Consider the following 57671-nt stretch of genomic DNA (forward strand, 5'->3'; position numbering starts at 1 on the left):
CGTGGGCCAGCGCGCCATCCGGGTTCCCTTCCGATCCGAGCCGCTGGGAGAAGAGATGCAACGCCTGGATTAGAAGCAGCGCCGCGCCCGCCCCGCCCCGCTCCACCAGCCCCCGCAGCATCCCGATTCCCGGCTCACCCGCCCGCGCCGCGTGCTGCGCCAGCCCCCGTACCACGTACGGATCGACCGCCCCCCAGCCGCCGCCCACCGCTCGCCGCTCGACGTGCGCGATGAGTGCGGCCACCGCCACCGCCCCGGCATCGGCGTGCCCCGGCCCCTCCCGGCCCGCGAGATGTGACACGAACTCGCGGTGGTACAGCCGGTATACCGCCTGTCCGTCCTCGGATTCCTCGACGATGTAGCGGCCGTAGGCGGACAGCACCCAGTCCACGTCGCTCTCGTCGTACGACACGTCACCGCCGCCCAGCGCTCCGGCCACCTCCTCCCACACGCCCCCGGCGGGCATGCCGCGCCCGACCGTCCACGCCAGCGCGGTCAGCAGATCCCGTGCGGCGGACGGCAGTTCGGTGCCGTCCACCCGTAGCCGTACCGGCCCCGTCCGCAGGTCCTCCTCGAAAGCGGCCTCGACGGAGCCCGGCAGTCCGGTCAGCCACCGGTCGTCCTCGGCGCCACGGCTCCCCGCCAGCAGTGAGCCCGCCACCAGCCGCGCGAACAGGAACCCGCCGCCCAATCCCGTGGCAAGCGAGGCGACTGCCTCGCCCGTCTCCCGCGCCCGGTCCTCCGGGACACCGGCCGCCGCGCACCGGCGGAACACGTACGCACCGATGTCCTCCTGCGTGTGCGGCTCCCGCTCCAGGTCCGCGGTGGTGACACCCGCGCCGATCAGCCGGGCCAGGGCGTCGGGCAGGGTCTCGTTCCCCCGTCCGTCCTCCTCGATACGGCTGCGCAACGCGCGCTCGCGGGAGCCGAGCAAGACCGGGACCGTCCGGCTGAGCGGGAAGACCAGTTCCTCGATCATGGCGCGGAGGTGCTCGGCGGGCACCTCGTCCAGGCCGTCCAGCACCAGCACCGGCCGCGGGGACAACTCGCGGAGCTCGCCCCGAAAGTCGTCCGCGTTGCGGGGCTCCGGAAGCCCGAGCTGCCGGGCCAGCTCCGAGGCCGCCTGGAGAGGGCTCAGGCCCCGCAGATGCACGGAGGCGAGGGAGGAGCGGTCGCGGCGGAGGCCCGGGTCCGGGTCGTCCTCGCGCAGGCCCCCGTACGCCTCGGTCGCCTTCCGCTGCACGGGATCGGTGAGCGTCGCGACCCGGCCCAGCACTGCCGACTTGCCGCAGCCCGCCGGGCCGGTCACCAGGAACAGCCCGGCCTCGTCCGCCTCCAGCCATGCGGCGATCCGGCCCAGCACCGCCTTGCGGCCCGTGAAGAACCAGCCCTCCTCGCGGTACCCGACCCCGCGAGCCGCGAGCACCAGGTGCTCCACCAGCCGGGCGGGTGCCCCGGGCACATGGCGCGGGTTCGGGAAGACCGGCCGCCCGGTGCCGAGCGTGGCGGGCACCGGTGTCTGCCCCTCGCCGCGCCATCGCTCGCCCAGCGCGGCCAGCAGGTCCGGGCCGCTGACGAGCGCGTTGTGGGTGCTCCACGCGGAGCGGTACTCAGTGGTGGCAGGGCCGGCCCTCAGTACCTCCGCCAATGCGGTGAGCAGGGGGCCGCTGCCGTCCGACGTCTCGTTGCGCCGACAACTCGCCATGATCCCGAACCATTTGGCCTGGCCAGGAGGTGTGGAGGTGGCCTCCCAACGCCGCAGAGCCCTCTCCAGGCCCCGGCCCACCGCGTCCCCCGCGTGGCAGGTGTCGATGATCACCAGGATCTGGTCGGCGCCCGAGGCCACCGCGCCATCGACCAGTGTCTCGGCCGAGACGCCCCGCTTGCTGGCGCGTGCGTCACGCATCACCTGCTCCACGTCGAGATCCAGGTCGCAGAGCGCGAGGCGCAGTTCGTCGTCGATCAGCACACCGTGCCCCGACCAGACGATGATCGCGGGCCGCGCGGCCCCCGTTTTCTGCCAGCCCTCGCTCCAGGCGGTGAGGGCTTCGTCGAAGGCCGTCCAGGACGGGTTCCCGCCGCCCGCCACGTGCGCCGCGATCCCCAGGCCCTCCAGCAGTCCGGCGATATCCTCCATCTGGGCCACTGCCCCGGTCAGCCGGGGAAAGCTCCGCCGGTCGGCATACTCCTCGCACACCACGCACAACGCCGTCGCCACCGGCTCGCGTTCGTCGTCGCCTGTCATGCCCGCCACGCCCGCCTCACTCACCATCGTCCGCCCCGCCCTCCAGCACCAGCACCAGCGCGGTCATCACGACATGGCCCGCGTTCCCCGTACTCACCCGCACCCGGTGCGGCCCCGCCGACAGCCCGGCCAGGCGTGCCACGTAATGGCCTCCGCCCAGGTTGTTCAGCGTCCGCACCGGTCCGCCCTCGGCCGCCGCGAAGACGGCCACCCGGTCGTGGCCCCGTATGTCCGGCGAGACCGCGGCCCGCAGCTCGTACACCTCGCCCTCGTCGATCGCGTCCGGGGCGTCCACCACCAGCGGGATGTCCGCAACCTCCGGGCCCCGGTGCACCGGCAGGTCCGGGGTGAGCCAGTTATAGAGGTTCTGGCGCAGCGCCGTGTTGTTCTGGAGCGAGCCGTGCTTCTCCCAGGGCGTGAGCGCGGGTCGTCCCGTCGCCCCCACATGGGCGCTGGAGAGCCTGGGCACGCGGCCGTCGCCGCCCTCGTCGGTCCCGTCGATCGTGAGCAGTCCGGCCAGCTTCTCGCCCCGGACCTCGGCGGTGGTCGGGGTCGGCTGGAGCACCCCGCTGATCGGTACGTACTCCACTCCGTACGCCGCCCCCGCCCCGGACTCCCGCAGCGCCTCGTGGAAATGGGCGGCGTCCTCGATCAGTGCCGCGTCGGTCCCGGGCAGGCCGGTCACCTCGCGGGCGTATCGCAGCGGCTCGCCCGGCGCGGTGATCAGCGCGGCGTAGTCGGGGACGAGCTGGTGGAGCGACGGAAGGCTGCGGGCGAACGAGGCGAGGCCGGTCCTGGCCGGGCCCACCCCGTTGACCAGGTGGAGGAGGGCATCCAGGGAGCCCCAGTAAGGGGTCCCGAGCGTGATCACACGGCGCGTCACCTCCGCGCCGCCGCACCGCTCCACGTACTGGCGGGCGACCAGGCCGCCCATGGAGTGGCAGATGAAGACCACCCGGGCCTCCGCCCGCTCCGGTGCCGAGGCCCGCCAGCGGCCGAGCTCCTCGTCCACCCGCTCGGCCAGCCCGTCCGCGTTGTAGCGGCAGGACAATCGCCAGTCGTAGGCGAAGTCGATCAGATTGGCGGGGGCGTCCGGTTCGTCCTCCTCGCGCCGGCGCCGGAGGGTGAAGTTGTTCTCCAGCCACTCCAGGAAGCCGTCGTAGCCGTCCACGAGCGTTCCGATGCCCAGCAGCCCGTGCAGGTCGCGCATCGGACCGAGCGGGCGCACACCGTCGCCGGGGTGCCCGTCGCCCAGGTCCGGGGGCAGCGCCAGGCCCGTGACGGACCGGCCGAACGTACGGATCCCGCGGAGGAGGGCCGGGCCCGAGAGGCCCCAGACCTCGTGCCCGTCCGCGTCCGCCAGCCGACTGCCGAGAATGCCCGGGACGACGACCACCATGTCGTGGACCCGGCTGCGAGACGTCATGTGGCGCCGTACCCCCGTGAATGTGCGCTTGCTGCCATGGATAAGGCAGCGTAGTGACGAAGGGGGCTGTTCGAGTGCCGTATGGGGGAAACCGGGCGGCTCGGGGCGTTCCATACCCGTATACGCGCGGAAGGCCCGGTCCACCGACCGTCCAACGGTGGACCGGGCCTCGTAGCCAGGCCGTGAGCAGTACCCGCTACGGCAGCGCCAGCATCCGCTCCAGCGCCAGCTTCGCGTACTTCTCCGTCTCCGGGTCGACCTGGATCCGGTTGACGAGCTTGCCGTCGGCCAGCGACTCCAGGGCCCACACCAGGTGCGGCAGGTCGATGCGGTTCATCGTCGAGCAGAAGCAGACCGTCTTGTCGAGGAAGACGATCTCCTTGCCCTCGGGGGCGAACCGGTTCGCCAGGCGGCGCACCAGGTTCAGTTCCGTGCCGATCGCCCACTTCGAGCCGGCCGGGGCCGCCTCCAGGGCCTTGATGATGTACTCCGTGGAGCCGACGTAGTCCGCCGCCGCCACGACCTCGTGCTTGCACTCAGGGTGGACCAGCACGTTGACGCCGGGTATGCGCGCGCGCACGTCGTCGACGGAGTCCAGCGAGAAGCGGCCGTGCACCGAGCAGTGCCCGCGCCACAGGATCATCTTCGCGTTCCGCAGCTCCTCGACGGTCAGGCCGCCGTTCGGCTTGTGCGGGTTGTAGACGACGCAGTCGTCGAGGGACATCCCCATGTCCCGGACCGCGGTGTTCCGGCCCAGGTGCTGGTCGGGCAGGAAGAGCACCTTGGCGGCCCCGGACTCCCGCTGCTCGAAGGCCCATTCCAGGGCCCGCTCGGCGTTGGACGAGGTGCAGATCGTGCCGCCGTGCCGCCCGGTGAACGCCTTGATGTCGGCGGAGGAGTTCATGTACGAGACCGGTACGACCTGGTCCGCGATCCCGGCCTCGGTCAGCACGTCCCAGCACTCGGCGACCTGCTCGGCGGTGGCCATGTCGGCCATCGAGCAGCCCGCGGCCAGGTCCGGCAGCACGACCTGCTGGTCGTCGGTGGTCAGGATGTCCGCGGACTCGGCCATGAAGTGCACACCGCAGAAGACGATGTACTCCGCCTCCGGGCGCGCCGCGGCGTCCCGGGCGAGCTTGAACGAGTCGCCGGTGACGTCGGCGAACTGGATGACCTCGTCGCGCTGGTAGTGGTGGCCGAGGACGAACACCTTGTCCCCGAGCCTCTCCTTGGCGGCGCGGGCACGCTCCACGAGGTCCGGGTCGGACGGGGCGGGCAGGTCGCCGGGACACTCGACACCGCGCTCGCTCCTCGGGTCGGCCTCGCGGCCGAGGAGGAGCAGCGCGAGGGGCGTCGGCTGGACGTCGAGATCCTGGACGGGGTGGGCCGTGGTCACGTCACGCACCCTTTCTTCTCTGCGGAGGAGCCTTTTCGTCGAAATGACGTTATCTATCATAACCGGTTTATGTCACTTTGACGATGGCCATAGCGTCGATGTGACGCATCCCCTGAAGGAGCCCGTGTGCGAGCATGAAGGGAACAGGCAAGCGCTCGGCCCGGAATGAATCCGCGGTCCCGACGGTTGCAACGTCGGCAAGCAGTCTCCGTACAACCCCGGGAGAGAAGCAGATGTCCGTATCGGACGAGACCACCACCGTGAGCGACGGCATCCTCCTGTCCGACGCCGCCGCCGCGAAGGTCAAGAGCCTGCTGGAGCAGGAAGGCCGCGACGACCTGGCGCTGCGCGTCGCCGTCCAGCCCGGCGGTTGCTCGGGCCTGCGCTACCAGCTCTTCTTCGACGAGCGCTCGCTCGACGGCGACGTCGTGAAGGAGTTCGACGGCGTCAAGGTCGTCACCGACCGGATGAGCGCTCCGTACCTGGGCGGCGCCTCCATCGACTTCGTCGACACCATCGAGAAGCAGGGCTTCACGATCGACAACCCGAACGCCACGGGCTCCTGCGCCTGCGGCGACTCCTTCAACTGAGCCCCGAGGCACCCGGCCCCGAAGGCGGTTGAGCCCCGAAGGCGCCGATTCCTGAAGGCGGGGGCGGAGAAACCACACGAAGGCGGCGGTCCCGGATTCCGGGACCGCCGCCTTCGCCGTGCGTACAGGCTGTGCGTACGAGCCGCCGTGTGCACGGCCGTGTGTACGGGGCCGTCAGGCGCTCGGTACGCGGGCGCCCGAGGCCGCGTCGATCACCGCCCGGTCACCGAGCGGTGCGTCCAGCGTCACCGTCCGGTTCAGCTCCTGGGCCATCATCACGCAGACCTTCTTCCCCTCCTGCTTCGACTCCGCCACCGTCACCCGCACCGTCTTCCCGTCCTCGGCCGCGCTCGCCGCGTACGTACTGCACACACCGCCCCAGAACGTCACGGACAGGTTCTGGCCGTCGGCGCTGTACGACTGGATCTGCCGGGAGCTGCCGGACGCGCCGCCCGTCCCGCCCGGCGGCGTCGCCGGGGCGTCCTTCGCCTTCGCCAGATACGCGGGGTCCACGGCGACCCGCGCCAGCGTCGTGCCCGCGCCGCCCGCGGCGGACCGTACCGAGAAGAGCCAGGACGGCACGAGGGCCGGCTCGCCCGCCACATGCTGCATCGACAGGCCGAAGACCGCCTTGTCGATCGTGACCGTCGTCGTCGACGGCTCCGCCCCGGTCCGCGTCCCGCAACGGACCCCCGGCGACTTCAGGTCACCCTCCAGCGGTACGGGTTCCGCGCACCCTCCGACCCCGGAGCCCCGGCCCGTCCGCGACGACGAGCCGTTCAGCTGCTTCAGTGCCTCGCCCGCGCTGATCACCGGATAGCTGTCGCCCTTCTCCAGGCCCTTCAGATGCCCGCTGCCGCCGACCACGTCGCCGTCCGGCCCCACCTGGACGCCGGTCGACCAGCCGTACGTGGGCAGCCCGTCCACCACCGGATCGGCGTTCACCACCCGTGCGGAGCCCATCACCTGGCGGGAGTCGAGGGCGGCGTCGTCCAGCCCCGCCGCCTTGAGGACCGGTGTCGCGGCGGCCCTGGCGGCGCTCTCGCTCACCGGGGAGCCGCTGCCGTCCGGAGCCGTCCTCCCGCTCGAACAGACCGACGCACCCCGGCGGCAGTCGTCCGTGCCCCCGGAGCCGTACCGGGCGAAGGTCCAGGTGCCCGGGGCCTGCCTGTCCACCCTGAGGAGCGGTCCGGAGCCGTCCTTGTCCGAACCCACCGTCCAGGACGTGCCCTCCGCCCGCGGCGTGCCTGCCAGGCCCAGCGCCTTCGCCAGCCGGGTCACCTCCGCCGCCGTGACCGTGCCCACCGCGCGGCGCACCTCGGCGCGGCCCGGCCCCTGCGGCAGCGTCCCGGACACGCGGTGGACGATCTTGCCCCCGTGCGGATCGGGCTCACCGACCGCGATGCCCTGCGGGGGCCCGTCCGGTGCCGCCGGCGGGACATCCGCACGCTCGTCCAGGGCCAGTGGGGGAGGGGCGGAGCCCCCGCCGCCGGCTGCCGCGCCGCCGCTGCCCCCGCCGTCGCCGTTCGCGGCGGTCGCCGCCCAGTACGCGCCACCGCCCCCGGCCAGCAGGACCGCCGCCACCGAGGCCACGACCACGGAACGTTTCGGGAGTCGTGGCCGGGCGGACGCCGCCGCGTCCGGAACGCTCCCCGGCGCCCCGTCCGGAGCATCCTCGCGCGGTGAACCTCGCCGGGCGCCGCTCCCCTCGTCCCGGGGGCCGGTCACGTCGTTGTCGGGTCGCTCGGTGCTCAACCGGATCCGCTCCTTCGCCTGCGCTGCCGTCGTCACAGGCCGTCGACCGGCCTGCCGTCCGTCCCGGGGGTCGGGACGACGATGGGACGGGGCACAGGGCCGGACGGTTCCCCGGAGCGGGGCCGCCGTACTCCACCCGGGGGAATCGCGCGCCCGGCGGCCGTGCCCGCGCGGTCGGCCGCCGCGCCGGGCGCCCGGCCGAAGGGAGCGGGGGCCAGGGCGCGGTTCCTCGGCCGAGGCGCGGGCCCCGGCGCTCAGTCGCCGTACTCGGACATGCCGTCGAGCAGCCGGGCGGACGCCGCCGGCACGGTCACGCCGTGGATCCGCTCCGGGGCCACGCGGTCGGGGGCGGGCTTCGCGCGGGCCACCCAGTGCGGCGCCATCCGCGCGCAGTCACCGCGCAGCTCGGACAGGCTGATCTCGGACTCGTGCGTGGCGATGTGATTCGACATGAGGGCACCGTAGGCATCGCCCGCGCGGAGAAGAAAGCCCTACTATCGGGTAGTTTTCCCCCCTTCAGGGTGCGCATCGGGAACGGTAGCGTGAACTGTCACGCCGCCTCCCGGGAACACGTCCATCCCGTTCCCCCCGATCTCCGCAGGAGCACTCTTCCCGTGCGCATCGCAGTCACCGGCTCCATCGCCACCGACCACCTCATGACGTTCCCCGGCCGATTCGCGGACCAGCTGGTCGCGGACCAGCTGCACACGGTCTCCCTCTCCTTCCTGGTCGACAACCTCGACGTGCGCCGGGGCGGTGTCGCCGCCAACATCTGCTTCGGCATGGGGCTGCTCGGCACGAACCCGATCCTGGTCGGTGCCGCCGGGTCCGACTTCGACGACTACCGCGCCTGGCTCGACCGCCACGGCGTCGACACCGGCTCGGTCCGGATCTCCGAGGTCCTGCACACCGCCCGGTTCGTCTGCACGACGGACGAGGACCACAACCAGATCGGCTCCTTCTACACGGGCGCCATGAGCGAGGCCCGGCTCATCGAGCTCAAGTCCGTCGCCGACCGGGTCGGCGGCCTCGACCTCGTCTCGATCGGCGCCGACGACCCCGAGGGCATGCTCCGCCACACCGAGGAGTGCCGCTCCCGGGGCATCCCGTTCGCCGCCGACTTCTCGCAGCAGATCGCCCGGATGGACGGCGAGGAGATCCGCATCCTCCTCGACGGCGCCACGTACCTCTTCTCCAACGAGTACGAGAAGGGCCTCATCGAGACCAAGACCGGCTGGAGCGACGAGGAGATCCTCTCCCGGGTCGGCCACCGGGTCACCACCCTCGGTGCCCGCGGCGTCCGCATCGAGCGCGCCGGCCACGAGCCGATCGAGGTCGGCTGCCCGGAGGAGGAGAGCAAGGCCGACCCGACCGGCGTCGGCGACGCCTTCCGGGCCGGGTTCCTCTCCGGCCTCGCCTGGGGCGTCGGCCTGGAGCGCGCCGCCCAGGTCGGCTGCATGCTCGCCACCCTGGTCATCGAGACCGTCGGCACCCAGGAGTACACCCTGCGCCGCGCCCACTTCATGGAGCGCTTCACCAAGGCGTACGGAGACGAGGCCGCCGCCGAGGTCCGCACGCACCTGGGCTGACCCCGGGCGGCGAAATCAGGTCAGCCGACGGACCGTATAGGCCGAGCTGCGGTCCGCCGGCTCCTCTCCCACGTACTCCTGCTCGCGCATCGCGCACCACGCCGGGATGTCCAGGCGCGCCGCCTCGTCGTCGGAGAGGACCGCCACCGTCCCGCCCCGCGGCACCTGCCCGATCACCTTCGCCAGCTCGATCACCGGCACCGGGCAGCGCTTCCCCCGGGCGTCCACCACCAGGCGGTCGCCACCGGCGGCCTCCCCGGGATCCGGCACGGGCGCGCCCAGCCTCTCCCGCACCTCCGCGACCGTTCGCGGGAGCACGTCCAGGAAGCGGTCCACGTCCTCGTCCGTGGTGCAGCGCGGCAGCGACACCCGTACGTTCCCCTCCGACAGCACCCCCATCGCCTTCAGGACATGGCTCGGGGTCAGCGTGCTGCTGGTGCAGGACGAGCCGGAGGACACGGAGAACCCCGCCCGGTCCAGTTCGTGCAGCAGGGTCTCCCCGTCGACATAGAGACAGGAGAAGGTCACCAGATGCGGTAGCCGCCGCACCGGATCGCCGACCACCTCCACATCGGGCACCAGCTCCGGGACCCCGGCCCGGAGCCGGTCCACCAGGACCCGCAGCCGTGCCGCCTCCGCCGCAGCCTCGGCCCGCACGGCCCGCAGCGACGCCGCCGCCGCCACCACCGCCGGCAGGTTCTCGAACCCCGCCGACCGCCCCGACTCCCGCTCGTCGGCCGGTCCCCGGACCGCGAACCGCGTCCCCTTGCGCACCGCCAGCAGCCCGACCCCCGAGGGCCCGCCCCACTTGTGCGCGGAGGCCGTCAGCAGCGACCAGCCCTCCGGCACCGGACCCCAGCCCAGCGACTGCGCCGCGTCCACCAGCAGCGGCACCCCCGCGGCCCGGCAGGCCTCCGCGACCCGGGCGACCGGCTGCTCGGTGCCGACCTCGTGATTGGCGGACTGCAGACAGGCCAGCGCGGTGTCCGCACGCAGCGCCCGCGCGAACTCCGGCGCACTCACCGCCCCCGACCGGTCCACCGCGACCTCGGTGACCTCCCCGCCCTCCGCCGTATGGGTGGACGCCGCATGAAGCACGGACGAGTGTTCGACCGCGGAGACGACCAGATGGCGACCGACACGCCGACGGCCCGCGAGGGCGCCGGAGATTCCGGAATGCACGGCCAGCGTCCCCGAAGGAGTGAAAGTCAGCTCGTCCGGACGACAGCCGACGGCCTCGGCGGCGGCCTCCCGGGCCGCGTCCAGCAGCAGCCGGGCGCGCCGCCCCTCGCGGTAGAGCCGGGCCGGGTCGGCCCACCCCTCGTCCAGCGCGGCGAGCAGCGCCTGACGGGCGACGGGATGCAGGGGAGCGGAGGAAGCGGCATCGAAGTAGGGCACACCGCCACGCTAGTGCTGCGACCGGAAAGGTTCACCGGCAATCCTTTCCGGCCGCAGCACTAGCCCGCCCCGGGCCCCGGCCCTCCTCCGTGTCGCGCCCCGGCTGCGTCCCCGCGCCCCGGGGCGCGCCCCGCCCCGTCCGGGGGCCGGGTCCCGCGCGGGCCCGGCCGCGGCACCAGGAAAAGGGGTGTCAGATAGCGGTCACGAGCCCGCATTCCACCCCTTCGGGGAGTCGGGCGGCGCGTTGGGCACCCTCCCCGCGCGACCCCAAATGGCGTCCAGTAGGGTTTGGTCCGCATAAACATCCAAACCCCTGCCCGCGTCAGGGCGGCGACCGACCAGAAGGACCGGCCGCGCCGACCGCGTGGGCGAGACTCTCGGGAAGGCGCTACGTGAGTCCCAACGGCTCCGACCGCTCGTCGCGGCGCCCGATGCGGCGGAAGCTGCCGCAGGTGCTGACTGCGGGCCTGATCCTGGCAACCGCCACCGGTTGCACATACAAGGACTTCCCCCGCCTCGGAATGCCCACGCCGGTCACGGAAGAAGCACCGCGGATCCTCTCCCTCTGGCAGGGCTCGTGGGCGGCAGCGCTCGCCACGGGTGTCCTCGTCTGGGGCCTGATCCTGTGGTCCGTCATCTTCCACCGGCGCAGCCGCACCAAGGTCGAGGTTCCTACACAGACCAGGTACAACATGCCCATCGAGGCGTTGTACACCGTGGTCCCCCTGATCATCGTCTCGGTGTTCTTCTACTTCACCGCGCGCGATCAGACGAAGCTCCTCGAACTCAAGAATCCGACCCACACCATCAACGTGGTCGGGTACCAGTGGAGCTGGGGATTCAACTACATCGAGAACGTGGACGGCTCGACCGCCACGGGCAACGAGATCCCCGCACAGCTCGACGCCATTCCGGACAGGTTCCGGAAGGACTTCCCCAAGGGGGCGGAGGGTGTCTACGACTACGGCATCCCGGGCACGCGGAACCCCCAGAACGGCAACCCGGGCCCGACCCTGTGGCTGCCGAAGGGTGAGCGCGTCCGCTTCGTCCTGACCTCGCGCGACGTCATCCACTCCTTCTGGGTGGTGCCGTTCCTCATGAAGCAGGACGTCATCCCGGGCCACACCAACGCCTTCGAGGTGACCCCCAACCAGGAGGGCACCTTCAAGGGCAAGTGCGCCGAGCTCTGCGGCGTCGACCACTCCCGGATGCTCTTCAACGTCAAGGTCGTCTCCCCGGAGCGCTACCAGGCGCACCTCAAGGAGCTGGCGAAGAAGGGCCAGACGGGCTACGTGCCGGCCGGCATCAAGCAGACTGAACCGGCCAGGAATGCGGAGACGAACAAACTGTGAGCATCCTCAACGAACCTCAGGGTGCCGCGGCAGCAGACGACTCGTACGAGGACGAGCTGCCGGTTCGGCGCAAGCAGCCGGGGAACATCGTCGTCAAGTGGCTGACCACCACCGACCACAAGACGATCGGCACGCTCTACCTGGTCACGTCGTTCGCGTTCTTCTGCATCGGCGGCCTGATGGCGCTCTTCATGCGCGCCGAGCTGGCCCGTCCCGGCACGCAGATCATGTCGAACGAGCAGTTCAACCAGGCGTTCACGATGCACGGCACGATCATGCTGCTGATGTTCGCGACGCCGCTGTTCGCCGGTTTCGCGAACTGGATCATGCCGTTGCAGATCGGCGCGCCCGACGTGGCGTTCCCGCGGCTGAACATGTTCGCCTACTGGCTCTACCTCTTCGGCTCGCTGGTCGCGGTGGCCGGCTTCCTCACCCCGCAGGGTGCGGCGGACTTCGGCTGGTTCGCCTACTCCCCGCTGTCGGACGCGGTCCGTTCGCCGGGTATCGGCGCCGACATGTGGATCATGGGTCTGGCTTTCTCCGGGTTCGGTACGATCCTCGGTTCGGTCAACTTCATCACCACGATCATCTGCATGCGCGCACCCGGCATGACGATGTTCCGTATGCCGATCTTCGTCTGGAACGTCCTGCTGACCGGTGTGCTGGTCCTGCTGGCCTTCCCGGTTCTCGCCGCCGCGCTCTTCGCGCTGGAGTTCGACCGTAAATTCGGTGCGCACATCTTCGACGCGGCAAATGGCGGAGCATTGCTCTGGCAGCACCTCTTCTGGTTCTTCGGCCATCCAGAGGTGTACATCATCGCCCTGCCATTCTTCGGAATCATTTCCGAGATCGTTCCGGTGTTCAGCCGGAAGCCGATGTTCGGTTACATCGGTCTGGTCAGTGCCACGATCGCCATCGCGGGTCTTTCCGTGACGGTGTGGGCGCACCACATGTACGCCACCGGCGGTGTGCTGCTCCCGTTCTTCTCCTTCATGACGTTCCTCATCGCGGTACCCACCGGGGTGAAGTTCTTCAACTGGATCGGCACGATGTGGAAGGGGTCATTGTCCTTCGAGACCCCGATGCTCTGGGCCATCGGCTTCCTGATCACCTTCACCTTCGGTGGTCTGACCGGTGTGATCCTGGCGTCGCCCCCGCTGGACTTCCACGTCACGGACTCGTACTTCGTCGTCGCGCACTTCCACTACGTCATCTTCGGCACCGTGGTCTTCGCGATGTTCGCCGGATTCCACTTCTGGTGGCCGAAGTTCACCGGCAAGATGCTGGACGAGCGGCTCGGTAAGATCACGTTCTGGACGTTGTTCGTGGGCTTCCACGGCACGTTCCTGGTGCAGCACTGGCTCGGTGCCGAGGGCATGCCGCGTCGCTACGCGGACTACCTCGCCGCCGACGGCTTCACCGCGCTGAACACGGTCTCGACGATCGCCTCGTTCCTGCTCGGCCTGTCGATGCTGCCGTTCTTCTACAACGTGTGGAAGACCGCCAAGTACGGCAAGAAGATCGAGGTCGACGACCCGTGGGGTTACGGCCGTTCCCTGGAGTGGGCGACCTCCTGCCCGCCGCCGCGGCACAACTTCCTCACGCTGCCGCGGATCCGTTCCGAATCCCCGGCGTTCGACCTGCACCACCCGGAGATCGCCGCCCTGGAGCAGCTGGAGTTCGCCTCCCAGGGTGAGAAGGCCCTCGCCGGCGGCAAGGAGGCAGGCAAGTGAAGATCCAGGGCAAGATGTTCCTCTGGCTGAGCTTCTTCATCCTCGCCGTCGCCGTCACGTACGGCGTGTGGGCGAAGGAGCCGGTCGGCACCACCACGCTCCTCCTGGCCTTCGGCCTGGCCGTCATGATCGGCTTCTACCTGGCCTTCACGGCCAAGCGGGTCGACGCCATGGCGCAGGACAACAAGGAGGCGGACATCGCCGACGAGGCCGGCGAGCTGGGGTTCTTCGCCCCGCACAGCTGGCAGCCGCTCTCCCTGGCCGTGGGTGGCACCCTCGCCTTCATGGGCGTCATCTTCGGCTGGTGGCTGATGTACTTCTCGGCCCCGATGATCCTCATCGGCCTGCTCGGCTGGGTCTTCGAGTACTACCACGGCGAGAACCGCACCCAGTGACCTGAGGTCACCGATCCATCGGCTCCACCGGACGGGGGCCCGTACCTCTCCATCAAAAGAGGTACGGGCCCCCGTTTGCACGCACAAGACGCGCCAATAGGGATGAAATATCCATAACGTGTGTTCATGGACCACACGCTGCGCATCCGCCCCCTGGTGAGCGGCACGCTGCTGGTCGCGACCCTGATAGCGGCCGCGACCGCATGCGGAGCCTCCGACGAAAACCCGCTCGCGGCGAAGCCCTACGACGCGGGGGACGAGATCACCTCCAACCTGCCGGAGGGCGACAAGAAGGCGGACTCCGACCGTCCGATCGAGGTCGGTGTCAAGGACGACGACGGCCGGATCACGGACGTGACGGCCACGGACGCCACCGGACGCCGCCTGGCGGGCGAACTGGACGCCGACGGGAAGCGCTGGCGCTCCACATCCCCGCTCGCCGCCGGCCACCGGTACACCGTGCGGGTCAGCGTGGAGGACGGCGACGGCGCCCCCGGCAGCCGCACGCTCTCCTTCGAGACCGGCGCCACCAAGAAGAAGACGCTGAAGGTCGCCTTCGGCCCGAAGGCGGGCACCTACGGCGTGGGACAGCCCATCACCGCGGAACTGAGCGCCCCCGTCAAGGACAAGGCCGCCAGGGCCGTCGTGGAGCGCGCCCTGAGCGTCCGCTCCACGCCTGCCGTCACCGGATCCTGGTACTGGGTCGACGACAAGACCCTGCACTACCGTCCGAAGGAGTACTGGCCCGCCAGAGCCAGGATCGATGTCAGCAGCGGCCTGGCGGGCATCAAGGTCACCGACAGCCTGTACGGGGCGCCCGCGAAGGCGCTGAAGCTCACCACCGGCGACCGCGTCGAGGCCGTCACCGACGCCGCCGCGCACACGATGACCGTCAAGCGCGACGGGAAAGTGATCAACACCATTCCGGTCACCACCGGCAAACCCGGCTTCGCCACCCGGAACGGGGTCAAGGTGGTGCTGTCCAAGGAGTACTCCGTACGCATGCGCGGCGAGACGATCGGCATCGCGGCGGGCTCCGACGACTCGTACGACCTGCAGGTCTACTACGCGACACGCGTCACCTGGAGCGGGGAGTACGTCCACGCGGCCCCCTGGTCCACCGGCTCGCAGGGGTACGCGAACGTCAGCCACGGCTGCACCGGCATGACCACCGGCCTGGCCGAGTGGTTCTTCAACACCGTGCGCGAGGGCGACCTCATCACGGTCGTCGGCAGCCAGGGCGAGATGATGACACCGTTCGACAACGGCTACGGCGACTGGAACCTGTCCTGGGACAAATGGCAGAAGGGCAGCGCACTGCGCAACGACGCCGAGCCGGAACGCGCGGACACGGTCCAGGCGGCACGCCTGCGCCCCCAGATCTGACGGCCGGGGAGTGCGCTGCCCTTCCGGGAGGACGGGTGGTGCGAGGGGCCTCAGGCGTCCACGCAGCGCCTGCTGCGCAGCAGGGCGGCCAGTGCGTCCGCGAACTCGACCGGTTCGACCGGAAGGGTCACCGCGGCGTCCGCACGGCTCCAGGTGGCCAGCCAGGCGTCCTGCGGGCGCCCGATCAGCAGCAGGACGGGCGGGCAGCGGAAGACCTCGTCCTTGATCTGCCGGCAGACGCCCATGCCACCCGCGGGCGCCGTCTCGCCGTCCAGCACGCAGACGTCGATGCCGCCGTTGTCCAGCGCCTCCAGGACGGCGGGCAGGGTGGCGCACTCCACGTACTCCACCTCGGGCACGTCGGCAGCGGGCCTGCGCCCGGCTGCCAGCCTCACCTGCTCACGGGTGTTGGCGTCGTCGCTGTAGACCAGGACCGTGGCGGTCGGCTGCATTGTTCCTCCGTGACATCCGTGTCTGCGGGGTTTGGCGGGCATGAACCGATGCGCGGATCGTACTCCGCCGACGGCCTGTCAGCATCGCCCGTGACAGCGGTTTCATGGGCCGCTCGGGGAGGGCACACCCGGTTGACACACCGAACGGCACCCCCCGGAGTGAGGGCGGGATAAGCGACCGACATAATGTCGGTCGTGGCGACAGCAACGACAGTAGAAACCGGGCACGCGCACCCGTCGGTCAATCGACCGAACCTCACCAGCGTCGGAACCATCATCTGGCTGAGTTCCGAGCTGATGTTCTTCGCGGCCCTCTTCGCGATGTACTTCACCCTGCGATCGGTGATGGGACCGGATCACTGGAAGGAGATGGCCGGGCACCTGAACTTCCCGTTCTCGGCGACGAACACCACGATCCTGGTGCTTTCCTCACTCACCTGCCAGCTCGGCGTCTTCGCCGCCGAGCGGGGCGATGTGAAGAAGCTCCGCACCTGGTTCATCATCACCTTCGTGATGGGTTCGATCTTCATCGGAGGCCAGGTCCTCGAGTACACCGAGCTGGTCAAGGAAGCGGGTCTCTCCCTCTCCTCCGACCCGTACGGTTCGGTGTTCTACCTGACGACCGGCTTCCACGGCCTGCACGTGACAGGCGGGCTCATCGCCTTCCTGCTCGTCCTCGGCAGGACTTACGCGGCCAAGAGGTTCACCCACGAACAGGCCACCGCGGCCATCGTCGTGTCCTACTACTGGCACTTCGTCGACGTCGTGTGGATCGGCCTCTTCGCCACGATCTACATGATCAAGTGATCGGGCCCGACCCGAACCACACGATCAAGTAACCGGGCTCGACCCGAACCACATCCAGCATCGACGCAGAAGATCCTGACACCGGGGTAATCCGTGAAAAAGCTCTCCGCTCGACGACGCCATCCGTTGGCGGCGGTCGTCGTACTACTCCTCGCGCTGGCGGCTACTGGGGGGCTGTATGCCGCGTTTGCGCCCGCGAGTAAGGCGCAGGCCGACGAAACCGCCCAGTCCCTCGCCATCGACGAGGGCAAGAAGCTGTACGCCGTCGGTTGCGCCAGCTGCCACGGGACCGGCGGTCAGGGCACCACCGACGGGCCGCCCCTGGTCGGCGTGGGCTCCGCCGCCGTCGACTTCCAGGTCGGTACGGGCCGCATGCCGGCGCAGCAGCCGGGCGCCCAGGTGCCGAAGAAGAAGAACATCTACAGCCAGGCCGAGATCGACCAGCTCGCGGCGTACGTCGCGTCGCTCGGCGCCGGTCCGATCACGCCGACCAAGCAGCAGTACGACCCCTCCGGCGCGGACGCCGCCAAGGGTGGCGAGCTGTTCCGTACCAACTGCGCCCAGTGCCACAACCTCACCGGTCAGGGCGGCGCGCTGACGAACGGCAAGTACGCGCCCAGCCTCGAGGGCGTGTCGACGAAGCACCTGTACGAGGCCATGCAGACCGGCCCGCAGAACATGCCGTCCTTCCCGGACACGACGATGCCCGAGCAGCAGAAGCGGGACATCATCGCCTACGTCAAGGCCGTGAACAGCGATGACACCCCGAGCCCGGGTGGTCTCGGGCTGGGTGGCCTGGGTCCGGTCAGCGAAGGTCTGTTCGCCTGGATCTTCGGTCTCGGCGCCCTGATCGCACTCGCCGTTTGGGTCGCGGCCCACACCGCTAAGGCCAAGAAGTCATGAGTAGTCAAGAGATTCCAGACGAGAACCTGCCCACCGTGCAGGACACCGCGCACACCGCGGTAGAGGTCGCGGACAATCCGTTCGCCGACCCGGGGCTGCCGGCCCACAAGCCGCGCATCCAGGACATCGACGAGCGGGCCGCGAAGCGCTCCGAGCGCACCGTCGCCCTGTTCTTCACGCTGTCGATGCTGGCGACGATCGGCTTCATCGCGTCGTACGTCGTCTTCCCGGTCGACAAGATCACGTACATCTGGCCCTTCGGCCATGTGAGCGCGCTCAACTTCTCCCTGGGTCTGACCCTGGGCGTGGCCCTCTTCACGATCGGTGCCGGGGCCGTCCACTGGGCGCGCACCCTGATGTCCGACGTCGAGGTCGCCGACGATCGTCACCCGATCGAGGCCGAGCCCGAGGTCAAGGCGAAGGTCCTGGCGGACTTCGCCGAGGGTGCCAAGGAGTCCGCGCTCGGTCGGCGCAAGCTGATCCGCAACACCATGTTCGGCGCGCTGGCCCTGGTGCCGCTCTCCGGTGTGGTGCTGCTGCGCGACCTCGGCCCGCTGCCGGAGAAGAAGCTCCGCAAGTCGCTGTGGGCCCAGGGCAAGCAGCTCATCAACATGAACACGATGGAGCCGCTGCGTCCCGAGGACGTCGTGGTCGGTTCGCTGACCTTCGCCATGCCCCAGGGCCTGTCGGAGGAGGCGGAGGACTTCAACAACCAGATCGCCAAGGCGGCGCTGATGATCGTCCGGATCCGTCCGGAGGACATCAAGGACGCGCGCGAGCGCAAGTGGGCGCACGAGGGGATCGTGGCCTTCTCCAAGATCTGCACCCACGTCGGCTGCCCGATCAGCCTTTACGAGCAGCAGACGCACCACGTGCTCTGCCCCTGCCACCAGTCCACCTTCGACCTCTCCGACGGCGCCCGCGTCATCTTCGGCCCGGCCGGTCACGCCCTTCCGCAGCTGCGCATCGGCGTGAACAGCGAGGGCAACCTCGAAGCGCTCGGTGACTTCGAAGAGCCCGTCGGTCCTGCATTCTGGGAGCGCGGATGAGTACTGCGACCACGCAAGCCCCCGGCTCCTCGGCGCCGGGCAATCGCAAGGCACCCGCTGGCGAGCGGGTGGCCGACTGGGCGGACGGCCGACTGGGGATCTACACCCTGGCCAAGGCCAACATGCGCAAGATCTTCCCGGACCACTGGTCCTTCATGCTCGGGGAAGTCGCGCTCTACAGCTTCATCATCATCATCCTCACGGGTGTGTACCTGACGCTGTTCTTCCACCCGAGCATGAACGAGGTCGTGTACCACGGCTCGTACGAGCCGATGCAGGGCATCAGGATGTCCGAGGCCTACGCCTCGACGCTGGACATCAGCTTCGACGTCCGCGGTGGTCTGCTGGTCCGCCAGATCCACCACTGGTCCGCGCTGATCTTCCTGGCCGCCATGTTCGTGCACATGATGCGCGTCTTCTTCACGGGCGCCTTCCGTAAGCCGCGCGAGATCAACTGGCTGTTCGGCTTCCTGCTGTTCGTGCTCGGCATGTTCACCGGTTTCACCGGCTACTCGCTCCCGGACGACCTGCTGTCCGGTACGGGTATCCGCTTCACCCAGGGCGCGATCCTGTCCGTGCCGATCGTCGGCACGTACATCTCCATGTTCCTGTTCGGCGGAGAGTTCCCCGGTCACGACTTCGTCGCCCGGTTCTACTCGATCCACATCCTGCTGCTGCCGGGCATCATGCTCGGCCTCGTGGTGGCGCACCTGATCCTGGTCTTCTACCACAAGCACACGCAGTTCCCCGGCCCCGGCCGCACCCAGAAGAACGTCGTCGGCATGCCGCTGCTGCCGGTGTACATGGCGAAGGCGGGCGGCTTCTTCTTCCTGGTCTTCGGCATCATCACCATCATCTCGGCCATCGCCACGATCAACCCGGTCTGGTCCATCGGCCCGTACCGGCCGGACCAGGTGTCCACCGGCGCCCAGCCCGACTGGTACATGGGCTTCGCCGAGGGTCTGATCCGAGTGATGCCGGGCTGGGAGATCAACCTGTGGGGTCACACGCTCGTCCTGGGTGTGTTCATCCCGCTGGCGCTCTTCGGACTGGTACTCGCGGTCATCGCGGTCTACCCGTTCCTCGAGTCCTGGGTCACCGGTGACAAGCGCGAGCACCACCTGCTGGACCGCCCGCGCAACGCCCCGACCCGGACGGCCTTCGGCGTCGCCTGGATCACCGTCTACGTCATCGTCTTCATCGGCGGTGGCAACGACCTGTGGGCCACGCACTTCCACCTGTCGATCAACGCCATCACCTGGTTCATCCGGATCTTCATCTTCGCGGGCCCGGTCATCGCGTTCATCATCACCCGGCGGATCTGCCTCGGCCTCCAGCGCCGCGACAAGGAGAAGGTGCTGCACGGGCGCGAGTCCGGCATCATCAAGCGACTGCCGCACGGTGAGTTCGTCGAGATCCACGAGCCGCTCGGTCCCGAGCAGCTGCACACGCTCACCCAGCACGAGCAGTACGAGCCGCTCGAGATCGGCCCGACGGTCGACAAGAACGGTGTCGAGCGCAAGGTCTCCGCGATGCAGAAGCTGCGCGCCCGGCTCAGCAAGGGCTTCTACGGCGAGAACAACCAGATCGCCAAGCCCACCGTCGAGGAGTACAAGGAGATCACCAGCGGCCACGGTCACCACTGATCGCCTGAACTGATCGCCACAGCAGGAGCCCCGTCCATCCGATGGACGGGGCTCTTCGCTGTCCCCCGCCCTCGATAGGGTGGGAGCCGAACCCTTTTATCGGCTGTGGACCCCTGGAGCGGACCATGAACGTTGTGACCCCGGTCGGCGGCGACAGCGTGGCGGACCGTTCCTGGCCCGGCGTGCTGAACCCGCTGTTGCGCGGCGAGGACCTGAGCGCGGACGACACCGCGTGGGCGATGGACCGCATCATGAGCGGCGAGGCCACCGACGTGCAGATCGCCGGTTTCGCGGTGGCCCTGCGCGCCAAGGGCGAGACGGTCGACGAGGTGTCCGGCCTGGTGCGCGCGATGTACGAGCACGCCAACACCATCGACGTCCCCGGCCGCACGGTCGACATCGTCGGTACCGGCGGCGACCTCGCCAAGACGGTCAACATCTCCACGATGTCGGCGATCGTCGTCGCGGGCACCGGCGCCAAGGTCGTCAAGCACGGCAACCGCGCCTCCTCGTCGGCGAGCGGCTCCTCCGACGTGCTGGAGAAGCTCGGCGTCAACCTGGACCTCGGCGCGCGGCGCGTGGTCGAGGTCGCCGAGGAGGCGGGCATCACCTTCTGCTTCGCCGTGAAGTTCCACCCGGCGCTGCGGTACGCGGCCCGCGCCCGCAAGGAGCTGGGAGCCCAGACCACGTTCAACGTCCTCGGCCCGCTCACCAACCCGGCCCGGGTGCGCGCCCAGGCCGTCGGCGTCGCCGATCCGCGGATGGCGCCCATCGTCGCCGGCGTCCTCGCCGAACGGGGCAACTCGGCGCTCGTCTTCCGCGGCGACGACGGGCTCGACGAACTGACGACGACCGCGACCTCACGGGTCTGGGTGGTCCGCGACGGAGCGGTGCGCGAGGAGGCGTTCGACCCGCGCGACATAGGTCTGGCACTGGTCCCGGCCCAGGCGCTGCGCGGCGGCGACCCCTCGTACAACGCGGACGTGGCCCGCCGGGTGCTGGCCGGTGAGCACGGGCCCGTACGGGAGGCCGTGCTCCTCAACTCGGCCGCGGCGCTGGTGGCCCTGGAGCCGACGGACGGCACGCTGAACGAGCAGCTCGCCGCCGGGATCCGGAAGGCCGCCGAGTCCATCGACTCCGGGGCGGCACGGCGCGCGCTGGAGCGCTGGGTGGCGGCGAGCAACGCCTGAGAGCCTGTCGGGTGAGCCGCGATCGGACATCCGACAGCCTCTGAACCGAGGGAATATGACGCAGGGCGCGGTCCGGATCCTGGACCGCGCCCTTGCGCGTTCGCATCCGTATGGCAGGATGCAGGCAGGTCATGAGTGACAGCGACTACGGCCCCGGCCCGCTGTCCGGCAACCCTCCGTCCGTGGCGGGGTGCCCCGGGTGAAGACCAGGCCGCAGGCAGCGAGGTCTGCGGCAAGCGCGGGCCCCTCGGCATCAGTGAATGCCAACCCCCGGGGTCCTGGTCCCTAGGGAGTCTCTTGTGAGCACGCGAATGCGCTAGGGCCTGTTCTGGGTTCGCCCGCGGCGTCGCGGCGTCCGGCATCGTCGCCTCCCGCGTTGTCGTCGGTCGCCGACGCCCCGCGTCGACTCCCTCCTCCGCCTTGGATTCGACGGCACCGGACGCCGCTCCTCGCTCCACGGGCGAACCCAGAACAGGCCCCAGGGCTCTCTCGCCCTTTTCCGCGCCCTTCTTCTCTTTCCGCTGCGCTGCCGCGTATCCGCCGGCGCATGCGTTTCGCCTGCCTTCTACGGGAGTTCGCCATGTCTGTCCTCACCGCTGCCGCCGACCAGTCGCTTTGTGCCCCTCTGTCGGTTCTGGGAAGGGATGTAACGGTTCCGCTGGTCACGGGTGGTGAAGTCACCTATGCCGCGCTCGACTACGCCGCCAGCGCCCCGGCCCTCCAGCGCGTCTGGGACGACGTCGCCGCGTACGCCCCGTACTATGGCAGCGTCCACCGCGGCGCCGGGTACCTCTCGCAGCTCTCCACGGACCTCTTCGAGAACAGCCGCGAGACCGTCGCGCGGTTCCTCGGCTGCCGCCCCGACGACCAGGTCGTCTTCACCCGCTCGACCACCGATTCGCTCAACCTGCTGGCCGCGGTGGTCCCCGCCGACTGCCAGGTGTTCGTGTACGAGACTGAGCACCACGCCTCGCTGCTACCGTGGCGCGACGCCCGGGTGACGTACCTGAACGCCCCGCGCACCCCGGCCCAGGCCGTCGAGACGCTGGAGCGGGCGCTCGCCGACCGTGACCCCTACGGTCCCGCGCTGGTCTGCGTCACCGGCGCCTCCAACGTCACCGGTGAACTGTGGCCGGTCAAGGAACTGGCGGCCGCCGCCCACGCGCACGGCGCCCGGATCGTGCTGGACGCCGCGCAGCTCGCCCCGCACCACCCCGTCGACATCACCGACCTGGACGTCGACTGGGTCGCCTTCTCCGGGCACAAGCTGTACGCGCCGTTCGGCTCGGGCGTGCTCGCGGGCCGGGCCGACTGGCTCCGGGACGCCGAGCCGTACCTGGCCGGCGGCGGCGCCTCGCGCAAGGTCGCCCGCCGGGCCGACGGTGGTGTGGACGTCGAGTGGCACACCACCTCGGCCCGTCACGAGGCCGGTTCCCCCAACGTCATCGGCGTGTACTCCATCGCCTCCGCCTGCAAGGCGCTCACCGAGGCGGGCTTCGACGACCTGGTCGCCCGGGAGCAGCACCTCGTCGCCGCCGTCCGTGCCGGGCTCGCCGAGGTCCCCGAGGTCACGGTGCTCTCGCTGTTCGGTGACGACGCCCCGCGGGTCGGTGTCATCTCGTTCGTGGTGGAGGGCTGGAACAGCTCGCACTTCGCCGCGGCGCTCTCCGCCGAGTACGGCATCGGGGTGCGCGACGGACTGTTCTGCGCCCACCCGCTGGTCCGTACGCTGCTGGGCAGCGACCCGCAGGAGGTCGGCGAGTGCGGCGCTCCCGAGGCCGCGCCGGGAGAAAGGCCGCTCAACGCGATCCGGGTGAGCTTCGGCGCCGGTACGCCCGACGAGCACATCGAGCGCTTCGTACGGGCGGTCAAGGAGCTGGTCGGCCAGGGTGCCCGGTGGACGTACCGTACCGAGGGCGGTCGCTGCGTGCCGGACCGGGGCTGAGAGCGCGTGACCCCGGTGGAGGCGGCGGGGCCGCCTCCACCGGGGTCACGGGAGGTGGACGCTACGCGTCGAGGCCGATGTTGAAGGCGGCCTCCAGGTCGTGCTGCGAGTACGTGCGGAAGGCCACGTGCGTGTCGGTGGCCTCGACGCCGGGGATCTTGCTGATCCGGCCGGGGATGACGTCCGCCAGGTCGTCGTGCCGGGCCACCCGGACCATGGCGATCAGGTCGTAGGTGCCGGTGACGGAGAAGACCTCGCTGACGTTGTCCAGCGCGGCGATGGCCTCGGCGATCTCGGGAATCCGGTCCACGCTGGTCTTGATGAGCACGATCGCGCTGATCACGGCTGGTTCTCTCCCTCGGTGGCCGCTGCTGGGGCCTTCACTCTATCCGCACGCCGGTAGCGCCCCCATGCGTAGAGGAAGCCGAGCGCGAAGCCGACCACATGGGCCAGATAGGCCACGCCGGGCCCGCCGTCGCCGGAGTTCCGGACCGCCAGCCACTGCAGGACGAACCAGAAGATCAGGACGATCCAGGCGGGGAAGCGCAGCGGCAGGAAGAAGAGGAACGGGAACAGGCTGGTGACCCGGGCCCTGGGGAACAGGTACAGGAAGGCCCCCAGCACCGCCGAGATGGCCCCCGAGGCGCCGACCAGTGTCTGGTCGGACGTGGCGTGCGCGGCGGCGTATGCGGTCAGCGCGAGATAGCCGCACACCACGTAGAAGAGGGTGAACTCGGCGCGGCCCATGCGCTCCTCGGTCATCGCCCCGAACACGTACAGGAACAGCATGTTCCCGAGCAGATGCAGCCAGCTGCCGTGCACGAAGAGGGCGGTGAGCGGGGTGAGCAGGACGCGCCCGGAGCCGTTCCACAGCTCGTTCGGGATCACCCCCCAGCGTTCGAAGTAGCCGGCCTGCGCGGCGAGCACGGCGTCGGCGGTGCCCTGGGGCGGGCGGAGGCCGGAGAGCGGGCCGAGCACGAAGATCAGGCAGCACAACGCGATCAGGGTGTGGGTGACCAGCGGGCCGCCGGAGGTGACCGTCCGTAGGAGTCCGCTGGTCAGCCTGCCGGCCGCAACTCGCAGATCGATCATGAACAGAGCATGACGCAAGTGGAGGGAACGGGACAGACCGCCTCGCCGTGTCGGGCGGACACGGCGAGGCCGTAGGGTTGAGAGGGGCCGGTGGTGAGCAGAGCGGCCCCTCGCACGGCAGGACGATCCGCAGTTCGACGGCGCACCGCGAGATCCTTGGAACAGACGGCACCAGGCTCGACGAAAGAGGACGCAACGATGACGACGGTTCCGCAGCCGACCGACGGGACCCGCTGGCGCTGCACGCTCTGCGGAAATCTCACGCGTTTCGACGTGACGCGTTCCTCCAAGGTCGTCGAGTACGTCCATCTCGACCTGGCCGGGGAAGCAACCGTCGAGGAACGCGAGGTGGTCAGTGAGACCATCGAGTCGGTGCGTTGTCGTTGGTGCAACGCGGTGGACCAGATCGAACTGGTCGCCAGGCCGGGTGCCGACTCCTGACGGAGCCGCGCACAGACAATCGATTTTGAGGTGACGGATGGTGGAGCGGCCCGCAAGCGGCGCCGAACCGGCCGAGGCGGCCGACGGCGCTGTCGAGGCGCTCGACCGCCCGCTGCCCGAAGGCGTGCGACGGCGGGTCGTCGCGCTGGTCTCGGACGCGTTCGGCGGTCTGACGGTCGGCGAACTCCCGGCCCCGCTGCGACAGTACGCCCGCTTCACGCCTACCCGGCGTGCCAAGTTCGCCGGGAACGCGATGGCGGCGGCGCTGGAGAGCGACGCGCTGTTCCGGCAGCGCATCGGTGAACGGCTGGGGGAGCAGCAGCCGGAGCTGGCCCGTGCCCTGGAGTCCGGTTCGCCGCCCGCGGCCGCCGATCCCGTCGACGTCGCCGCGGCCGCCTATGTGCTGCGCCCGGTGGGTTGGGTGAAGCTGGTCGCCGCCGCGGGCGAGGAGGTCCAGCGCGCCGAGGCCGAACGCGCCGACGAGGCGAGCCGCCGCGAGCTGGAGCAGTTGCGCGAGGAGCTCGCCCAGGCCCGTGCCCAGACCAGGAGCGAGACGGAACGGCTGCGCGCCGAACTGGACGCCGCCCGCAAGGAGGCCGATTCCCTCCAGCGCAAACTGCGCAGTGCGGTCAACGACGTCAGGCGCGGCGAGGCCGCGCTGCGCCGCAGCCGGGCGGAGAGCGATGCCATGCGCGCCGAGGCGGCCGCCCAGCTCTCCGCGGCGGAGAGCGAGACCCGTCGGCTCAAGGCGCGGCTCGGCGAGGCCGAGGCGTCCGCCGAGGCGGGCCGCAGGGCCGCGCGGGAGGGCCGCTCGGTCGAGGACATGCGACTGCGGCTGCTGCTGGACACGGTGCTCGACGCGGCCCGGGGGCTGCGCCGTGAACTGGCCCTGCCCCCGGCCTCGATCCGTCCGGCAGACGGGGTCGACGCGGTCGAACCCGGTCGGATGTCGCCCAAGGACATTGCCGCCAGGGCGCTTTCGGAGACCGATCCGGCCCTGCTCGACCAGTTGCTCGCGCTGCCGCAGGCGCACCTGATCGTGGACGGCTACAACGTCACCAAGACCGGCTATCCCCAACTGCCCCTGGAGAAGCAGCGCTTGAGGCTGCTGGGCGGTCTCTCGGTGCTCGCCGCGCAGAGCGGCGCGGAGATGACCTGTGTCTTCGACGGGGCCGAACTCGCCGCCCCGGTGCTGCTCGCGCCGCCGCGCGGCGTCCGCGTGCTGTTCAGCAAGCCGGGCGTGACCGCCGACGAGCTGATCCGCCAACTGGCCCGCGCCGAACCGCCGGGACGCCCGGTCGTGGTGGTCTCCACCGACCGCGAGGTCGCCGACGGGGTGGCGAAGGCGGGCGCCCGGCCCGTCGCGTCCGCCTTGCTCCTGAAGCGTCTTTCGCGCGTCTCATGACGGTTGTCACGACTCGCCGGGTTTCACGGAACGGACCGTCAGGCCGCCGCTACGGCCTGTGTGATATGGGTAAAGAAGTACCTGCTGTGGTGAGATTTTTCCGGTGAGGATTTGAACTGATCACAAGTTGGTCACTAGGGTCACCATCGAACCTTCGCTCGGTTGATCACCCATCCGGGGTGACGGCGAAGGAACCGCCGAGTCCGTGACATGCACGGAGCCGGGGACCCGAGCCCCCCACAGCCCGGTAGGCGGCCGGAGGAAGAAGGAGATCGCCTTCGTGGCGTCCCACCGTCGTCCCAAGCAGCCGAGCCGCGCCCGTGTGACCGTGCTCACCGCGACCGCCGCCGCAGCCGTGGCCCTGTCCTCCCAGGCGGCCCAGGCCGACCCCAAGCCCTCCAAGAGCGAGGTCAAGGCGGAGATCGACAAACTCGGCCATGAGGCCGGCGAGGCCAACGAGCAGTACTACGGAGCCAAGGAGAAGCAGCAGAAGCTGGAGAAGGAAGTCAGCGCGCTGCAGGACAAGGTGGCCCGCGGCCAGCAGGAGATCAACAACCTGCGCAGCGGCCTCGGTTCGCTCGCCGCCGCGCAGTACCGCTCCGGTGGCCTCGACCCGTCGGTGCAGCTCTTCCTCTCCTCCAACCCGGACACCTTCCTCGACGAGGCCTCCGCGCTGGACCAGTTGACGGCCAAGCAGGCCGATGCGCTCCGGGAGATCCAGGAGAAGCAGCGGGTCCTCGCGCAGCAGCGCAAGGAGGCCCAGGACAAGCTGGGCGACCTCTCGGACGCCCGCAAGGTGATGGGCGAGAAGAAGAAGCAGCTCCAGACCAGGCTCGCCAAGGCGCGCCAGCTGCTCAACACTCTGACCGCGGCCGAGCGCGCGAAGATGCAGGAGGCCGAACAGCGCGCCAGCAGCCGCGCCAGCCGCGACGCCGTCGACCGGGTCGATCTGGGCAACGAGGTCCCCGCCTCCGCCCGCGGCGCGGCCGCCCTGAGCGCCGCCTCCACCAAGGTGGGCAAGCCGTACGCCTCCGGCCACACCGGCCCCAACTCCTTCGACTGCTCCGGGCTGACCCAGTGGGCCTACGCGCAGGCCAGCGTCCAGATCTCCCGGGTCACGTACACCCAGGTCAACGACGGCCCCCGGATCGGGCGCGGCGCGCTGAAGCCGGGCGACCTGGTCTTCTTCAACAACACCTCGCACGTGGGCCTCTACGCCGGCAACAACACCGTGCTGCACGCCCCGTACCCGGGCGCGTACGTCCGCTACGAGTCGATGAACACCATGGGCAGCTTCCAGTTCGGCGTGCGCGTCGCCTGACGACGCCCGAACGGGCGAATTCCCGCGCCCCGCACTACGGCCCGCCCCGCCGGAGACCACAGGTCACCGGCGGGGCGCCCGCTTTCCCGCCCGTCCGGCCGCCCGGCGAGGTCCTTGGTCGCCGCCAGGCCGTACGACTACTGTCTGCCTGCTGTGCGGCTCCCGTCGTCGGTCCGCCCGCCCGGGCGGCAGGGGCCGCGCACATCCGCGTACAGCGGAAGGGAGTGCGGTGTCCTGTGGTGTCCCATCGCCGTTCCATACAGCCCGGTCTCAACCGGGGTGCCCACGCCACCGTTCTGTCGGCCGCGGCGGCGACCGCCGCCGCCACGCTCGGGGCGGCCACCGCGAACGCCGAACCGCAGGACACGCCCCGGAGCGTGAAGGCCCGGATCGACCGGCTGTACGTCGAGGCCGAGCGTGCCACCGAGCAGTACAACAGGGCCGGGGAGGGCGCCGACCGGCTGCGCGACGAGGCGAACCGGGCCCGCGACCGGGCGGCCCTGGGGCAGGAACACCTCAACCGGCTGCGCACCTCGCTCGGTTCGCTGGCCACCGCGCAGTACCGCTCCGGCGGCGTGGACCCCTCGCTCGCCCTGCTGCTCTCCTCCGACCCCGACACCTACCTCGAACGCGCGGCGACCCTGAACCGCTTGACGGAACGTCAGACCGCGGAGCTCCGGGAGTTCCGGCAGACCCGGCGCTCCCTCGAACAGACCCGGGCGGAGGCCGCCCGCGCCCTGGCCGGACTGGAACGCGACCGCGAGACGGCCGCCCGCCACAAGCGGACCGTCGAGCGCAAACTCGCCCAGGCCAAGCGGCTGCTGGGCACGCTGTCCGGCGCCGAGCGGACGGACCTCGCCAACGCCTCCCGCTCCGGCCGCGAGGACGTGTTCGCAGCGGCGGCCGGACTGCCGGCCGGCTCCGCACGGGCGGCCGTCGCCGTCATGGCGGTACAGCAGGCCCTCGGACGTCCCTACGTCTGGGGGGCCAACGGACCCGACGGCTTCGACTGTTCCGGGCTCATGCAGTGGGCGTACGCCCGGGCAGGCGTCGGCCTGCCCCGCACCTCGCAGGCCCAGCGGTACGCGGGACACATGGTGCCGCTCTCCCAGGCCCGCCCGGGGGACCTGGTGGCGTATCGCGCCGACGCCGGCCACATCGCCATGTACGTCGGCAACGGCCGGGTCGTCCACGCCCCGTACCCGGGCGCCCCGGTGCGCTACGACCCCGTCGGCATGATGCCGGTCTCCTCGGTCACCCGCGTCTGACCGGCCGTCCGCGTTCGGTTCCCGGTCACCCGCGGTGCCCTCACCCGCGCCCGGCCCGTACTCTCGACCGGATGGGCCGGCGACGGGGACGGGACGGTGGGCGGCGCGCGGCGGGAGTGCTGCTCGCCGGGGCGCTGCTCCTGTCCGGCTGCGCGGCCCCCGGCGGCCCCGGGACCGGATCCGCCGATCGCGTCCCGGGGGCCGACGCCCGCTCCGTGCGCGCCCTCCTCGACCGCCGCGCCGCCGCCGTGACGGCCCATGACACGGACGCCTACCTGGCCTCCGTCGACCCCCGCGCCACCGGGCTGCGCGCGGCCCAGCGCCAGGAGCTGGACAACCTCGCGGACGTGCCGCTGGCCTCCTGGACGTACCGGGTCACGGAGCTGACCGGACGGGGCGCCGGCCGCGTCACCGCGCACGTCCGGCTGAGCTACCGGATCAAGGGGTACGACCGGGCCCCGGCCACCGCGGACCGGGTGCTCGACCTGCGCCGGGACGGGGCGGACGGCCGCTGGTACCTCACCGCCGACCGGCCGGGCGCGGACGGCGGCGGCCTGCTCTGGCAGCAGGGGCGGGTCCGGGCGGTGCGCGGCACGCACAGTCTCGTCCTCGGCGTCGGCCGCACCGGGCGCGAGCTGCGCGCGATCTCCCGGGCCGCCGACCGGGCGGTGCCCGCGGTCTCCGGTGCCTGGCCGGAACGCTGGCCCGGCCGGGTGCTGGTGCTCGTACCGCACACCGTGGAGGACATGGCCGGGCTGCTGGGCGCTCCCGCCGCCGACTACCGGGGCATGGCGGCCGTCACCACCGCGCGGCCCGGCGGCCCGGACGGGGCCCCCGCGGACCGGGTGATCGTCAATCCGCAGGCGTACGGCGCACTCGGCGCGTTCGGGCAACGGATCGTCCTCACCCACGAGATCACCCATGTCGCCACCCGGGCCCGCACCACCGGCGCCACCCCGGTCTGGCTCTCCGAGGGCTTCGCGGACCGGGTGGCCTACCGCGCCGAGCACCGCACCGCCGCGCAGGCGGCGCCCGAACTGGCCGCCGCGGTCCGGCGCGGGGAGGTTCCCGCCGCGCTCCCGTCGGACGAGGACTTCGGATTCGCGGGCGACGAGGCCCGGCTGGCGAAGGCGTACGAGGGCGGCCTGCTGGCCTGCGAGCTGATCGCCGACGTCTGGGGCGAGCGGAGGCTCTCCGCGTTCTACCGGGCCGTCGCCGGACAGCGGGAGCGGGAAGGGGCGGTGGGACGGGCCCTGCGGGAGGTGTTCTCCAGCACCCCCGCCGAGTTCACCGCGCGCTGGCGGGAGTACCTGCGCGCCCGGCTCGGCTGAGCCCTTGCGGGGGAAGCCCGGCCGGCCCCGGTCACGCCGCCTGCCACGGTCCGCGCACACGGCTCAGGAATCGAGGCGCTCCGACTCCCCGGCGGCGCGACGGCGGCCCGCCGCGATCCCGTCCCCGCTCCCGGTCTCGTCGTCGTCGCCGGGAGCCCCGGGTGCCCCGGGTGCCGTGCGCCGCCACAGCCGACGGCAGGCGATCAGCGTCGCCGCGACCAGCAGACCGTTGCGCAGGAACACCAGCGCCACGCCCGTCGCGTCACCGGCCACCACGTTGTCGAAGCCGAACGGGAACTCCGCCTGGGTCAGGCCGGTGGCGAGCAGCACCAGCCCGGCCGGCAGCCCCATCCCGCTGTCCCGGAAGACCAGGCAGACCGCCGCGAGGCCGACGAGCCACAGCATGTACTGCGGGCTGATCACCCGGCTCGTGGTCGTGAAGAGCAGGACCGCCGTGAACGCGGCGTCGGCCGGGGTGCTCGCCCGGAAGGTACGGGCGCGCAGCCGCCACACCAGCAGCCAGCCGAGGGCGAGTACGGACAGAGCGAGGGAGACGGTGCTCACCAGTTCCACCCCCGGCCCCAGGAACTCCAGCGAGCCGTAGTGCAGTTCCACCCGCCCCGGCCAGCCGGACACCCGCGCCACGTGGAACACCAGTGCCCCCAGCGACTCGACCTCGGTGCCCCGGTCGCGCTGGAAGCCGAGGAAGGCGAACGCTCCGGGGAGCGCCAGCGCGCAGCCGAGTGCGAGCCCGGCCGCCGTCACCGCCGCCGCCGTCCACGCCCGGCGCGTCCGGGAGCCGGGCGCGGTGCCGGCCAGGATCAGCGCCGGCCACACCTTCAGCAGCGCCCCGGCCGCGGCCAGCACCCCCAGCACCCGCGGGTGCCGTACTCCCGCCAGCAGCCCCGCCACCGCCACCGCCGTCACCATCAGGTCGTAGCGGGCGTACGCGGTCGTGCCCAGCAGCGGCACCCCGGCCACCCACACCCACATCCCCGCCGCCGACCGGCCCTTCCCGCGGCCCGCGCGCAGCAGCAGCCCCAGCACCAGACCGTCGCACAGCAGCACGAGGACGAAGAACGCCGAGGTGTAGTCGAGGAAGGGCAGCAGGGCGGGGGAGAGCACCGCGAGCGCGGCGAGCGGCGGGTACTGCCAGGTCACGTCCGACATCGGGTACGTGCCCGAGCGCAGCACCTCCGACCAGCCCCGGTAGATCACCGAGACGTCACTGGTCACGTCCGGACCGGGCAGGACGATCACCTTCGTGACGCAGAGCAGCAGCGCGATCCTGGTGAGGGCCCACACCGCGGGAGCGAGCCGCGCCCCGGTCGATCCCGTCATGGCAGCTCATCCGTTCCGTCGTGCGTGTGCGGTGCGTACAGCGCGGACACGAGTGGACACGCGCGGCACGAGGGGCATCATGCCCGCCCGGCCCCTGCGTCGGCCATCAAGGTCACCCGCCCGGTACTGTCGGCCGCGATGGACAAGACCCTGATCGTGACCAACGACTTCCCGCCGCGCCCCGGCGGCATCCAGGCGTTCCTGCACAACATGGCCCTGCGGCTGGACCCCGGGCGCGTCGTCGTGTACGCCTCCACCTGGAAGCGGACCGCGGAAGGCGTCGCGGCCACCTCCGCCTTCGACGCCGAGCAGCCGTTCACCGTCGTCCGGGACCCCACGACGATGCTGCTGCCCACCCCCCGGGTCACCCGGCGCGCGGTGGGGCTGCTGCGCGAACACGGCTGCACGTCCGTATGGTTCGGCGCCGCGGCCCCGCTCGGGCTGATGGCCCCGGCGCTGCGCCGGGCCGGGGCCCGCCGCCTGGTCGCCACCACGCACGGGCACGAGGCCGGCTGGGCCCAGCTGCCCGCGGCCCGTCAGCTGCTGCGGCGGATCGGCGACGGCACGGACACCCTCACCTACCTCGGGGAATACACCCGTTCCCGGATCGCCTCGGCGCTCAGCCCCGCGGCGGCCGGCCGGATGGTCCAGCTGCCGCCCGGCGTCGACGAGAAGACCTTTCATCCGGGCTCCGGCGGGGACCTGGTCAGGGCCCGGCTCGGGCTCGCCGACCGGCCCGTCGTCGTCTGCGTGTCACGGCTCGTGCCGCGCAAGGGCCAGGACACGCTGATCCTGGCGATGCCCGCGATCCTGGAGCGGGTCCCGGACGCGGTCCTGCTGATCGTCGGCGGCGGGCCGTACGCCGACGACCTGAAGAGGCTGGCCGGTCGGACGGGTGTCGAGGAGTCGGTGCGCTTCACCGGGTCCGTGCCGTGGGAGGAACTGCCCGCCCACTACGGCGCGGGCGACGTCTTCGCCATGCCGTGCCGCACCCGGCGCGGCGGTCTCGACGTGGAGGGGCTCGGCATCGTCTTCCTGGAGGCGTCCGCGACCGGACTGCCGGTCGTCGCGGGCGACTCGGGCGGCGCGCCGGACGCCGTGCTCGACGGCGAGACGGGGTGGGTGGTGCGCGGCGGCTGCGTCGAGGAGACCGCCGACCGGGTCGTCACGCTGCTGCACGACCCGGAGCTGCGGCAGCGCATGGGGGAGCGGGGACGGGCCTGGGTCGAGGAGAAGTGGCGCTGGGACCTGCTGGCCGAGCGGCTGGAGGAGCTGCTCTGACGCCGTCCGGACGGTGGAACGCGAACGGGCCCGCACCCTGTCCGGCGCGGGCCCGTTCGCGCGGTCGCGTTCGGTTCCGGTGGTTCGTGCGTTCGGCGCCGGTGACCCGCGGCCGGCGCCGGTGGTCCGCGCGGTCGCGGTCAGCGCCGGTAGATCGCCTCGATCTCGTCCGCGTAGTCCTTCGCCACCATGTTCCGCTTCAGCTTCAGCGACGGGGTGATGTGCCCCGCCTCCTCGGTGAACTGGGAGGACAGGATGCGGAACTTGCGGACCGACTCCGCCTTGGACACCGCGGCGTTCCCGTCGTCCACCGCCCGCTGCACCTCGGCCAGCAGCTCCGGGTCCTCGCGCAGCGAGGCGGCCGTCGCCCCGGCCGGCCGGCCGTGCTCCTCGGCCCAGCGGCGCAGGAACTCCTCGTCCAGGGTGATCAGCGCGCCGACGAACGGCCGCCCGTCACCGACCACCATGCACTCGGCGACCAGGGCGTGCCCGCGGATGCGGTCCTCGATCACGGCGGGAGCGACGTTCTTGCCGCCCGCCGTGACGATGATCTCCTTCTTGCGGCCGGTGATCGCGAGGTAGCCGTCCTCGTCGAGCGTGCCGAGGTCGCCCGTGTGGAACCAGCCGTCGGCCAGCGCCTCGACCGTGGCCGCCTCGTTGTTCCAGTAGCCGGTGAACAGGTGCTCGCCGTGCACCAGCACCTCGCCGTCGTCGGCGATCCGGACCACCGACCCGGGCAGCGGCTGGCCGACCGTGCCGATCTTCTGGCGGTCCCACGGGTTGAACGCGGTGGCCGCGCAGGTCTCGGTCAGGCCGTAACCCTCCAGGACGGTGAAGCCGATGCCCCGGTAGAAGTGGCCCAGCCGTTCGCCCAGCGGCGCGCCGCCGGAGATCGCGTACTCGCCGCGTCCGCCCAGCACCGCGCGCAGCTTGCCGTAGACCAGCTTGTCGAACAGCTTGTGCTTCAGGCGCAGTCCCAGGGACGGGCCCTGCGGGGTGCTCAGCGCGCGGCTGTACGCGATGGCCGTGTCCGCGGCCCGGTCGAAGATCGCGCCCTTGCCGTCGGCCTGCGCCTTGGCCCGGGCCCCGTTGTAGACCTTCTCGAAGACGCGCGGCACGCCGAGGATCAACGTCGGCCGGAACGAGGCCAGTTCATCGGTGAGGTGCTTGATGTCCGGTACGCAGCCGAGCCTGATCGGAGCCATGACCGACGCCACCTCGACCAGCCGTCCGAAGACGTGCGCGGTGGGCAGGAAGAGCAGCACCGAGCACGAGCCGGTACGGAACAGGGGCTTGAGCCGTTCCACCACGTTGCCGCACTCCGCGAAGAAGCCGCGGTGCGTGAGCACACAGCCCTTGGGGCGGCCGGTGGTGCCCGAGGTGTAGACGATGGTGGCCGGGTCGTCCGCCTTGGCGCTCGCCATCCGTGCGTCCACGGTCTCGTCCGGGACGTCCGCGCCCGCCTCCGTCAGCCGGGCGATCGCGTCCGCCTCGATCCGCCGGATCCCCTTCAGGGCGGGCAGATCCGCCCGGACCGACTCCACGGACGCCTCGTGCGCCGCGGACTCCACGACGCACAGGGTGGCGCCGGAGTCACCGAGGATCCACTGGATCTGCTCGGGCGAGCTGGTCTCGTACACGGGGACGGTGACCCCGCCCGCGCTCCAGATCGCGAAGTCGAGCAGCACCCACTCGTAACGGGTGCGGGACAGCAGGGCCACCCGGTCGCCGGCCTCGACGCCCGCCGCGATCAGCCCCTTGGCGACCCCTCTGACCTCGGCGAGGAACTGCCTGGCGTCCACGTCGGCCCACGCGTCCCCCACCTTGCGGCTCATCACCGCGACATCGGGATGCTGAGCGGCATTGCGGCGGATGAGATCCGTCAGGTTGCCGTCCGAGGGGACCTCGTACAGGGCCGGAAGGCTGAACTCGCGCAAGACTGCTGCTCCTCATCGGGCTCCGGTGCCACGGCTCTGTGTGACCCACCGGCTGCGGTCCAAGATAGGCAGATGCTCATGTGTGAAGTGAGCACGACTGGACGGCCCGGACGTTACCCACCAGTACTCAGTTCCCGATAGAGGGTTCGGGCCAATGTCTTGTGCGTCACACACGATGGTGATCCTTGCGCGCACAGTAGCCCACGGCACGTCACGGCCCGGGGCCCGCCGAGGATCCGGAGGCCCTGTCCGGGCGGCCGGCACAGGACCTAGTGCCGTGACCGGGAAGGTTCACCGGCTCGGGACGCCCGGCACGGCACCTCGCGGTGTTGTCGCATCACCCGCGTACGTCCAGTACGCGGACGATGCTCCGCCTTGCGATGCACCGCACCGGACGCCGCGGGCCCCGCCCTTCGGGCGGACGACGCTACTTTCGCCACACGCCCCAGGCGTCACCTGAGCCGACGGGCGGGTCCGGGGCCCCGGGGGCGCTCCGGGGCGGCCGGGCTCATGCCCGGAGCAGCACGCCGAGCCAGGCCCCCGTCACCAGCAGGCACGCGAAGAGTTCGACGAGCACGGACCAGCCCGTGGCCCGCATCACCGAGCGGACCGATGCCCACCCCGCGCCACGACTGCCGAGCCGCAGCCGCTCCACACCGTAGACGGTCCCCACGTAGCCCACCAGTGCGCCCAGCACCGGGACGACGAAGAAGCCCACGATCGCGCCGACGCCGCCGAGCACCAGCGTCCTGCGCGGGGCGCCCGACCCGTGCGGGCGGCGCGGCGGCAGCAGCGGCTTCAGCGCCTGGTCCACGAGCAGCAGCGCGGTGGCGCCCATGAGCACGGACCAGGCCGCCGTCGTCCTGTCGGTCAGCGCCCACCACAGCACCGCGGCCCAGACGATCGCCTGTCCGGGCACCCCCGGCACCAGCACGCCGAGCAGGCCCAGGAACATGACCAGGCCGACGGCGACGAGTTGCCACACACCCATCCGACCAGCCTGACGGAGTCCGGCCGGTCCCGCCCGTCCACGGCGCCGGGCATCCCGGGCACCGACGGGTCAGGCCCGGGGCTCCCGGGCCACCCAGCCCCGCTCGTACGCGTGCCAGCCCAGCTGGAGCCGGGTGGACACCCCCGTCAGTTCCATCAGGCCCTTCACCCGCCGCTGCACGGTCCGCAGCCCCAGTTCCAGCTGCTTCGCCACGCTCGCGTCCGTCAGCCCGGCCAGCAGCAGCGACAGGATCTCCAGGTCCGTCGCGTCGGGTCCGGTGGAGACCTCCTCCAGCAGGTCGCCCCCGCCGAACCGGAGCGGCATCGCCTCCCGCCACACCGCCTCGAACAGTCCCATCAGCGACTCCAGCAGCCCGGAGCCGTGCACGACCAGCGCCGCGGGCTCCGCGCCCCGGCCGGTCAGCGGCACCATCGCCAGGGCCGCGTCGGCGACGACCAGCTTGGTGGGCACCCGGTCGACGACCCGGCACTGCTCGTCGCGGCCCAGCGCCGCCGAGAGCTCCATGATCCCGGACGGCAACGAGAGCACCTCCCGCTCGACCACCACCCGGAACGACACCCCGCGCGTGGCGGCCCGCTCCTCGGCCTCGTTCTCCGTCCCGCTCACCGCGATCGGCTTCCCGGTGACCAGGGCGCACACCTCGCTGGTGGCCCCCAGCTGCAACTGATGGAAGCGGTGCGCCACCGCGCTCGCGCCCGTCACCACCTCGACCAGGTCGTGCACGGCCGAATCGGTGGCCTCCGCCCGGTATTCCTCGGCGAGCAGCGCCGCCGCCAGCTCCGCCTGCTCCAGCTCGTGGCGCTGCTGCGTCAGCAGGGCCCCCAGCGCCACCGCCGGAGGCGCCGCCACCCAACGGCCGGTGCGCGACGAGGACTGCGCGGCCAGACCGTGCTGCTCCAGCCTGCGCAGCGCCCGTTCGGTGTCCGGCTCGGGGAGCGCGAGCCGGTGTGCCAGATCGGGCACCTCGGCGGCCCCCACGGTCACGAGCGCGCGGTACGCCGACTCCTGTATCTCGTCGAGACCTATGGCCCCCAACATCTCTCGGTCCCTCCCGGACGCATTGATTCCGCACGCCGTCGCCGACTCCGGGCGCCGGTCGTGGCGGAAAGCGGCCACGGCGTAAACCCGCCGCGCACATCATCCCTTCATCGCCCCGCGCTCTGCCAATGTGGCGCCACCGCAGTACCGACAACTTCCGGAATGCCGCTGTTTGTTCAGAGGCAACCCGGTTTTACTTGGGGAGAGCGATGCGTCCGATATCGCGTACGGCGCTGGGGGCGGCCACCGCCGCCGTCCTGGCCGTCACCGCGATCGCACCGTCCGCGGCAGCGCCGCAGGACGACGCGACCGAGAAGAGACCACTGACCGGCAGTTCGTCCGCCACCTCCAAGGCGGGCGAACCAGTCACTGTCACCCTGGTCACCGGCGACAAGGTCCTGGTGCGCACGGACAGTTCCGGCGCCGCGTCGGTCACCGCGCTGCCCCGCGAGGACGGCTCCGTGCCCCTCCTGCAGACCAGGCAGTCCGGCAAGGACCTCTACGTCTACCCCGACACCGCCGCCCGGGCACTGGCCGAGGGCAAGGCCGACCAGGAACTCTTCAACGTCACCGGACTCGTCCGGCAGGGCTACGACGACGCGCACTCCACCGCGCTGCCGCTGATCGCCGTCTACGGCGAGGCCGCGGCCCGTACCGCGCCCGCCACCCCGCGCGGCGCGAAGCGCGGACTCGTGCTCGACGCCATCGACGGCGTCGCGCTCAAGGCGGACAAGAAGACGGCCGCCGACTTCTGGGCGGACGTCACCGACACCCGTTCCCGCTCGGCCGCCGGTCTGAAGAAGCTCTGGCTCGACCGCAAGGTCCGCGCCACGCTCGACCGGTCCACCAAGCAGATCGGCGCCGACCTCGCCTGGGCCGCCGGATACACCGGCAAGGGCACCAGGGTCGCCGTCCTGGACACCGGCGCCGACGCGGAACACCCCGACCTCAAGGGCCGGATCGCCGCCTCGGAGAACTTCACCGACTCCAGCACCGCCGACGACCGGCAGGGCCACGGCACCCACACCATCTCCACCGTCGGCGGCTCCGGCGCCGCGAGCGACGGCCGGAAGAAGGGCGTCGCCCCCGACACCGAACTGCTCAACGGCAAGGTCCTCAACGACGGCGGCTCCGGCGCCGAGTCCTGGATCATCGCCGGCATGCAGTGGGCCGTCGACCAGAAGGCCGACGTCGTCTCCATGAGCCTCGGCAGCCCGGAGCCGACCGACTGCACCGACCCGATGAGCGTCGCCGCCGAGAAGCTCGCCCAAAGCGAGGACACGCTGTTCGTGGTCGCGGCGGGCAACTCCGGCCCGAGGCTCAACACCGTCTCCTCGCCCGGCTGCGCCCCGAGCGTGCTGACCGTCGGCGCCGTCGACCGCGACGACTCCACGGCCCAGTTCTCCAGCCGCGGGCCCGCGATCGGCGCGCACACCCTCAAGCCGGAGATCGCCGCCCCCGGCGTCGCCATCTCCGCCGCGGCGGCGGGCGGCCGGGGCGTCTACGCCTACCAGTCGATGTCCGGGACGTCGATGGCCACCCCGCACGTGGCGGGCGCCGCCGCGATCGTGAAGCAGCGTCACCCGGACTGGACCGCCCAGCAGATCAAGGCCGCCCTGGTGTCGTCCGCGAAGAGCGACATCCCCGGCGACGTGCGCGAGACCGGTGCCGGCCGGCTCGATGTGGAGGCCGCGATCGACACCACCGTCGTCGGCGCCCCCGCCGTCCAGGCCGGCTCCTTCAACTGGCCGCAGGACAGGAACGACCGCACCACCGTGGACCTCCCCTACACCAACTCCGGCACCAAGCCGGTGAAGCTGTCGCTTCAGGTCCAGGGCGTCACGGGCAACGACGGCTCCGCGGTCCGCACCCCGGTCGCCGGGCTGGACACGAAGACCGTCACCGTCCCGGCCGGGGCCACCGTGAAGGTCCCGCTGCGCATCGACCCGTCCGCGAAGTTGAAGGCCGCCCAGTACGGCGATGTCACCGGACGCGTCCTGGCCACCGGGCCCGGCGGTGCGAAGGTCTCCACCCCGTTCTCCCTGTACGTCGAGCCGGAGACCGTCACCCTGCGCGTCAAGCTGATCGACCGCGCCGGCAAGCCCGCCACGGGCTCCTCCTCGCTGGACGTCATCGGAACCGACACCTCCAGCGGCGAGCGCCGCTTCAACGACGGCGCCGCCGACCAGGTCTACCGGCTGCGCCCCGGCGCGTACTTCGTCTCCGGGTTCGTCGTCACGCCGGACACCGCGGACGCCACGGGCCGCATGGCCGAGTCCGTCGGCTACCTCGCCCGTCCGCAGCTCGACGTCACCAAGGACACCACCGTGGTGCTCGACGCCCGCAAGGCCCACCGGCTCCGGGTGAAGACCGCGGACCGCGCCTCCGAGAACCGCTCCACGACCCTCGCGTTCGGCCGCTCGTGGGACGGCACCTGGCTGCACTCCGGCTCCGTCACCGGTACCGGCAGCGTCAAGAACTACCTGGCGGACGTGCAGGGCAAGGCGCGCGACGGCGACTTCGAGTTCTCCAGCTTCTGGCGCGCGTACGCCCCGCAGATCGAGGAGCTGTCGGTCGTCGGCGGCGCCGCACTGCACCCGAGGGTGGCGAGCACCGGTTCCGTCAACCTCGACGGAACGGGCGAGGCCGCGCTCGTCGACGCCGGAAAGGGCACCCCCGACGAGCTGAGGGCCGCGGGCGTCGAGGGGAAGATCGCACTGGTCGAGGTCGGCGACGACGGGTACGTGCACACCCAGGCGCGCGACGCGAAGGCCGCGGGCGCGAAGGCCGTCGTCGTCCACCGCCCGGCCGCGGGTCCCTGGCAGCCGTCGGCCGGGTTCGGCCAGGCGTCGGTGCCGTCGCTCGGCATCGAGGCGGGCGAGGCCGCCGCGCTGAAGGCCGCCCTGGCCGAGGGCCCGGTGACGCTGCGCTGGAAGGCCACCGCCGTCAGCCCGTTCGTCTACAACCTCGCCTTCCCCGAGACCGGCCCTCTCACCTCGGACCGCACCTACCAGGTCCGGGACAAGAAGCTCGGCACGGTCACCTCGGCCTACGAGGCGATGGGCGTCGCGGCGGACTACGTCGACACGATGATCATGGCTCGGCCGTACGGCGGGCTGTTCTCCGCCGCCAGCGACTCCGTCGCCGTCCCCGGCAAGCGCACCGAGTACTACTCGGCGGGCGACACCGCCTGGACGCGCTACCTCTCCTCCAGCTTCCCCTGGGGCGAGGCCATGGCCGACCGGGCGCGTACGTACACCGCGGGCTCGAAGCGCACGGAGAACTGGTACCGGGGCATCCTGGCCCCGACCGCACCGCGCGACGCCGACGGCGAGCTCCAGCTGGCCGCCGAACGGCAGGACAACCTGATCGGCGTGGCCCCCGCGTTCTGGGGCGACACCGAGCACATGGGCATCCAGGGCTCCTTCGGTGACACCGGCAGCATGCGGCTCACCAGTGGCGGCAAGGTGATCGGCGAGTCCTCCTGGCCGTCCGGGGTGTTCACCGTGCCGGCCGAGGACGCGGAGTATGAACTCACCATGGATACCGCGAAGTTCGGCCAGCCCGCCGCCGTGTGGAAGCGGTCCACCCAGACCCGGACGACCTGGAAGTTCCGTTCCCACCGGGACGAGAGCGCCTACTCCCAGGGCATTCCGCTGCTCTTCCCGAGCTACGACCTGGACGCGGACGGGCTGAAGACCCTTCCGGCACAGGACGGCCGGACGATCGGGCTGAGCGCCGTCGGTCACGCGGGCTACACGCCCGGCAAGCTGGTCGCCGCCAAGGTCTCGTACTCGTACGACGGCGGCAAGACCTGGACCGAGGGCACCACCGCGCAGCGCGACGGCCACTGGACCGCGACCGTGAACCACGCGGGCGCGGCCGGGAAGCCGGTCACGCTGAAGACCGAACTGACGGACGCCAACGGCAACTCCGTCGTCCAGACCGTGAGCGACGCGTACGCCGTGCGTTGATCACGACCTGACCGGTCCGCCGGACGGCTTTCCCGTGGGGGGGTGGGTCCGTCCGGCGGACCTTTTGCATGGCCGGGGACCGGGGACCTCGGATCGCACGACCGGGGCCTCGGATCGCATGGCCGGGGTCCCGGTTTGCGCGACCGGTTTGCACGACCGGGGTGCACGGACGCGCCGTGCGCGCGGCGCGTCGTGTTTTCGTCATGCGCCGTTTCCGTGCGGCCCGTGCGGTGGACAATCAAGGGTATGAGCCAGCAGGGGGAGCGGCCCGCCGACGAGGACGACTGGTGGGACAGGCTGTACGACGAGACCGACAGGGACACCGGGCAGGGCGGTGCGAGTGGCCCGGGTGGTGCGGGCGACACCGGTGACACCCTCGACGACCGCTTCGACTCGGTGGCGAGGGCGGTCGGTCCGGCGGGGAACGGGGGGAGCGCGGGGACACTGCTCCCGGAGCCGGAGCCGGAGCCGGAGCCGGAGCCGGAGCCGGAGCCGTGCCGGACGACGTTACGGACGCGTGCCCCCTGGGAGCCGCCCGAGGAGAACGCACCCGCCCCCGGGTCCGCATCGGCCGGCCCGCCGAGCCCGCGCACCTTCGCGGACTTCACCGCCCCGCCGCCCACGGGGCCGCAGACGGGCCCCGCCGCGCCGATGCACACCGGACCACCGAAGATCCCTGGCCCGTCGACGCCTGCCGGACCAGTGGCGGTTCCTGGCCGGTCGACACCCGTCGGACCGCCGGTGGCGCCTGATTCGTCGATGCCCGCCGGACCAGTGGCGCTCGCCGGTCCGTCGACGCCCGCCGCCCTGCCGTCGTCCGCGGGACCGCCCGTGGCCCCCGCTCCTGCCGTGCCGCGTCCCGCGCGCACCCACGTGGGCGACCGGCCGGCCACGTACGACGCCGAGCCCACCGCGCTGCCCGTCACCGTCCCCCAGGAACTGGACGGTCTCGTCGCCGCCGACACGGTGCTCGACGGAGCCCGGTACGGCACCTACACCTTGCGTGCCGCCTCGGTGCGCGGGGACTCGGCGCGGTTCCGCGGCGAGCACCGGCGCGACGCCTTGCTCACCGCACGCTTCGGCGCCGACCGGGAGGCGCTTCTCCTGGTGGCCGTCGCCACCGGAACCCGTGCCTCCGAGCAGGCGCACCTGGCCGCGGCCGACGCCTGTCGCTGGATCGGCGGTGCGATCGGGCGCAGCCATCTCCGCCTGACCGAGGACATAAGGGCCGGACGGCGCGGCGAGCTGAAGTCCGGTCTGCACCGGCTCACCGACCGCGGGTTCGGCAGGCTGCGCGCCCGTGCCGCCGAGCTGGGGCTCGAACCCTGGCAGTACTCGGCGGGGCTGCGTTGCCTCCTGCTGTCCGCCGATCCCGACTGCCGTACCAGGATCTTCTTCGGCATCGGTGCCGGTGGGTTCTTCCGCCTGCGCGACGGCGTCTGGCAGGACCTCGAACCGGGGACTTCGCACCGGGCCGGGCCTTCCGTCGGGAACGCCCTGGACGGAGGCAACACCGGAAACACCGGAAACACCGGAAACACCGGAAACACCGGAAACACCGGAAACACCGGGAACACCGAAAACGCCGGGAACACCGAAAACGGAGCGATCGGTGGGGAGAAGGTTGGGGAGTCCGGTTCCGCAAACGGGGAGTCGTCCCGCCCGGGAGGCGCCGCCGCCGGTGGCGACCGTCCTGCCGAGCCGTTCCGCTTCCGGGCCTCGGTGGCCCGGTCGGGTGACATGCTGCTGCTGTGCAGCCCCGGGCTCGCCGCACCGCTGCGCGACGAACCGGCACTGGCCGGGGAACTCGCCGAACGCTGGACCGGCGGTGAGGCACCGGGGCTCGCGGCCTTCCTCACGGACACTCAGCTCAGGGTGAAGGGCTACTCCGACGACCGTACGAGCGCCGCCGTCTGGGAGGCGTAATCGCGCACGCCATGGGTTGATGGATGCGGAGTCCGGAAGCCGAAGCGCGGAAAGGGTACGCACCCATGGCGAAGCAGAACGTGTCGGAGCAGTTCGTCGACATCCTCGTCCGGGCGGGCGTGAGGCGTATGTACGGTGTCGTCGGCGACAGTCTCAACCCGGTCGTCGACGCCATCCGGCGCAACTCGGCCATCGACTGGATCCAGGTCCGGCACGAGGAGACCGCCGCGTTCGCCGCCGGGGCCGAGGCCCAGGTCACCGGCTCGCTGGCGGCCTGCGCCGGGTCGTGCGGCCCCGGCAATCTGCATCTCATCAACGGCCTCTACGACGCCCACCGCTCCATGGCACCCGTCCTCGCCCTCGCCTCGCACATCCCGTCCGGCGAGATCGGGCTCGGCTACTTCCAGGAGACCCATCCGGACCTGCTGTTCCGGGAGTGCAGCCACTACAACGAGATGATCTCCAACCCCCGGCAGATGCCGCGGTTGCTCCAGACGGCCATCCAGCACGCGATCGGCCGGGGCGGGGTCAGCGTCGTCACGATGCCGGGCGACATCGCCTCCCAGCCCGCCCCGGACAGGGCGGTGGAACACGCCCTGGTCACCACGCGGCCGACGGTGCGGCCCGGGGACGCGGAGATCGAGAAGCTCTGCCGGATGGTCGACGAGGCGAAACGCGTGACGCTGTTCTGCGGCAGCGGCACGGCGGGCGCCCATGCCGAGGTGATGGAGTTCGCCGAACGGGTCAAGGCCCCGGTCGGGCACGCGCTGCGGGGCAAGGAGTGGATCCAGTACGACAACCCGTACGACGTGGGCATGAGCGGGCTGCTCGGTTACGGCGCCGCCTACGAGGCGACCAACGAGTGCGACCTCCTCATCCTGCTCGGTACCGACTTCCCGTACCAGGCGTTCCTCCCCGACGATGTGAAGATCGTCCAGGTCGATGTGCGTCCCGAGCACCTCGGTCGCCGTTCCAAGCTGGATCTGGCGATCTGGGGCGATGTGCGCGAGACACTGCGCTGTCTGACCCCGAGGGTGAAGCCCCGGACCGACCGCAAGTTCCTCGACCGGATGCTGAAGAAGCACGCGGACGCGCTGGAGGGCGTGGTCAAGGCGTACACCCGCAAGGTCGAGAAGCACATCCCGATCCACCCCGAGTACGTCGCCTCGGTGTTGGACGGACTGGCCGACGAGGACGCCGTGTTCACCGTCGACACCGGCATGTGCAACGTCTGGGCCGCACGCTATCTCTCGCCCAACGGCAAGCGCCGCGTCATCGGTTCCTTCAGTCACGGCTCGATGGCCAACGCGCTCCCGCAGGCCATCGGGGCCCAGTTCGTCGACCGGGACCGGCAGGTGGTGTCGATGTCCGGCGACGGCGGATTCACCATGCTGATGGGCGACTTCCTCACGCTCGTGCAGTACGACCTGCCGGTCAAGGTGGTCCTGTTCAACAATTCGTCGCTCAGCATGGTCGAGTTGGAGATGCTGGTGGCCGGGCTTCCCTCGTTCGGTACCGCCAACAAGAACCCCGACTTCGCGGCCGTCGCCCGAGCGGCCGGGGCCTACGGAGTGCGGGTGGAGAAGCCCAAACAGCTGGAGAGTGCCCTCAAGGACGCCTTCAAGCACAAGGGCCCGGCCCTCGTCGACGTCGTCACCGACCCCAATGCGCTCTCCATCCCGCCGAGGATCAGCGCCGAGATGGTGACCGGTTTCGCGCTCTCCGCCAGCAAGATCGTGCTGGACGGCGGAGTCGGCCGGATGGTCCAGATGGCCCGCTCCAACCTGCGCAACGTGCCCCGTCCCTGAGCGCGTTCTCCCGGTGGACCCGGGGTCCTCAAGGGCAGCCGATGTGACATCAACTGCCTTTGTCCGCCCCCTTGGCGACCCTGAAGCAATGTGACATATTACTGGCGTGGTCATGAGGCAGCCTTTGGATGTCGTCATCGTCGGTGCCGGGGAGGGAGACCTCCTGGTGTCCGACAAGGTCTCCGATCATCTGTCGGCGATCGGCCCGGACCCCCGGCTGCCGGGGCCTTTCCACGCCTGTGGCCACGAAGGGGCCGGGATCGGGCCGGCCCCGGCCACCGGATCGCTGATCGCCGACGCGATCCCGGGACGCCGGCCCGCGATCGATCCCGGGCCGTTCGCGCCGGGCCGGTTCGACACCCCGTCCCATGCCGCGTGACGACGAGTCGCGGCGGCGCGTCGTCCGCGGGCGACGCGCCATGGCCGCGGGACGGACGCCCGTGCCCGGCACAAGGGCGCCCGCGCCGACGCGACACAACGGCCCGCGACACCCCGTCAGGTCGGGCTCCGGCGTCCCGATGCCCCGATGTCCCAGGGAAGGAAACAGTGAGACGCACCTGTGCATGGGGGCCGGCCGAACGCGTCGGCGCCGAGCCCGTACCGCCCTTCCGGCCGACCCTCGACGGGCGGCCCGTCCGAGCACTGCCCCGCCAGAGCGTCGCCGCCGCGCTGATGGGCGCAGTGCACCGCCCGCCGGCCTGCCCCGTGAAGCTGTCCGAACTCGCCGCCGAACCGGCCGATCCCGGCTAGTGCCGGGAGCGGCACTAGTGCCCCTCCCGGGAAAGCTTGTCGGGGCGAACGTCGCCGGGAGGGGTGCGAGGGCGCTCCTCCGCCCTGCGATGCACCGCGCCGGACGCGCGAGCCTCCCGGCAGACCCTTCCGGCCATGCCGCCGGGAGGCCCGCCGGACCCCGGGCCACCGGCGTGCGGCGTCCGGCGCACCCCGGCCGGGCCCCGACGTGCCCGGTCCCGGAACCCGGCGCGTCGCGGGCGCGCCCCGCGCCGCGTACGGCACCCGCTGTGCGCGCTTCGTGATGCCGCGCCCGTCATGTTCTGTCAACCACTCTCAAGGAGCCACGATGCAGCAGAACACCCCGCACGCACGCACCCGCCCCTGGCAGGGAATCATGGTCGCCACCCCGCTGACTCTGCACGCCGACGGCACGATCGACTACGACGCCTACGCCACTCACGTGCGGCAGCTCATCGAGGCGGGCTGCGACGGAGTGGTGCCCAACGGATCGCTGGGCGAGTACCAGACCCTGACCGACGAGGAACGCGAGCGGATGGTCCGGGTCGCGGTGGAGGCGGCGGGCGACGGCGACCGGGTCATGCCGGGCGTCTCCGCCTACGGCAGCGCGGAGTCACGGCGCTGGGCGCAGCAGGCGGCCGAGGCGGGCGCCGGTTCCGTGCTGCTCCTGCCGCCCAACGGATACCGGTGCGAGGAAGCGGCCGTCCACGCCCACTACGCCGACGTGGCCGACGTCGGGATTCCGGTCGTCGCGTACAACAACCCGTACGACACCAAGGTGGACATGACACCCGGCCTGCTCGCCGAGATGCACCAGGAGGGCAGCATCGTCGCGGTCAAGGAGTTCACCGGCGACGTCCGTAGGGCGTACGAGATCCGCGAACGGGCGCCGGAACTCGACCTGCTCGTGGGCGCCGACGACGTACTGCTGGAACTGGCCCTCGCCGGGGCGGCCGGCTGGATCGCCGGGTGTCCGAACATGCTGCCGTCCAGCTGTGTCGAGCTGTACCGCGCCGCCGTGACCGGGGACCTGGCGACGGCGCTGCCGCTGTACCGGGAACTGCACCCGCTCCTGCGGTGGGACTCCAAGCCCGAGTTCGTCCAGGCCATCAAGGCGTCCATGGACGTGGCCGGGCGCCACGGCGGTCGCACCCGTCCGCCGCGTTTCCCGCTCCCCGCGGACGACGAGGCGGCCGTGCGTTCGGCGACGGAGAAGGCCCTGGCCGCAGGGCACAGCTGAGCATCGTCGTACCACCCGGGCACGGGCCCGGCCGTCACCGTCCCCCTCCGGGGGGGCCGGTGGTCGCCGTTCAGCGTCGCACTCGGCCGGACGGCGGCCGTACCCGGGTACGGGACGGTGCGGCTACGACCTCGCCCACGGCGGGAACTTCTACGCCATGGTCCAACTCTCCGGCCTGGGGCTACCGTTCGACCGCCGTCGCAAGGAGGACATCCTGGCGGCGGGGCTCGCCCTGATGGACGAGGTCAACAGCGCCGACCGTCCCGGTCACCCCGAGGACCCGGACATCAACGGCCTCCAGCACGTGCAGTTCATCGATCACCGGTACCGCGCAGTTCTTCCTCGATCCGACCGACCCCTTCCCCGAGGGATTCGTGCTGTGAGACCGCGGCTCGGGGCGGCCCGGCACAGTGTTCGGGGCCGTGCCCGAGGCGCCCGCGGACTCATCAACTGATGGGGAAACAGGGCGGGTACGACCGAGGCCGTGGAAAAAACGTGACATTGTATTCTGAGAGCCCGTACGGCGCTGGAGGAATGCATATGGCCCCCCTGACAATGCTCAACGCCCTCTCGGCGCACGAGCACTTGCGCGACCGGGTGGCCAGCGCGCTCAGGGCGGCTCTGATCGCCGGCGACCTGCGGCCGGGCGTGGTCTATTCCGCTCCTACTCTCGCCGCCCAGTTCGGGGTGTCCGCCACGCCGGTGCGCGAAGCGATGCTCGATCTGGCGCGGGAGGGGCTGGTCGAAGCGGTCCGCAACAAGGGTTTCCGTGTGACGGAGCTGACCGCGCAGGATCTCGACGACTTCACCGAACTGCGCGCCATGATCGAGGTCCCCACCGTCGGCCGGATTGCCGGAATGGGCAAGACCGCGGAGCTGAGGGCGCTGCGACCGCTGGCCGAGGCGATCGTGGCGGCCGCCGCCGAGCACGACATCATCGGGTACCTGGAGGCCGACCGGCGCTTCCATCTCGAACTGCTCGGTCTTGCGGGCAACCGCAGACTGGTGGAGGAGGTCGGCAACCTGCGCAAGCGGTCTCGGCTCTTCGGCCTCAACCGGCTGTCGGAATCGGGGCAGTTGAACGCGTCCGCCGAGGAGCACATCCAACTGCTCGATCTCATGATCGCCGGTGACGCACAGGGTGCCGAGAAACGCATGCTGACGCACATGTCCCATGTCAGATCGATCTGGGCCGACGACGGCGACGAGCCGGGCGAGGTCGTGCGAGGCGCCGGGTCCGAAACGGCGTCCCGGCCGACGGCCGAGGGCTGATCGCCGGACGCCGGTCCTCGGCGTCCGCGGGCCGCTCCTCGACCGCGAGGCGCCGTTCCTCCGGATCGGCCTCCAGCGGGGTGGCCATCCACTTATCGATCCCGTCGGCGGTGCGCGGCGTGGACGACATCACCCGGGCACCGTCGGCCGTGATCAGCCGATCGTCCTCGATCCGCACGCCGATCCTGCGCGGGGACGGCTGAAGCGTGTTCCTCGTCGCCCGGTCGCCCGGCGCTCCTCCAGGAGACGGAGTTCGCCGAGCACCGTTCCCGTAGCGACCGCTGCCGTGCGTGCGGGCTGTGGCGCGCCCACGGATGGCAGGAGTCCACCGACGGAGGCGCGCCGCCCGGCATCCGGGCCGGCCGGCCGCGCCCCGGACAGCGGCCTCTCCCGGGCGTCCGGGCGGGCTCGGCGGAAGAGGCGTCGGACGGCGATCGTCACTCCTCGGCTTCTCGGCGGTGTACGAAGCCCCGGTCCAGGAGGCGGGGTTCGGGATCCGGCCCGGACGACTGCTCCTCGGTGAGGCGTCCGGCGGCAGCGACCGGTGCATACCGACGGTCGGACGAATTCCCTTGCACGAGCCGCGAATTGTTCTGAAGAGCAATGTGTGCGAGAGGGGTTCCTAAGGACATGTGACATGTGCCATTGTACAGCCCGCGAAGGAAGTGAGTGTGCTCATGCCATCCCCCGTCCGCTTCCTCGCAATCCCCCCACCCGCGCAGTCGCGCGGTTGACACACCGCTGGGAGGCGGCACGTGAAGAACCGAACGGTTCGACAACGATTCACCGGATTGTCCACTGCAGTCCTGGCAGCATGCCTGGGCGTGGGCCTGCTCTCCGCACCGAGCCAGGCCGTCGAGCAGCGCTCCGCCGTTTCGGCGGCAACCGGTCACACCCGGACCGGCGACGCCGGTCCGGTCCGTACGGGCGGCGGGTCCGCCGCAGGGCCGGTCGGCCCCTCCGCCGGGGCGCCGACCGCGCCCGCGGACGACGTCGACCACTTCGGCCGCAAGGCCCTCAAGGCCGCCGACCGCCCGCCGTTGTCCGCATCCAAGGACGCGCTGCGGCGGGACTACGACGACCCCGGAGCCACGCTCCCGAGCCACCTGGCGCCGTCGATGAAGGCCGACTCCAAGGCCAAGGCCGCGGCCGAGTGCAATGTCAGCGACTTCACCAGCCGCACCGGAAGCGAGCTGGTCCAACAGATCAAGTCATCGACGACCGACTGCGTCAACACGCTGTTCCGCGTCAAGGGCAACGACGGCAATCTGGCCTTCCGCGAGGCGCAGATGGTCACCGTCGCCAACGCCATGCGCGAGGGATCGGCCGCCTACCCCGGCGACAGCAGTACCGGCATGCCCCAGCTGGTCCTCTATCTCCGAGCCGGGTACTACGTGCAGTTCTACGACCCCGACACGGTGGGCAGCTACGGGCCGGAGCTGCGTACGGCCATCCAGGGCGCGCTCGACGCGTTCTTCGCCTCCTCGCACGCCTTCGACGTCACCGACGAAAACGGGCAGACCCTGTCCGAGGCCGTCATATTGATCGACAGCGCCGTGGAGAACGCCCGCTACCTGTCTGTCGTCAAGCGGCTGCTGGCCGACTACGACTCCTCGTACAACGACTTCTGGTACATGGTCAACGCGGTGAACAGCGTGTACACGGTGTTCTTCCGCGGCCACCAGGTGCCGGAGTTCATCGCCGCGGTGGAGGCCGACCCCAGCGTGATGCAGGCCCTCAGCGACTTCGCGTCGAGCCATCTCGACCTGCTGGGCACCAAGCAGTCGTTCCTCGCCTCCAACGCGGGACTCGAGCTCGGCCGCTTCCTCAAGGAAGACTCCCTGCGCCCCAAGGCGAGCCCGTTGGTTGTCGGACTGCTCGGCAAGAGTTCCATCACCGGCCCCACCGCCCCGCTCTGGGTTGCCATGGCGCAGATGGTCGAGGCCTACGACAAGGCGAACTGCTCGAACTACGGCACCTGTGACCTCGCGGAGCGTCTCGAGAAGGCCGTCCTGCCGGTGAAGCACACCTGTAGCGACAGCATCACCATCCGGGCGCAGGACATGGCCGCGGAGGAACTTGAGGCCAGCTGCACCAGCCTGCGCAACCAGGACGCCTACTTCCACGAGGTGGCCCGGGACAACGGACCGGTCGCCGACGACAACAACAAGACCATCGAGGTCGTGGTCTTCGACTCCAGCACCGACTACCAGACCTACGCCGGCGCGATCTACGGCATCAACACCAACAACGGCGGCATGTACCTGGAAGGCGACCCCGCCGCGGAAGGCAATCAGCCCCGGTTCATCGCCTACGAGGCCGAGTGGACCCGCCCCGACTTCCAGATCTGGAACCTGAACCACGAGTACACGCACTACCTCGACGGCCGCTTCAACATGCACGGCGACTTCGAGGACGGACTGACCACGCCGACCGTCTGGTGGGTCGAGGGATTCGCGGAGTACGTCTCCTACTCGTACCGCAAGGTCGACTACGACGACGCCGCCGCCCAGGCCGCGAACCACACCTACACCCTGCGGACCCTGTTCGACACCACCTACGAGAACGCCGACCAGACCCGAGTCTACAACTGGGGTTATCTGGCCGTCCGTTACATGCTGGAGTCCCACCGCGCGGACATCGACACGCTCCTCGGCCTCTACCGCAAGGGTGACTGGGACGGTGCCCGCACCCTGCTCACATCGACCATCGGCGACCGTTACGAAGCCGACTGGAACACCTGGCTGAACGCCTGCGCGGCCGGCAGCTGCGGCGGCGGCACGCCCACCGAGCCCGGGGGCGAGTGCGCCGGGAAGGACACCAGGGAGCTGGGCAAGGACTGCAAGCGCAGCGGGTTGAAGGCGGTCAAGGACGACTACGCCTATCTGTACGTACGCATTCCGGCGGGCACCGCTCAGCTGCAGATCACCGTGACCGGCGGCACGGGCGACGCGGACCTCTACTACAACGCGGACAAGTGGGCGACCACCACCGCCTACACCAGCCGGGCCGTCGGCGCCGGGAACGAGCACACGCTGACCATCGACCACCCGGAAGCCGGGGACCGCTTCATCAGCCTGCACGCCGTTGAAGGATTCGACGGCGTGACCGTCTCCACCAAGTACTGAGCACCTTCGGACGCGCACGACGAAGGTCTGCCCGCAGAGGGATCCCCCTCCGCGGGCAGACCTGCCGTCACCGTCGGCTCACAGCAGTCTGAGCGTTCCGGGCCGCGTCTCGGCCGTGAGCACGTCCACGAGCAGGTCGAACAGGGTCGGCCCCCGCCCGGCCAGCGCGTCGTCGAGCCGGCGCCGCACCTCGGGCCGATTGCTCTCGTGCACGCGTGCGAGGCTCTCCCGCAGGTAACGGGCCGTCTCCTCGTGGCCCAGGGCCTGCGCCGACCGCTCGTGGTCCCGCCATTCGATGACGAAGTCCCCGTCGTCCGGAGTGCCCATCCCGCCGCCCAGACAGTCCGCCAGGGCGTCGAAGTTGCGGCCGAAGTATCCGCCGGGGCCGTTCACAGCCTCGCCGATGACGGTCCAGAACCGCTCCAGGCCGGTGACCCGGGAGCCGTCGATCACATAGGTCACGGTCATGACCGGAGGCTACAGGCCCGGGAGCGGACGGCTGCCCGCGCGGACGTTGATCCGCGTCGGACGGTGATCCGCGCCGCAGGTGGGGGGCTACGGCGCGGATCGGTTCGGGGCCGGGCTTCAGCAGCCGCGGTCGATCAGGTCGAAGGTGGCGTAGTGGTCGCTGGTGTAGTAGTCCTCCCGCACCCGATCGCCCGTGACGACGCGTCGCGCGCCTCGGGTCGGGGAGCCGGGGGTGATGACCGTGTACTCGTGGTAGTAGCCGGTGTTCTGCTTGGGCAGGACGCCTTCACGGTTCTGGAAGACGGAACCGTCCTGCGAGTACGGGAACGGTCCGCCCGCCGCGATCAGGCGGAGGGTGTCGTGCGCCTGGGTCGGCAGGGCCGAGTAGCAGATGCTGCCGACCGAGGCGGGGTCGGCGGTGGCGGCCGTGACGACGGGGCCGCCGACGAGGAGCGCGGACAGGAGGGCGGCGGCGCCGCCGAGCGTGGTGATCCGTGGGGGGATTCTCATGCCCCCATGATGACGCGCGTAGACATGGACCCGTCAACGCCGATTCATGGGAATTCTGTGGAAGTTGACCGCAGGGTCGCAAAGGCGACGCCGATGTGTACCCGAGGGCTCGGATTGCTCGTGCGCGCATTCACATAGGGGTGGTCCGACAAGCGTGACGGCCCTCCCCGGGGGCATGCATCCCCGTGAACGTGTTCCGAGAAGGAGTCCGACGAGACGACGAGAAGGAGGCGATTCACCGTGCGCGCGGGGGAGAAGACGCAGCGTCAGGAAGAGACCGGTCCGAAGGGTGAGGGGGTGGGGCCACGACGGGAGGCGTGGGGCCCGGCCCGGATGCGGAGACGGCTGGCGCACACCGACCTGTCGGCCGTGAGCGAAGTGCGCCGCGCGCTAAGGGAGTTGCTCCGCCACCGTTGGCGGGCCGAGCCGGCTGGAGCGGCGGAGCTCCTGCTCAGCGAACTGGTGACCAACGCCCTGATCCACACGAGACACGGGGCCGTCGTCACGGCGAGCGTGGGTCCCGCCGGACTCCGGGTGGAAGTACGGGACTTCGGGCCGTTGCCGCCCCTGTCGTACGTACCGGACGCCGACGACGGTACGCACGGCCGGGGACTGATTCTGGTCCGGAGTCTCGCGGACGCCTGGGGAATCGACGCACGCGTCCTGGGCAAGGTCGTCTGGTTCGAGCTGGACGGCGAGAGGCCCTGACGGCCCGGAAGCAACCGGGCCGTCAGGGCCTCTCGCGACGGAGCGTCAGCCGAACTGCTGCTCCAGATCCTTCAGTTTCCGCTCCAGCGAGTCGAGCCGGGGCAGTGCCTGGGTGTCGTCCTCGGCGGTGAGGTCGACGGTGACCGGCTCACCCGCCTTCCGGTCCTGGTCGCTCCGGGGCGCCCTCGTGACGGCCTGCAGGGACGGCCGCAAGGGCAGCTGTCCTTGTTCCGGTATCACCGGCTCCGCTGTCGATGGGGCGGCTCCGGTCGTAGGAGGGAGCTGCTGGACCTCCACCTGGGTGCCGCCCCGGCCGAGTCGGCCCCAGGCCCGGTGCTGCCGGTTCAGCGCCTTGATGTGGGCCCGGTCCAGCTTGGCCTGTTCCTTCCTGCGGAGGCGCTCCTGCTCCTTCTCCCGCCGGTCCTCGCGTACCTCCTCGACCGCTTCGTCCAGCGTGCGCACGCCCTCCAGCAGCATCAGCGACCAGGCGCCGAAGGTCTCCCGGGGGGCACGCAGCCACCGCACGATCCGGATCTGCGGCAGCGGGCGGGGCACCAGGCCCTGCTCACGCAGCGCGGCCCGGCGGGTCTGCTTCAGTGCGCGGTCGAAGAGCACGGCCGCCGAGAGCGACATCCCCGCGAAGAACTGCGGGGCGCCCGCGTGATCCACACCCCGGGGGGCGTGCACCCAGTTGAACCAGGCCGCGGCACCGGCGAACAGCCACACGAGCAGTCGCGAACCGAGCGCCGCGTCACCGTGGCTGGCCTCGCGCACGGCGAGGACGGAACAGAACATCGCGGCCCCGTCGAGGCCGAACGGAACGAGGTACTCCCAGCCCCCGGAGAGGCCGAGGTTCTGCTTGCCGAAGCCCACGAGCCCATGGAAGGAGAGGGCGGCGGCGACGGCCGCGCAGCAGAAGAGCAGGACGTACGAGGCGATGGCGTACATCGCCTCCTTGCGCCTGCGGCGCTCCTCGCTGCGCTCCCAGCTGTCGTCGGGGGCGGACTTGTCGGCGGCGCGCTTGCCGCGTACGACCACCGCCACCGCCGCCAGGACTCCCACGAGCAGCACGGCGCCCGGAAGCAGCCAATTCAGCGATATGTCGGTCAGTCTCATGCGCGGTCCCTTGCGTCACGTAGGGCATTTCGGGCGCCATGATTGCCGAAACCTCATCACACGCAGGGGGTTTCGGGACAAGAGAACGCCATTGGGTTGGCAGCGCATACGGATAGCCGGGATCTGGTCGAATACCCGTACACGGCCAGTGAACTGCGTTCGAATAGTACTACCCGTTCGAGGGGTGTCGTTCAGTGAGTGGGCGTCAGTTTCCGTACGCGCTCCGCGTCACAGGTGCGGGGGCAGGTGACACAGGTGTCCTCGGGGCGCAGGGTGTAGAAGAGGCAGCAGCTCACCCGGTCCCGGGTGGGGAGCGGTTCGCCGTTCGGTCCGGTCAGCTCGCGGAAGCCCGGCGTGCCCACGTACGGCTTCCTGGTGCCCGGCAGCAGCGCCTCCAGCTCGGTCATCGCGCGCCGCTCCTCGCCGAGCAGCGAGGCGATGTACCAGAGCCCCTCGACGACCTCGTCCGTCGCCATGCCCCACAGCGCCCGGCTGCCGCGCCGCATCCGCGGCCTGAAGCCGTCCAGCACCGGGCCGATGTGCTCGGCCACGGCGGCGAGGACCTCGGCGCGCAACGCCGCCTCGTCCGGGACCGGCCGGGCGCCCGGCAGTACGGCCGCCGGATCGTCCGGGAGGCAGGCGAATTCCGTGACGCGGACGGTCATGCGGCCCAGTGCCCGCTGGAACGCCACGTCCTCGACGGGGATCCGGGGCACTCGGCGGTGCAGGAACCACGGCACCGTCACCAGCAGGCAGGCGGGCCAGGCGTAGCGGTGCAGTCCGAATCCGGCGACCACGTCCGGGCGCGGCTGCTGCCCGTAGTCCCGCACCATCTGCGCGTGGTCCCAGGAGAGGAAGAGGTCGAGCGCGTCGCCGCCCGCCGCGAGCTCGTCCGCGCGCACCCAGCCGTCGCCCCGGGGCGCGTCCTCGCCGTCCGGCAGCACGTCCGCGCGCAGCCCGGGGAAGACCTCGGCCAGGCGCGAGTACGCGTCCGCCACGGCGGACGCGGAGGTATCGGAACACAGGGCGGGGAGTGTCATGCGGGACCGCCGAATCACGATGTTTGCAGGTAAGGCTTACCTTACCTGAATCGATCGAGGTGTGAACTGTCGCCCGCTCCGCCTATCGTGCACGGGGGGCATGGCGCATGCGAGCCGCGCCCACGGCAGGCCGAGGAGGTCCGGGGTGGAGCAGGTCAGAGCGCGTGGGCAGGCGCGTCCGCCGTCCGTGCCCGCGTCCGTCTCCGTGCCCGCGCGGGTGCCCGGGCAGGCGCGCGGCGAGCAGCCGCGCCCCGACCGCGTGCCGGACCAGGCGCGCGGCGAGCACACCCATGCCGAGCCGGCCCGGTCGCCCGCATCGTCCGTCCCGCCCGCTCCGTCCGTCCCGGCCGCCGCGCCGCCCCCGCGTCCGGCGGTGCGGCGCCACTCGGTGCGCGGCCAGGTGCTGGAGGCGCTGCGGGCCGCCCTGGCCGACGGTCAGCTGGTGCCGGGGGAGGTGTACTCCGCCCCGGCCCTCGGCGCCCGCTTCGGGGTCTCCGCGACCCCGGTGCGCGAGGCGATGCAGCGACTGGCCGTCGAGGGCGCCGTCGAGGTCGTGCCGAACCGCGGCTTCCGGGTGTCGCTGCGCGGTCCGCGCGAGCTCGCGCAACTGGCCGAGGTGCGGGCCCTGATCGAGGTCCCCGTCGTGCTGCGGCTGGCCCGGACCGTCCCGCCCGCCCGCTGGCGCACCCTGCGCCCGCTCGCCGAGGCCACCGCGACCGCCGCCGCCGTGGGGGACCTGGCGGGCTATGCCGAGTCCGACCGGGCGTTCCACGGCGCGATCCTCGCGCTCTGCGACAACGAACAACTGGTGATGGTCGCCGACGACCTGCACCGCCGTGCCCAGTGGCCGGCCGCGAACAACCCCGCCACCCGTCGTGCCGACCTTCTCGCCGACGCCGCCGAGCACGCCGCGCTGCTCGACGCGCTCATCGCCCAGGACCTCACCGCCGTGCAGTCGCTGGTGCGCGAGCACTTCACCGGAGCCGCGGGCTGAGCCGGGTACGGATGCGCACCGCCCCGGCCCGCACGGGCCGAGCCGGTGCGGACCCGAACCGTCCCGGCCCGTACGCCGCGCCCCGGGGCCCGGTGGGGCTGCCCGGGGCGGTCCGCACGTGGACGGTGCCGCGCTGCTCAGTTCGCCCCGGCGGTTCTCGGGGACGGCGGGTCCAGATGCGGGGCCAGCCATGTCGGTACGCCCCCGAGCAACCGGAACAGTCGGCCGGCCTCGGCGCGCAGCCGGGTCGCCGTCTCCGGCTCGGGCTCGGCGTCGGCGAGGGCGATGAGGGCCGGAGCCGTACCGATCAGGTAGCCCAACTCCTCCCGCAGCCGCAGGGACTCGGCGAAGCCGTGTCGCGCCTCCGCCGTCTCGCCCTCCCGCAGGGCGAGCAGGGCGAGATGGCGCCAGGTGGAGGAGAGCAGTAACGCGTCGTCCTGCGCGAGGGCACCGGCGTGGGCCCTGCGGTACGCGGCACGCGCCGCCTGGGGCGAGTCGGCGATGTTGTGGGCGATCAGGCCGCGGCGGAAGTCCAGCAGCGGACGGCCCGGCGCGGTCGGGGAGAGGAGCGCGGCGGCGCGACTCAGGGCGACACTGGCCTCGTCCGCCCGGTCCCGCACCCCCAGGAGCGTCGACGCGTACGCCAGGTGGCCGCGTTCGCAGGCGGCGGCGCCGCGCTCGGCGTCGTCGTGGGCGAGCGCCTCCGCGGTGCGCAGGGCGTCCTCGGCGTCGGTCCAGCCCTGCCCGGTGTACAGGCAGCGCTCGGTCAGCAGCGCGGTCCGCTGGAGCGCCGAGGCCGGGTCGGTGGCGGCGTCGTGTTCGAGCAGTGCGGCGGCGTCCGTCCAGCAGGCGCGTGACCGCAGCCGCCATACCGCGGTCTGGAGCGGCGGATCGTCATCTGCTGTCGTGCCGGAACCAGACATGGCGGTATGCGCCACATTGCCCTCCCCTAGCGCGCCATCGAGCAGTTGAGTCTGGGCGGCATCTCAGCACGGATGGGCACGCCGGGCCAAGAGGTCGTCGCGATGTCAGGTGAAAGATTTCACAAACCACCGCATCGGCCGACGGGCCCGGCAGGGGGCGGGAATCAGCTCATACGCAGGGCGAGGAAGAAGTCGAGCTTGTCCTCCAGGCGCGAGAGGTCACGCCCCGTCAACTGCTCGATTCGTCCGACCCGGTAGCGCAGTGTGTTGACGTGGAGGTGGAGCCGGGAGGCGCAGCGGGTCCAGGAACCGTCGCAGTCCAGGAACGCCTCCAGCGTCGGGATCAGCTCCGCGCGGTGGCGCCGGTCGTAGTCGCGCAACGGGTCGAGCAACCGTGCGGTGAAGGCGCGGCGCACGTCGTCCGGGACGAACGGCAGCAGCAGCACGTGCGAGGCCAGTTCGTGGTGCCCGGCGGCGCAGACCCGGCCCGGACGGGCCGCCGCCACCCGGCGCGCGTGCCGGGCCTCCTCCAGCGCCCCGCGCAGGCCCTCGGGCGAGTGGACGGCCGCGCTGACACCGAGGGTGAGCCGGCCGTCGTCGGCCAGGCCCGCGGAGAGGGGTTCGCGCACGGCAGCGAGCAGCACCTCGGCGTGCAGCGAGACGTCCTCGCCGACGGGCTCCGGGCCGCCGCCCGCGCCCTGGGCGGGCCCGGACGGGGCGGGCAGGGGCACGAGGGCCACCGCCTCGTCGCCCGTGTCGGCGACGGCCGTCCGGTCGGCGGACTCGGCGCCGGTGACCGCGGGGTCGACCAGGATCTCCTCCAGCAGCGCCTGGGCGGTCGCGCCGCCCGTGACGGCGGTGCCGGTTCCGGGGCCCGCCGAGGTGCCGCCTCCCGCGCCGTCCCATTCGACCCGCGCCACCACGACCTGCCAGCGAGGTGCCGCCCCCAGACCCGGCAGCAGCACCGGGGCGGCGACCCGCAGCCGGGCGGCGATCTCGGCGGGCGGTGCCCCCGTCTGGACCAGCTCCACGACTTCCTGGGCGAGCCTGCGGCGTACCGTACGGGCCGCGTCGCGCCGGTCCCGTTCGA

Annotated in this window: 47 protein-coding genes, 1 pseudogene and 1 riboswitch (2 of these 49 cut by a window edge); of the genes and pseudogenes, 29 read left to right on the forward strand and 19 right to left on the reverse strand. The window is 71.3% G+C overall.

What is annotated here, in order from left to right; all coding sequences use genetic code 11:
- The 3 genes from AMK22_RS06300 to nadA all read right to left on the reverse strand — a co-directional run.
- Nucleotides 1-2245, reverse strand: the start of a protein-coding gene (locus AMK22_RS06300; protein WP_107430495.1) for a tetratricopeptide repeat protein. 2804 nt of this gene lie to the left of the window's left edge; 2245 of the gene's 5049 nt are visible here — the first part of the coding sequence; the start codon lies at nucleotides 2243-2245; its stop codon lies beyond the left edge, outside the window.
- 16 nt (nucleotides 2246-2261) lie between these two features.
- Nucleotides 2262-3671, reverse strand: a complete 1410-nt coding sequence (locus AMK22_RS06305; protein WP_073782224.1) for a lipase/acyltransferase domain-containing protein — start codon at nucleotides 3669-3671, stop codon at nucleotides 2262-2264.
- Nucleotides 3672-3867: 196 nt separating this feature from the next.
- Complete coding sequence (nadA, locus tag AMK22_RS06310) at nucleotides 3868-5076, reverse strand: quinolinate synthase NadA (protein ID WP_384423381.1); 1209 nt, start codon at nucleotides 5074-5076, stop codon at nucleotides 3868-3870.
- A 224-nt stretch (nucleotides 5077-5300) separates the two neighbouring features.
- Here nadA and AMK22_RS06315 point away from each other — a divergent pair, with 224 nt between their 5' ends.
- Nucleotides 5301-5657 (forward strand): HesB/IscA family protein, encoded by a 357-nt coding sequence (locus AMK22_RS06315; protein ID WP_073782225.1) that lies wholly within the window; start codon nucleotides 5301-5303, stop codon nucleotides 5655-5657.
- Nucleotides 5658-5831: 174 nt separating this feature from the next.
- Here the strand turns inward: AMK22_RS06315 and AMK22_RS06320 are convergent, their stop codons facing one another.
- Nucleotides 5832-7412 carry a hypothetical protein gene (locus tag AMK22_RS06320; protein ID WP_443333272.1) on the reverse strand — a complete coding sequence of 527 codons (1581 nt, stop codon included), beginning with the start codon at nucleotides 7410-7412 and terminating at the stop codon, nucleotides 5832-5834.
- Nucleotides 7413-7666: 254 nt separating this feature from the next.
- The gene (locus AMK22_RS06325; RefSeq protein ID WP_073782226.1) at nucleotides 7667-7864 is read right to left on the reverse strand and encodes a hypothetical protein; all 198 of its coding nucleotides are present in this window, start codon (nucleotides 7862-7864) and stop codon (nucleotides 7667-7669) included.
- Between the two features lie 162 nt (nucleotides 7865-8026).
- Between AMK22_RS06325 and AMK22_RS06330 the strand changes: the two genes are divergently transcribed.
- Nucleotides 8027-9001 carry a carbohydrate kinase family protein gene (locus AMK22_RS06330; protein ID WP_073782227.1) on the forward strand — a complete coding sequence of 325 codons (975 nt, stop codon included), beginning with the start codon at nucleotides 8027-8029 and terminating at the stop codon, nucleotides 8999-9001.
- Nucleotides 9002-9016: 15 nt separating this feature from the next.
- Here the strand turns inward: AMK22_RS06330 and AMK22_RS06335 are convergent, their stop codons facing one another.
- Nucleotides 9017-10399, reverse strand: a complete 1383-nt coding sequence (locus AMK22_RS06335) for a cysteine desulfurase/sulfurtransferase TusA family protein (RefSeq protein ID WP_073782228.1) — start codon at nucleotides 10397-10399, stop codon at nucleotides 9017-9019.
- A gap of 392 nt (nucleotides 10400-10791) precedes the next feature.
- Here AMK22_RS06335 and ctaC point away from each other — a divergent pair, with 392 nt between their 5' ends.
- From ctaC to AMK22_RS06355, 4 genes are all read left to right on the forward strand, one after another.
- Nucleotides 10792-11751, forward strand: coding sequence for an aa3-type cytochrome oxidase subunit II (gene ctaC, locus AMK22_RS06340; protein WP_073782229.1), 960 nt, complete (start codon nucleotides 10792-10794; stop codon nucleotides 11749-11751).
- Nucleotides 11748-13484, forward strand: coding sequence for an aa3-type cytochrome oxidase subunit I (gene ctaD / locus AMK22_RS06345; RefSeq protein WP_073782230.1), 1737 nt, complete (start codon nucleotides 11748-11750; stop codon nucleotides 13482-13484). The genes ctaC and ctaD overlap by 4 nt, the downstream gene beginning before the upstream one ends.
- On the forward strand, nucleotides 13481-13879 hold the full coding sequence (locus tag AMK22_RS06350; protein ID WP_073782231.1) for a cytochrome c oxidase subunit 4: 399 nt from the start codon (nucleotides 13481-13483) through the stop codon (nucleotides 13877-13879). The genes ctaD and AMK22_RS06350 overlap by 4 nt, the downstream gene beginning before the upstream one ends.
- 126 nt (nucleotides 13880-14005) lie before the next feature.
- The gene (locus AMK22_RS06355; RefSeq protein ID WP_073782825.1) at nucleotides 14006-15265 is read left to right on the forward strand and encodes a L,D-transpeptidase; all 1260 of its coding nucleotides are present in this window, start codon (nucleotides 14006-14008) and stop codon (nucleotides 15263-15265) included.
- 50 nt (nucleotides 15266-15315) lie between these two features.
- On the opposite strand, the gene AMK22_RS06360 is transcribed toward AMK22_RS06355, so the two are convergent.
- Nucleotides 15316-15717: a hypothetical protein gene (locus AMK22_RS06360; RefSeq protein WP_073782232.1), complete on the reverse strand. Its 402-nt coding sequence runs from the start codon at nucleotides 15715-15717 to the stop codon at nucleotides 15316-15318.
- Nucleotides 15718-15903: 186 nt separating this feature from the next.
- On the opposite strand from AMK22_RS06360, the gene ctaE reads away from it, so the two are divergent.
- The 6 genes from ctaE (at nucleotide 15904) to AMK22_RS06390 (ending at nucleotide 23257) form a co-directional block, all read left to right on the forward strand.
- Nucleotides 15904-16524 carry an aa3-type cytochrome oxidase subunit III gene (gene ctaE / locus AMK22_RS06365; RefSeq protein ID WP_073782233.1) on the forward strand — a complete coding sequence of 207 codons (621 nt, stop codon included), beginning with the start codon at nucleotides 15904-15906 and terminating at the stop codon, nucleotides 16522-16524.
- Between the two features lie 93 nt (nucleotides 16525-16617).
- Nucleotides 16618-17427, forward strand: coding sequence for a cytochrome bc1 complex diheme cytochrome c subunit (gene qcrC / locus AMK22_RS06370; protein WP_073782234.1), 810 nt, complete (start codon nucleotides 16618-16620; stop codon nucleotides 17425-17427).
- The gene (gene qcrA / locus AMK22_RS06375) at nucleotides 17424-18476 is read left to right on the forward strand and encodes a cytochrome bc1 complex Rieske iron-sulfur subunit (protein WP_073782235.1); all 1053 of its coding nucleotides are present in this window, start codon (nucleotides 17424-17426) and stop codon (nucleotides 18474-18476) included. Before qcrC ends, qcrA begins: the two co-directional genes overlap by 4 nt.
- The gene (gene qcrB, locus AMK22_RS06380) at nucleotides 18473-20122 is read left to right on the forward strand and encodes a cytochrome bc1 complex cytochrome b subunit (RefSeq protein ID WP_073782236.1); all 1650 of its coding nucleotides are present in this window, start codon (nucleotides 18473-18475) and stop codon (nucleotides 20120-20122) included. The genes qcrA and qcrB overlap by 4 nt, the downstream gene beginning before the upstream one ends.
- Before the next feature lie 125 nt (nucleotides 20123-20247).
- Entirely contained in the window at nucleotides 20248-21312 is a 1065-nt protein-coding gene (trpD, locus tag AMK22_RS06385; RefSeq protein ID WP_073782237.1) for an anthranilate phosphoribosyltransferase, read from the forward strand.
- Between the two features lie 127 nt (nucleotides 21313-21439).
- Nucleotides 21440-21557, forward strand: a riboswitch (SAM riboswitch).
- Nucleotides 21558-21892: 335 nt separating this feature from the next.
- Nucleotides 21893-23257 carry an aminotransferase class V-fold PLP-dependent enzyme gene (locus AMK22_RS06390; RefSeq protein WP_073782238.1) on the forward strand — a complete coding sequence of 455 codons (1365 nt, stop codon included), beginning with the start codon at nucleotides 21893-21895 and terminating at the stop codon, nucleotides 23255-23257.
- Between the two features lie 61 nt (nucleotides 23258-23318).
- On the opposite strand, the gene AMK22_RS06395 is transcribed toward AMK22_RS06390, so the two are convergent.
- Both AMK22_RS06395 and AMK22_RS06400 read right to left on the reverse strand, forming a co-directional pair.
- Nucleotides 23319-23600 (reverse strand): Lrp/AsnC family transcriptional regulator, encoded by a 282-nt coding sequence (locus AMK22_RS06395; RefSeq protein ID WP_073782239.1) that lies wholly within the window; start codon nucleotides 23598-23600, stop codon nucleotides 23319-23321.
- Entirely contained in the window at nucleotides 23597-24349 is a 753-nt protein-coding gene (locus tag AMK22_RS06400; protein ID WP_073782240.1) for a rhomboid family intramembrane serine protease, read from the reverse strand. Before AMK22_RS06400 ends, AMK22_RS06395 begins: the two co-directional genes overlap by 4 nt.
- A gap of 198 nt (nucleotides 24350-24547) precedes the next feature.
- Between AMK22_RS06400 and AMK22_RS06405 the strand changes: the two genes are divergently transcribed.
- The 5 genes from AMK22_RS06405 (at nucleotide 24548) to AMK22_RS06425 (ending at nucleotide 30115) form a co-directional block, all read left to right on the forward strand.
- The gene (locus AMK22_RS06405) at nucleotides 24548-24790 is read left to right on the forward strand and encodes a hypothetical protein (protein ID WP_073782241.1); all 243 of its coding nucleotides are present in this window, start codon (nucleotides 24548-24550) and stop codon (nucleotides 24788-24790) included.
- 40 nt (nucleotides 24791-24830) lie between these two features.
- A complete protein-coding gene (locus tag AMK22_RS06410; protein ID WP_073782827.1) occupies nucleotides 24831-26195 on the forward strand; it encodes an NYN domain-containing protein in 1365 nt (454 codons plus the stop codon).
- 280 nt (nucleotides 26196-26475) lie between these two features.
- Nucleotides 26476-27516, forward strand: a complete 1041-nt coding sequence (locus AMK22_RS06415) for a C40 family peptidase (protein ID WP_073782242.1) — start codon at nucleotides 26476-26478, stop codon at nucleotides 27514-27516.
- 236 nt (nucleotides 27517-27752) lie between these two features.
- A complete protein-coding gene (locus AMK22_RS06420; RefSeq protein ID WP_073782243.1) occupies nucleotides 27753-28784 on the forward strand; it encodes a C40 family peptidase in 1032 nt (343 codons plus the stop codon).
- 71 nt (nucleotides 28785-28855) lie between these two features.
- The gene (locus AMK22_RS06425; RefSeq protein ID WP_073782244.1) at nucleotides 28856-30115 is read left to right on the forward strand and encodes a hypothetical protein; all 1260 of its coding nucleotides are present in this window, start codon (nucleotides 28856-28858) and stop codon (nucleotides 30113-30115) included.
- Between the two features lie 63 nt (nucleotides 30116-30178).
- Here AMK22_RS06425 and AMK22_RS06430 read toward each other — a convergent pair whose 3' ends face one another.
- The gene (locus tag AMK22_RS06430) at nucleotides 30179-31456 is read right to left on the reverse strand and encodes a glycosyltransferase family 87 protein (protein WP_079185950.1); all 1278 of its coding nucleotides are present in this window, start codon (nucleotides 31454-31456) and stop codon (nucleotides 30179-30181) included.
- Between the two features lie 138 nt (nucleotides 31457-31594).
- Between AMK22_RS06430 and AMK22_RS06435 the strand changes: the two genes are divergently transcribed.
- Nucleotides 31595-32737 (forward strand): glycosyltransferase family 4 protein, encoded by a 1143-nt coding sequence (locus tag AMK22_RS06435; protein ID WP_073782245.1) that lies wholly within the window; start codon nucleotides 31595-31597, stop codon nucleotides 32735-32737.
- A 140-nt stretch (nucleotides 32738-32877) separates the two neighbouring features.
- Here the strand turns inward: AMK22_RS06435 and AMK22_RS06440 are convergent, their stop codons facing one another.
- The 3 genes from AMK22_RS06440 to AMK22_RS06450 form a co-directional block, all read right to left on the reverse strand.
- Nucleotides 32878-34674 carry an AMP-dependent synthetase/ligase gene (locus AMK22_RS06440; protein ID WP_073782246.1) on the reverse strand — a complete coding sequence of 599 codons (1797 nt, stop codon included), beginning with the start codon at nucleotides 34672-34674 and terminating at the stop codon, nucleotides 32878-32880.
- 508 nt (nucleotides 34675-35182) lie between these two features.
- Nucleotides 35183-35665 (reverse strand): DUF456 domain-containing protein, encoded by a 483-nt coding sequence (locus AMK22_RS06445; protein WP_073782247.1) that lies wholly within the window; start codon nucleotides 35663-35665, stop codon nucleotides 35183-35185.
- Nucleotides 35666-35734: 69 nt separating this feature from the next.
- The gene (locus tag AMK22_RS06450; RefSeq protein ID WP_073782248.1) at nucleotides 35735-36724 is read right to left on the reverse strand and encodes a helix-turn-helix domain-containing protein; all 990 of its coding nucleotides are present in this window, start codon (nucleotides 36722-36724) and stop codon (nucleotides 35735-35737) included.
- A 209-nt stretch (nucleotides 36725-36933) separates the two neighbouring features.
- Between AMK22_RS06450 and AMK22_RS06455 the strand changes: the two genes are divergently transcribed.
- The 9 genes and pseudogenes from AMK22_RS06455 (at nucleotide 36934) to AMK22_RS06495 (ending at nucleotide 50822) form a co-directional block, all read left to right on the forward strand.
- A complete protein-coding gene (locus AMK22_RS06455; RefSeq protein WP_073782249.1) occupies nucleotides 36934-40698 on the forward strand; it encodes a S8 family peptidase in 3765 nt (1254 codons plus the stop codon).
- Nucleotides 40699-40944: 246 nt separating this feature from the next.
- Nucleotides 40945-42624 (forward strand): protein phosphatase 2C domain-containing protein, encoded by a 1680-nt coding sequence (locus AMK22_RS06460; protein WP_073782250.1) that lies wholly within the window; start codon nucleotides 40945-40947, stop codon nucleotides 42622-42624.
- A 65-nt stretch (nucleotides 42625-42689) separates the two neighbouring features.
- On the forward strand, nucleotides 42690-44432 hold the full coding sequence (locus AMK22_RS06465; protein ID WP_073782251.1) for a pyruvate dehydrogenase: 1743 nt from the start codon (nucleotides 42690-42692) through the stop codon (nucleotides 44430-44432).
- 184 nt (nucleotides 44433-44616) lie between these two features.
- A pseudogene (locus AMK22_RS06470) lies at nucleotides 44617-44811 on the forward strand (FAD-dependent oxidoreductase); the annotation flags it as partial.
- 167 nt (nucleotides 44812-44978) lie between these two features.
- Entirely contained in the window at nucleotides 44979-45182 is a 204-nt protein-coding gene (locus tag AMK22_RS40605) for a hypothetical protein (RefSeq protein WP_073782252.1), read from the forward strand.
- Nucleotides 45183-45510: 328 nt separating this feature from the next.
- Nucleotides 45511-46422: a dihydrodipicolinate synthase family protein gene (locus tag AMK22_RS06480; RefSeq protein ID WP_073782253.1), complete on the forward strand. Its 912-nt coding sequence runs from the start codon at nucleotides 45511-45513 to the stop codon at nucleotides 46420-46422.
- A gap of 157 nt (nucleotides 46423-46579) precedes the next feature.
- Complete coding sequence (locus AMK22_RS42235; RefSeq protein WP_073782254.1) at nucleotides 46580-46876, forward strand: proline racemase family protein; 297 nt, start codon at nucleotides 46580-46582, stop codon at nucleotides 46874-46876.
- A gap of 86 nt (nucleotides 46877-46962) precedes the next feature.
- Nucleotides 46963-47694, forward strand: a complete 732-nt coding sequence (locus AMK22_RS06490; protein ID WP_073782255.1) for a GntR family transcriptional regulator — start codon at nucleotides 46963-46965, stop codon at nucleotides 47692-47694.
- A gap of 755 nt (nucleotides 47695-48449) precedes the next feature.
- Complete coding sequence (locus tag AMK22_RS06495; RefSeq protein WP_073782256.1) at nucleotides 48450-50822, forward strand: M9 family metallopeptidase; 2373 nt, start codon at nucleotides 48450-48452, stop codon at nucleotides 50820-50822.
- Between the two features lie 78 nt (nucleotides 50823-50900).
- Here AMK22_RS06495 and AMK22_RS06500 read toward each other — a convergent pair whose 3' ends face one another.
- Both AMK22_RS06500 and AMK22_RS06505 read right to left on the reverse strand, forming a co-directional pair.
- The gene (locus AMK22_RS06500; protein WP_073782257.1) at nucleotides 50901-51290 is read right to left on the reverse strand and encodes a barstar family protein; all 390 of its coding nucleotides are present in this window, start codon (nucleotides 51288-51290) and stop codon (nucleotides 50901-50903) included.
- A gap of 117 nt (nucleotides 51291-51407) precedes the next feature.
- Nucleotides 51408-51800 (reverse strand): ribonuclease domain-containing protein, encoded by a 393-nt coding sequence (locus AMK22_RS06505; protein ID WP_073782258.1) that lies wholly within the window; start codon nucleotides 51798-51800, stop codon nucleotides 51408-51410.
- A 333-nt stretch (nucleotides 51801-52133) separates the two neighbouring features.
- Here AMK22_RS06505 and AMK22_RS06510 point away from each other — a divergent pair, with 333 nt between their 5' ends.
- Nucleotides 52134-52508: an ATP-binding protein gene (locus AMK22_RS06510; RefSeq protein WP_073782829.1), complete on the forward strand. Its 375-nt coding sequence runs from the start codon at nucleotides 52134-52136 to the stop codon at nucleotides 52506-52508.
- 45 nt (nucleotides 52509-52553) lie between these two features.
- Here the strand turns inward: AMK22_RS06510 and AMK22_RS06515 are convergent, their stop codons facing one another.
- Together AMK22_RS06515 and AMK22_RS06520 are read right to left on the reverse strand one after the other, a co-directional pair.
- Nucleotides 52554-53624, reverse strand: coding sequence for a DUF2637 domain-containing protein (locus tag AMK22_RS06515; RefSeq protein ID WP_073782259.1), 1071 nt, complete (start codon nucleotides 53622-53624; stop codon nucleotides 52554-52556).
- 191 nt (nucleotides 53625-53815) lie between these two features.
- Nucleotides 53816-54664, reverse strand: a complete 849-nt coding sequence (locus tag AMK22_RS06520) for a (2Fe-2S)-binding protein (protein WP_073782260.1) — start codon at nucleotides 54662-54664, stop codon at nucleotides 53816-53818.
- A gap of 145 nt (nucleotides 54665-54809) precedes the next feature.
- Between AMK22_RS06520 and AMK22_RS06525 the strand changes: the two genes are divergently transcribed.
- Nucleotides 54810-55658 (forward strand): GntR family transcriptional regulator, encoded by an 849-nt coding sequence (locus AMK22_RS06525; RefSeq protein WP_242433857.1) that lies wholly within the window; start codon nucleotides 54810-54812, stop codon nucleotides 55656-55658.
- 137 nt (nucleotides 55659-55795) lie between these two features.
- Here the strand turns inward: AMK22_RS06525 and AMK22_RS06530 are convergent, their stop codons facing one another.
- Nucleotides 55796-56581: a hypothetical protein gene (locus AMK22_RS06530; protein ID WP_073782261.1), complete on the reverse strand. Its 786-nt coding sequence runs from the start codon at nucleotides 56579-56581 to the stop codon at nucleotides 55796-55798.
- Between the two features lie 164 nt (nucleotides 56582-56745).
- A protein-coding gene (locus AMK22_RS06535; RefSeq protein ID WP_073782262.1) for a PucR family transcriptional regulator crosses the window boundary here: on the reverse strand, nucleotides 56746-57671 show its 3' portion. 808 nt of this gene lie beyond the right edge of the window; 926 of the gene's 1734 nt are visible here — the last part of the coding sequence; its start codon lies beyond the right edge, outside the window — the gene reads right to left on this strand; its stop codon occupies nucleotides 56746-56748.

It is taken from the genome of Streptomyces sp. CB01580 (assembly GCF_001905795.1).
In the GTDB taxonomy this organism is placed as follows: Bacteria; Actinomycetota; Actinomycetes; order Streptomycetales; family Streptomycetaceae; genus Streptomyces.

Coding starts and splice junctions, on each gene's coding strand:
- AMK22_RS06355 (WP_073782825.1), top strand. CDS start 14,006: ATGGACCACACGCTGCGCATCCGCCCCCTGGTGAGCGGCACGCTGCTG.
- AMK22_RS06425 (WP_073782244.1), top strand. CDS start 28,856: ATGGGCCGGCGACGGGGACGGGACGGTGGGCGGCGCGCGGCGGGAGTG.
- AMK22_RS06510 (WP_073782829.1), top strand. CDS start 52,134: ATGCGGAGACGGCTGGCGCACACCGACCTGTCGGCCGTGAGCGAAGTG.
- AMK22_RS06455 (WP_073782249.1), top strand. CDS start 36,934: ATGCGTCCGATATCGCGTACGGCGCTGGGGGCGGCCACCGCCGCCGTC.
- AMK22_RS06450 (WP_073782248.1), bottom strand. CDS start 36,724: ATGTTGGGGGCCATAGGTCTCGACGAGATACAGGAGTCGGCGTACCGC.
- AMK22_RS06490 (WP_073782255.1), top strand. CDS start 46,963: ATGGCCCCCCTGACAATGCTCAACGCCCTCTCGGCGCACGAGCACTTG.
- qcrA (WP_073782235.1), top strand. CDS start 17,424: ATGAGTAGTCAAGAGATTCCAGACGAGAACCTGCCCACCGTGCAGGAC.
- AMK22_RS06460 (WP_073782250.1), top strand. CDS start 40,945: ATGAGCCAGCAGGGGGAGCGGCCCGCCGACGAGGACGACTGGTGGGAC.
- AMK22_RS06390 (WP_073782238.1), top strand. CDS start 21,893: ATGTCTGTCCTCACCGCTGCCGCCGACCAGTCGCTTTGTGCCCCTCTG.
- AMK22_RS06515 (WP_073782259.1), bottom strand. CDS start 53,624: ATGAGACTGACCGACATATCGCTGAATTGGCTGCTTCCGGGCGCCGTG.
- AMK22_RS06500 (WP_073782257.1), bottom strand. CDS start 51,290: ATGACCGTGACCTATGTGATCGACGGCTCCCGGGTCACCGGCCTGGAG.
- AMK22_RS06480 (WP_073782253.1), top strand. CDS start 45,511: ATGCAGCAGAACACCCCGCACGCACGCACCCGCCCCTGGCAGGGAATC.
- qcrB (WP_073782236.1), top strand. CDS start 18,473: ATGAGTACTGCGACCACGCAAGCCCCCGGCTCCTCGGCGCCGGGCAAT.
- trpD (WP_073782237.1), top strand. CDS start 20,248: ATGAACGTTGTGACCCCGGTCGGCGGCGACAGCGTGGCGGACCGTTCC.
- AMK22_RS06400 (WP_073782240.1), bottom strand. CDS start 24,349: ATGATCGATCTGCGAGTTGCGGCCGGCAGGCTGACCAGCGGACTCCTA.
- AMK22_RS06505 (WP_073782258.1), bottom strand. CDS start 51,800: ATGAGAATCCCCCCACGGATCACCACGCTCGGCGGCGCCGCCGCCCTC.
- AMK22_RS42235 (WP_073782254.1), top strand. CDS start 46,580: ATGGTCCAACTCTCCGGCCTGGGGCTACCGTTCGACCGCCGTCGCAAG.
- AMK22_RS06465 (WP_073782251.1), top strand. CDS start 42,690: ATGGCGAAGCAGAACGTGTCGGAGCAGTTCGTCGACATCCTCGTCCGG.
- AMK22_RS06530 (WP_073782261.1), bottom strand. CDS start 56,581: ATGTCTGGTTCCGGCACGACAGCAGATGACGATCCGCCGCTCCAGACC.
- AMK22_RS06445 (WP_073782247.1), bottom strand. CDS start 35,665: ATGGGTGTGTGGCAACTCGTCGCCGTCGGCCTGGTCATGTTCCTGGGC.
- AMK22_RS06430 (WP_079185950.1), bottom strand. CDS start 31,456: ATGACGGGATCGACCGGGGCGCGGCTCGCTCCCGCGGTGTGGGCCCTC.
- AMK22_RS06325 (WP_073782226.1), bottom strand. CDS start 7,864: ATGTCGAATCACATCGCCACGCACGAGTCCGAGATCAGCCTGTCCGAG.
- AMK22_RS06405 (WP_073782241.1), top strand. CDS start 24,548: ATGACGACGGTTCCGCAGCCGACCGACGGGACCCGCTGGCGCTGCACG.
- AMK22_RS06315 (WP_073782225.1), top strand. CDS start 5,301: ATGTCCGTATCGGACGAGACCACCACCGTGAGCGACGGCATCCTCCTG.
- ctaE (WP_073782233.1), top strand. CDS start 15,904: ATGTCGGTCGTGGCGACAGCAACGACAGTAGAAACCGGGCACGCGCAC.
- AMK22_RS06435 (WP_073782245.1), top strand. CDS start 31,595: ATGGACAAGACCCTGATCGTGACCAACGACTTCCCGCCGCGCCCCGGC.
- AMK22_RS06360 (WP_073782232.1), bottom strand. CDS start 15,717: ATGCAGCCGACCGCCACGGTCCTGGTCTACAGCGACGACGCCAACACC.
- AMK22_RS06305 (WP_073782224.1), bottom strand. CDS start 3,671: ATGACGTCTCGCAGCCGGGTCCACGACATGGTGGTCGTCGTCCCGGGC.
- AMK22_RS06520 (WP_073782260.1), bottom strand. CDS start 54,664: ATGACACTCCCCGCCCTGTGTTCCGATACCTCCGCGTCCGCCGTGGCG.